Here is a 57,671-nt window from a genome sequence, read left to right on the forward strand (position 1 = left end):
CCCGTTCACGTTGCCACTGAGATTGTTCTCGACGCGTGACTCTCCCTCAGACTTCCCACCGTGGTCCCCCATGTGGGGAAACGGTAAGGCACAGCACCAGTTGACGACAGAGCGCGTCCGTCAACCTCTATCGATCGAGACGGCAGGAGAGGGGATGCCCCTGCCTGAAAACAGTGCCCCTGGCCGCCCGAGCCGCTCGCCGCTCTGATCCCCGAGATCCGCACCGATGACGCGTGGCACTCCGGGGACCGCGAATGCCTCGCCGAGCTGAGGAACCACAGACTGTGGCGATGCAATAGGTACCGACGGCTTCGCGGGGCGGCGAGGTCGACGGGGGCTGAAGGTCCTCGCGCTCACGGAGTAAGGCGTCCATCCTCTCCTTCTCGTCGTGATCCTGCCGAGCAGTGGAAGTGAGAGGTTCGTCGGCGGCGCCGGGTTCGTCAGCTTCCCAGATGTCACGCCACCGGTGTCCAACTCGGGTGTGCTCCGCCTTGAAGCAAGATGCCACGGCGGCTCCCACACCACGCGGTCTTTCGGGATGATGCATGGCCTGTCGATCTGCCGCTGCAGGACAGCCAACTGGTGGCACAGCGTCAATATCTCGATGTCCTTGTCCACAGCGCTCATCGGCAGCAGTCGCATGAAGGCGAACAGGCTCGACACAGCCAGGTAGGGCAGTCGCAACAGCACGATCCACCAGCCTGGCACGACCCACCCGGCGATCACCGGCCGTTCGCGACATTCTGCAAGTCACAGGCCATGGATAGGATTTTCGGCACCCGCAGGTCAAGCTCCGGCTGACCAACAAGTGGACGGAGAGTCCCACCCGTCGGCACCGACCCGGGTCATCCGCGTCGAAGGAACCACTGCGCAGCGGAAGGTGGTCGGCTCAAGGCAGTGGGGTCAGAATTCCCCGACGCTGCAATTCCCGGATGTGTTCGGCTGCCCTCTGGGGAGCGGTGCCGCCGGTAACAAGTACTCCCGCTTCCAGATTCCTGCGTACCCCGGATTCCGTGAGGTTGGCGCTGCCCACCAGCAGAATGCGGCGATCAGCGACGGCCAGTTTGGCGTGCTGCCGGGCATGCTCGTGCTCGCGTGCCTCGGGGGCCCAGTGCCAGAGTCTCAGGCCGGGCACCGAGGCGAATGCCGCGGCCGGCTCGGGTCCGCCGAGCAGTCCGGCCGCGCCTTCCTGGGTCTCGACAACGACATGCACGTCGACGCCGCGCGCGACGGCTTCACGCAGGGCGGATATCAGCGGAGGGTAGCGGCGGGCCGCGTAGGTCATGGCCAGGAGTTCGGAGCGGGCCCCGCCGACGACTTCGGTAAGCACGCGTGCGGTCGCACGGACCGGCACGCCCGGTGTGGCCGGTCCGCTCCACACCGTGCGCACCTCGGCTTCGTCCCTGCGCCGGGACCACCCCGCCACGAACCCGCGAAGGTAGGCGGCGGCCTCGGCCGACGGGACGTGATTGCTCTGGGCTGCCTCGTACAGCGCCCGGATCGCATCGCCGACGGCCGGGGCCTGGACCAGGATCAGTGCATGCTCCAGGCCCCGGCCGCGAGCGAACACCCCCGCCAGATCCTTGGCCCGGGATGGCCCGAGCAGGACGACGGCCTGCTCTGCCGCCGCCTCGAAGTCCCGGCGGCTCACGGCCGCAGGTTCACCGGTGTCAGCACCTGGTCGGTGTCGTCGCCGAGTGGGACGAGGAAACGGCGGTCCAGGAAGCGGTTGCCGCGTTCGCAGGTCGTCTCGGAGACGAAGAGACAGACGTGGCAGGCCGCGCCGTGCAGGTAGTCCGCGGGGTCCTTTGGCAGCCGTTCGGCGCACAGCGGGTCGGAGGAGCAGCGGGCCGCGTCCTCCAGGGCCCTGCGCACGATCCGTTCGAAGTGGGTGTCCTCGGTGAGCGAGACGAGGCCGCCCAGGGTGCCCTCGGAGTCGGGGACGGCGGTGTAGATGAGGATGCCGGTACGGGTGTTCTCCTCGTCTCCGGCGTAGATACGTTCGCCGAGGCTCGCCGAGCTGTAGCCGCATTCGAGGGCGATGGTGCGGATCAGCAGGTGGGACAGGGTGTGCAGAGCTATGTAGCGTTCGCCGGGCCAGCCGCGCATGGGGTCGAAGGGGCCCGTGATGCGGTCCGACTTCCGGTTGCTGCGGAACCGGCCGAAGGCTTCCCGGTGCGCCGCCATCTGCGGCGACTTCTGCATCCGGTCCTCCCACTCGGCCATCAGGTCCTCGCGCACCCGCAGGAAGATGCCCTCACCGCGGACCTCGCTGGCCGGCACCCAGTTCTGCGAGGTGCGGGAGAGCCGTACGAGGGTGGCGATCTCGTCGGATTCGGGGTCGGGGGCATCAAGGCGGGTGAAGCCGACCAGCGCGCGGGCCTCCCGAAGCCGCTGCACCTGGCGGACGTCCGCGAACAGTCCGTCAAGGGTCGTGGGGACGGTGACGCTCTCCATCGCGAAGTCGTCGGTGGGGTCGGGTACGTGCGGCGCGGCGAGGACGTCCCATTCGGGACTGAGCAGGTCGGCCGTCACCTCGGTGGCCTGATTCTGCTGTCCGGTGGCGCCCTGCCTGCGGGCCTCGACGGCGGCGATCAGCGCGTCCGGGGCGTACTCCTTGAGGTAGGTGAACTGCGGCATGGCGGACAGGGCGTCGTAGACGGGACGGGAGGTGACGTTCTGCAGTTCCACCCAGCGTTCCTCGACGAGTTCGGTCAGGTCCTGGTTCCTGCTCGGTGGCAGGGCGAGCGCGCTGAGCGTCATCGGGAACCACTGGTTGGAGGCGCCCGCCACCATCAGGGTGGCCTCGCGGTCGCAGCCGTCACTCTCGAAGGCGGACAAGTGCGGGTGGCGGCCGCGGCAGGCGGGCAGCTCGGCGCGGCCCCGCTCCCCCATCGCGTCGCGGATGTTGCGCTTCTCCCCGCAGGCGACGCATTCGAGGGTGACGTTGGCCGCCTGGTTGCCCCCGTGGTCCTTCATCCGCATCAGCGGTCGGGGGCTCTTCGCGCACACGTTGCCGCGGTGCACGAACATCGCGTATGGGAACTCGTCGAGGTGTCCGTTCGTGCAGACCAGGGTGAAGCGTGCGGTTACGGCGAGCGGCCTGCCGAACTTGCAGTCGCTGTGGGCGAACTTCGCCTCGTGCGGGGTGCGCGGGTTGTTGTTGAGGAAGGTGAAGGCGTCCGCGTCGATGGGGGCGAGCAGGTTGCACGCGGTGCAGCGCAGCCACTGCGGGAAGGGCGTGACGGGGACACCGATGCCCTGCGCTGCCCAGTCCTTGGGGGCGCCGTCCGCGCCCTCCATCCAGGGGGCGGAGCGCAGCTCGCTGATCTGGGCCCGTCCGTAGAGCTGGAGGGCCCGGTTGACGGCGGTGCGCAGCCGGGGTTCCTCGATGAGGTAGTCGTCCGGGAGTAGCCCTGTGTGGCTCCAGGATTCGAGTCCCTTGACGAGGACGGAGAAGTTGGGCAGGTCGACGAGCGCACCCACCCCGGCCGTGTACATGAGGTGGCTGGGGCGTGCCGCGCCCACCCGCCGGTAGTAGTTGCCGCTCATCGGCGTCCCTTTCCTGCCGCCTCGGCGGCGTCCCCGTACTCGTCGGCGTCGACCTGTGCGCCGCCGTCGCCGCCCGTGCCCTCGGGGTCCTTGCCGCCGGCGGCCCCGAAGTGCCAGGCGGGACCACCGTTGGTGGGCTGGTCCACGAAGTTGCCGCCGCCCGGCAGCAGCAGGTTGAGTTCGTTCTCGGTCTCCCGCATGGACATGGGCACGGTGAGTTCGTCCCAGCGTGAGCCGTCGGCCCGGTGAAGAAGCCCGGTGACCAGGGTGTCCTTCTTCTTCTCCTTGCGGTAGCCCAGGACGCCGCCGCTTTCGCGCCGTTCCTCCCAGCGGTCCTTCAGGGCCTCAATACGTTCGGTCAGATAGTCCTGGGCGCGCTGCCCGCCGACGCGGTCCGCTCGTTCCAGCAGCCGTTGTTCGACCTGCTGGGCGAGTTCACCGTAGAGGTCCACGTGCTGGGCATCGGTGTTGCGGGAGTGCTCGTACGCGGCCTGGCGCAGCGCCGCGATGTACGTGGGTGCCGTGCCCCGGTCGAGCGCGCGGCGCGTGAACGGCGTGACCGACAGGGCTTCGACCTGGCGGTAGAAGGTCGCGTGGTAGTGCGCGAAGTCCTCGAAGTGCGCCAGGTCTCGCGGGCGGGACCAGTTGTAGAGGGTGACGACAAGTCCGGGGCGGCGCGCGTCCCGGCCGACTCGGGAGGACGCCTGGATGTACTCGGCGGTGTTCTTGGGCTGGCCTACGACGAGCATCAGGCCGAACCGGGAGACGTCGACGCCAACCTGGAGCATGGAGGTGGCCAGTACGACGTCCACCGCCCGCTCCTGCACGGGCGTCATACGGGCCCGCGGCTCGCGCTTGTCCCGTCGGGCCGCCACGTACTCGGCGGCAAAGGCCTTGCGGCGCTTCGAAGTGTCCCGTTCCGGGTCGAAAGGGGACTCCAGCCGCTTGAGGGTGGCGCTGATGTCCGCCGAGGAGATGCGGGAGGTCAGTTCCTGGATGGTGAGCATCCCGGATTTGGTGGGGATGCGGTCCGCGATCGTGTCGTGCCCCTTGCGGCCGCCGTTGGCGCGGACGCGGGTGGCGATGTCGTCGTCGAGGTAGCGGCGCATGCCGGCGAGTTCGCGGGTGGCGTTGAAGTAGCCGACGAGCGTCATGTACGGGTCGGCGGCGACCCCGTAGGTGTCGAACTGCTCCTGTCCGGCGAGAAGCAGGATCTCGGCGACCCGGATCTCGGCGGCCTTCAGCCGGGTGCCGTGCGCGCACACGCCGAGGTAGCGGCGGCCGGGGTTGTCCCGGGCGAGCTCCACCTGCCGGGAGAAGAAGGTGTCGCCGACATCGAGGACCTGCGGTGGGAAGACGGCGACCTTACGGGCGAAGACGCCGCGCACCTGCTCGGCGGCGCGCTTGGTGGTCGCCGTGGACGCGACGATCTTCGGGCCGACCTCGTGTCGTACGCCGCCGCCGTCGGTGTACGACCAGCTGCACAGCTGGTCGATGGCGGCTTCGAAGAGTCCGACGGTGGTGCCGAGCGCGCCGGAGATCAGGTGCAGCTCGTCCTGGATGATCAAGTCCGGGGGCCGCAGCCGGGTGACGGGCTGGGCGGTCACCGCGTCCAGCGTCCCCTTGCGGGTGTGGCGACTGCGGCAGCCGGTGCGCTCGTCGAGGTCGTCGTGGCGGTAGCCGTGGCGCGGGCACCACTCGGTGACCCGGCCGAACAGCAGCCCGGCGTAACCGTTCCACGGCAGCTGGGCGAACTTGTCGACGGTGGCGATGACCATGGCGGGTGCGAGACGGTAGATCTCCTCGTCGACGGTGAGCACGGGGATGCCCTCGCCGGGTGAGCCGAGCCGGGAGAAGGGGCAGCGGTCCTCGCCCTCGCCGCGCGGGCAGTACAGCAGCACGCGGCGCCGGTCGGGGTCGTAGTCCATGTTGGAGTGGGCGGTCAGGCCCTGCCCGCACCAGGGACAGCTGAGTACCTGGATGACCCGCGCGTGCTTGTCGCTGGCGCTCTCCCGGGCCCCCGCGATCTGCTCCTGGGCCTCGCCGAACCAGTTGGGCGATACCGAGGTTCCCACCCAGAGTCCGATACGGAACGGGGTGGTGCCCCAGCGCCGGTCGCGCGCGTACTCCTCGCGGCGCAGCACTTCGCAGGCGCTGACCAGAGCGGCGGCCCGCTGGAACTGCTGGGCCGTCAGCAGTCGCAGGGTGTAGCGCATGAGGACGGCGACTCCCGCGCTGCCGTCGCGGGCCTCGGCTGCGCTGCCCACGATGCCCTGGAGCCTGCGCAGGGCGAACGTGTACGCGGCGAGGCCCAGATAGGCCTCGGTCTTGCCGCCACCGGTGGGGAAGAACAGCAGGTCGACAAGAGCTTCGCGCCCGGTGCCGCGGTGCGGGTGGCCTGGCGCGCTCAGCGAGGCGAGGTTGAGAAGGACGAAGGCGAGCTGGAAGGGCCGCCAGGCGGCCGCTTCCTTGCCCTTCTCGTCCACTTCCTGGTGGGCTCGCTGGTAGGAGGCGGGATCGTCCTCGTGTCCGGCGCGCCGAGCAGCGATGGCAGTGTTGCGCCGCTGGAGGGCCATGGCCCGGTTGGCGAACCGGAACGCTTCGAGCGCGTCGTCATCGGTGGACAGGACGTCGATGCCGAAGGCGATGCGGTGACACACCTCCTCGGCCTGGTCGATGGCTGCCTCGGCGGCTTTGCGCAGATCTTCGGGGAGGGTTGCCGCCTTCTCGCGCTGTGTCTGGAGCCAGGTGCTGTAGCCGTCGGCGAGCGGGGCCAGGGCGGCGCTCAGTTCCGCGCGGCGGCCTGGCACGGCGAGGGCGGCCAGTTCGTCCATGCCGAGTTCCAGTCCGGCCAGCAGCGGCTGTTCGGAGACCTTGGGAGCGGTGGTGGCCCGCACGTCGTACTCGGGCAGCCAGGTGGTGACCAGCCGGTGGGCCCGCCGCTCATCGTGGCGTACGGCGGCGGTGACGGCGACGTTGCGGCCGACGGCGTAGCGAAGGCTGTCACGGTAGAGCAGCCGCAGCCGCCGCTCCTCCGGCTCCTCTGAGGCCCCGGCGGACCTGGGGTCCAGCGGGTCGTCGATGGGCAGGAAGACGGCCGCCCGGTCATCAGGGAACGCGGTGACCTCAAGGCCGGTCTGGAACAGCCATTGGGTGTCCCTGCGGTCGGCGGTGCTCTCGGGGAGTCTGTTGACGAGGGCGACCTCCACGATACGCAGGTCCTCGCCCGCCGCCCCGGCCGGGCGTTCACGGACCTGCACGTCGAGGTGGATGCCGTGGGTGTCGTCCCCCTCCAGGACGCGGCGCTGGTCGCCGACCCGGGTGACCTCGATGTCGATGGGATGGTGCTTCACGGGCTCGCGGCCCCACACGCGCACCGGATTCGGGCTGGTGTCGATGAGCCTGTCGGTCAGGGAGTACCGCCCCCAGCCGGCAGTGACGCTGAGCGTGCCGATCGACGCCGGAACCACGAAGGACAGTCCCATGGAGGAGGCCCAGATACGGCCGGCGGCCTGCGGTGTGAGGCGCTCAGGCAGTTCGCCGCCCTCGGCGCCCTGCCCGTCGTCGCTGCCGGGTTCGTCGTCGCCGGTCTGCGCGGCGCTGCGGGCCATCTGACGGGCGTTGTCACCGCCGTCCGGGCGGGGGCCGAGCATGCCCACGAGGTACCGGTCGCGCGGCCCCGCCGACCGGTGCGGCAGTTCCTCGGTCTCCCCGTCCCAGGGGCCGAGGAGGTCCCTCCGGATGTACGTCACCAGCCCGTCGCGTACGTCGTACGAGTCGCCGGGGCGGAAGGTCTGCGGCACCTCGTTCAGCGGATGCGGCACGCCGGGTGCGGCGGGGGGCTGGGACGGCATGGTGATCGGGCCCTTTCTGGCATGACTGAGCCAACTGGGTGAGGCTACCGCGCGCAGTGCGGAGCGACACCGAGATGAAGCATGACGTTTATTGACTCAGTTCACAACTGATTCAGGGAAAGGCCCCCTCAGAACAGGGTGTCCCCCCTGGGGAACAGCCCACCGTCGACGGCGTCTCCCCATGCGTCGTCCACGCCCTCGGCCGGCGACTCCCCCCGCTCCCCGGCCGCACGCCCGCCCGCCTCCGGCGTGATGAGGACCGCGAGCTTACGCGGGTCGGCCCCCGTCATCGCGTCCAGCGCCCGCAGCGCCTTGCCGCGCATGGCCTCGCGCAGAGCCGGGGGCATGGGCACGCTGACGACCCGCAGCACCCGGAACCCGCCGCCCGTGTCCCGTACCAGGAACCCGAGCCGGACCCTCCCGGCCCGCGCCAGCACCAGCAGCTCGCACATCTCGTGCGGGTCCTCGACGTCGTATCGGAACCGCATGATCAGGTTCCGGGCGTGGGGGTCGTCCGGCGGGAGGCCGACGAGCATGTCGTGCGGATCGTCGAGCGTCCGGTGCCCGATCCGGACCTGCCCGTCGTGCTTGAACCTCATGGCGGCGGCCGACTCGAGCCCACTTTCGGCGACATAAAGCCACCAGGGCTGGGACCCGACCGTGCCGGTCCAGCCGAACTGAGCGTCCTCCGAGTACACCTTGGCCACCATCGCCATCCACTCCGGCGCGACGGCCCGGGGGCGCTCGGCCGGCTTCAGCGGGGCGTAGTCCTCCTCGGTGAAGACTGGGGTCGGCAGGGTCCCGGACCCCGGGGCGCACCAGATCTCCGCATACTGCCGCAGATACGCCTCGCAGCGCGCCGCATCCGCCGCACCGAAGGCGAGGTACGCCCGCTCCAGCGGAGTCAGCCGTTGGGTGAACTCCCCGTCGAGCCATGCTAGGTACAACTTTCCGGTGTCCCGGATGGACCGCAGGACGGCACGCAGGTCGGCAGGGAGTTCACCGCCGCCTTGCTCCAGGTTCCCTGCGGCGACCACGGTCAACGCGTCCGCGAGTGCCCGCTCCCGGTGGACCAGGTCGAGATGGGGTACGGCAGCGAGTTCGTCGGCCTTCTCGGAGGCGAACGCCTCGATCTCCTCGGCCAGCGACGGCCACCGGGTGACGAGCATCCGCGCGTACGCCGCTTCCTGACCCGAGGTGACGGCCTCCAGATGGTCGAAGAAGCCGCGCCAGTCGCCGCCCGGCGCCTCGGCGGGCATCAGACCGCGCCGCCAGATGCCGTCGCTGTCCAGCGACCAGCGCTCCCGCAGATCCTGATGGACGCGCGTCCAGCCCACCTCCTCGGCCCGGATCTCCGCCCAGTGCGCGAGAAGCCCCTCGCCGAGCGGCTCCCGCCACCACGAGCGCAGGAGCGGCACGGTCGGCTCACGCAGGGCGGTCCACAGCTCCTCGACCTCTTCCACCCGCTCGGGCGCGCGCACCCCCTGCTCTCCCGCCAGGCGCACCAGGTCACCGGCGACGAAGGCGATCTCCTGGCACTCCGCGTCCGCCTGCGCCACGCGAGCGAGCACGGTCGCGGAGAGGAGATCTCGCGGCCCCAGGTCTTTCGGGACAGCGTCCGCCACGGCGGGCGACAGATCCTCCAGGAGCCATGCGAGCTCTTCCGCGATCTCGTCGAACCAGGCTCTGCGTAAGTTGCGGAACCGGGACATCTCTTCTCCCCCGCTGGTGTCATCGGTCATGGGTTGCGCGCGGATCGCCGCGGCGTCGGCTCGGCCGGTGCGCTTCCCGGCAGCCAGGCGCGCGAATCCCTACAACCCCCGTGCGTACGCGCGGTGTTGATCGGGACGACTCGAACAGTACAAGGGCCGGAGGAAGCCATGTCGGTCACCATCGAGGATCAGGCGAGAAAGTTCATGACGAGTCCGGGAGAGGACGCCACCAGAGCAGCACGGCGAGCGGCCGTCGCCTCGGCCACCGGCCCCGTCGAGAATCTGGCACCTTACGCACACGAGGTGTTCGACCGGCTCGGCCCCTCCCGACGGCCACAAGATCCCCCCGGCAGGACTTCGCCATTCGACTGGCAGACCTGTACGGGCGACTTGAATGCTCTTCACCCGTTCCGTGAGGGCAACGGCCGAGCTCAACGAGCGTTCCTGACTCAGCTCAGCGCAGATGCCAGGTACCGCCTGTCGCGGTCGGACGTGGACCCCCAGCACAATGAGGATGCCTCGATCAAGAGCTTATTCGATGACAACAGCCTCTGGAACAGATGCTCGACGAACTCATCGTCACCGCGAACTGACGTCGCCGTTTCCCGGCCGAACAGGCGACGCCGACCCCCCAGCACTCGCCTCACCCGCCACACACCTTGAATCGTTTGACTTAGTTCACACAAGAGTCCACCCTGGTGCGTGTCGCATCGCTCCCGCGGGCTCAACTCCCGTGTGTCGAGGCGGCATTGAGAGTGCATCTCGACACACGATCGAGTGGAGGAAGTTGTGCCGGGCTTGGGTGGAGACGAGGATCAGGCGAAGCAGTTCATGGCGGTCCCGGGGCGGGGCGTCATCGCGTGGCTGGAACGGCAGGGGTGGACACGGCCGGCCGACGAGAGCAGCGGCTCGGTGTGGACCGTCCGGGGCGGCAACAGGGACAAACTCTGCTATGTGTGCGACGACTTCGACGGCTACGGCCGCGAAACGTACTGCGCCGAACACGAGGACCCGGTGGCCGCCCTGGTATACCCAGTGCGGGACCGCCCGGGCGCCGAAGCCGCCCTGCGCACCTTGTGCGCCCAGGAGCGGATGACAGCCGATGAACTCTTGCACGCCCTCACTCTGCGGGACTGCCACGAGGCCCACCTGTACTTCACGGGCTCGCTGTTCCGGTACCCGGCCGACATCGAGAACCTCTGGAGGGCGCTGGCCGACCTCACGGAGATCATGAGGGTCAGCTATGACGCCGCGGGCGCAGAAGACGCGAATGGTTCGGCGTACAGCCATGCCTCGCTGGTCGCGCCCGATCACGTGGTGTTCGGTTACGGGTACGGGGACGAAGATGAGGAAGACCCGAAGGACGGTGACGGGGCGTCGGGGCCCGGAGGGCGGTTCCGGGCTCCGGCCCGCAGGGCGGCGGAGAGACTCCAGACGACCCTGAACCTGCTCCACCCGTCGCCACAGGCGACCTCGGTCGTCAGGCAATACGCCACGGGCGAGCTGACGACGGAAGAGGTCGTGAGCTGGGAGGACTTCAGGCCCGCGGCGGGCCCGGAACTCGAACTCTGGGACATGCTCGACAACTTCCGGCGGGAACACGCGTCGTTCGAACGCTGGCGGTTCGACTGGGGGCTCGACGGCCATCAGGGTTGACGGGCAGTCTCCGGTCATGCCTCCGTCGCCGTTCGACGGTGCGTACGCGACGAGTTCACTGGGGCAGGCGGAGGCGCGACCGGCCTTGTCGCGATAGTCCCGCCCTGGCGTAACGGCCGCGTGACGGTGTTCAGGATGGCGGCGAGTACGGCTCAGAACTGGTTGGCCAGGTTGGACGCCGCTTCGATGCTCACCTGCACCAGACCTTCCGCTGTAGCCAGGGCTAGGTCTCTGTCGACGAAGGCGACATCGTACACGTGAAGCCCCAGGGGGATCTTCAGTGCCTCGATCCCCGTCTCGCAGTGCCAGAACCGGACGGTTTCGTCATCACCACCCGTGACGAGCATGGCTTCTCGGTCGGAGAGGGGGTATGCCGCCACCGCAGTCACTCCGCCGCAATGACGGAGCGGCTCACCCACGTCCTGGCCACTCATCAGGTTCCTCAGCCCCACCGTCCCGTCCTCTCCGGCCGTGGCGAGGAGCGTCTGTCCACCGAGCCCGGTGAACACCGACATCGACCGCACCCCTCCGGCGTGAGCCGTCTCCAATTCGCCCACCCTCGCCTCGGTCAGCGGATCCCAGAGTCGCACCACCCCGTCTTCGCCTGCTGTGGCGAGGAGCGTCTGTCCACCGAGCCCGGTGAACAGCGACATCGCCCGGACCGCGCCCACATGAGCCAGCTCGCCGACCATCGCACCGGTCCGCCAGTCCTGCAGCCGTACAGCCCCGTCCTCACCGCCCGCGGCGAAAAGAAGGTCCCCTTCACGGGTGGTGACTACCGCAACGGCGTAGTCGGCTCCATCACGATCGGTCTGCAACTCTCCGGCCATCTCGCCGTCGGCCGGGTCCCACACGCGCGTCACCGAGTCCTCGCCGACGGCGGCAATCAGGGTCTGCTCCTCTTCGCCGACAAAGGCCGTCACCGCATAGATGGCCCCCAAGCCATCGTGCAGCAGCGCGTTTGCGGGTCTTCCGCCGGATGACGGCCAGATCCGCAAGGTACCGTCGTCGCTGCCGGTGGCCAGCAGTGCACGCGTACCGGGCAACGCGACCGGCGTGACGGCCCGCACCCATTCCTTGTGACCGGTAAGACTCCCCTCGGTCTGGCGGCTGTTGGCCGGATCCCACAGCCGCACGCTGTGGTCCCCACTGCCGACCGCAAGCAGAGGCAGGCCGTCGGGTCCAGTGAAGGCCCCGAGGGCGAACACGGGGCTAGTGTGTCCGGTCAGTTCTGCCGTCACCTCTCCAGTGGCCGGGTCCCAGACCTTTACCGACTCGTCCTCACCCCCCGACGCCAACAGCACTTGTCCATCGGGCCCGTCGAACGCCGCTAGCGAATAGACGGCGTCGTCATCGTCATGGCCGACAAGCGGGTCCCAGACCTCCTCGCAGGTGGCTGGATCCCATAGCCGCACCGTCCCGTCCTCGCCCCCGGTCGCCAGCAGCACCTGGCCCTCGAGCGCCTCTGATAACTCGGTCCCGTCAAGCACATCAAACGCCACCACCGAGTACACAGGGCCGGTGTGACCGATGACGAGGTCCTCCGAACCTTCCTTGCCGGTGTCCGGGTCCCGGGTCGGGACGGTCACGATCTCGCCCCCTCTGGCCAACTCCTCGCCGGTCGCGGGGTCCCAGACGCGCACCGTCCCATCCTCCCCCCCCGACGCCAACAGCACTTGTCCATCGGGCCCGTCGAACGCCGCCACCGAGTACACCCAACCCTTGTGGCCGACCAGCGGCTCTCCTGTCGCCTCCCCCTTGACCGGATCCCAGATCCGCACCGTCTTGTCCTCACCACCCGTCGCCAACTGCACCCGCCCGCCGGAGCCCTCGAAGGCCACGACCGTGTGTACAGCGCCATCGTGACCGACCAGCGGCTCCCCTGTCGCCTCCCCTTTTGCCGGATCCCAGATCCGTACCGCCCCGTCCTCACCACCCGTCGCCAACTGCACCCGCCCGCCGGAGCCCTCGAAGGCTGCCACTGCCCGTACCCGGCCGGTGTGTGCCGTCAGGGGCAGATGGATCGCGTGGCGTTTGAGGTGGCCCCAGCGGACGGACCATGCCGAGCGGGGATCGTGGAACATCCCACCACCGCGGGGCACGACGGACTCCCCGGTGCTACGGATGCCGGCCAGTTCTCGCAGCCCCCGCCGGTCCCGGGGATCGGCCGTGCTGAGGTGTTCACTCGCCGACAGGAAGCCCGCCAGCTCGGGAGGCACCTCGAACCGACCGAGGGCCCTAAGCATGATGCTGGTGGTGACCGCTGCGGGATTGAGCGAGTCGAGCAGGTGCGGGCGGTCGGCGAGTATCCGCCACCCGTCAGGTCCTGCGAGGCCCGCGTGAGCGGGCAGGTATTCGGCGAGATAGGGATTAAGTGGGCCGTCCGCCGCCTGTGTGTCCGGGATGCCCGCCAGGTGCTCGGTGATACGGGAATGCCGCGGGTCGTAGGAGGGCAGTGGAACGGACCAGGAGAAATGCTCGGCGAAGGTCCGGTGGGCCAGTCGGTACACGCTCTGCCCGAATTCCGTGTCGAGCATGAGGTAGGGGGCCGCTGTTCGTGTCAGTTCCTCGATGTCCGCGTCGGTGACCTCCAGGTCGGGGTTGCTGGCGAGGGCTGTGGCGACGCCTGCCCACACACCGTCGGCCGGGGGCAGGCCGTGTCCCTGCGCCAGGGCGAGCGCCTCCAGCAAGGCGTGGTTGACAGGGGTCTGCTCGGCCAGCCGGTCGACGGCGCGCGCGAAGAGCCGACGGTGGTCGTCTTCGAGCAGCGGTTCGGGGTTTTCGGCAAGCCTCGGGTTGGCGATGATCTCGTGCACCGCGAGGCGGGCATAGAGGAATTGCCGGTCAAGGCCTCCAAGAGCTTTCGCCAGATAGTCGATCTGTGAGGGCTCCGCCTGCAGTTCACCCCGGATCCGCGCCAACTCCAGGCGTTGCTGGATGTAGCGGGTCATGGCCTCCTCGTCACGGTCGACGAGGAGGACCGTCCGGCTCCGCTCCCGGTCGACTCCCAGAGCGTCCATGATGTCTCGGTCCGCTGGCTCGGGCAGGTCGGGGCCTTCGAGTGTGGAGCCGCGGGTGCCGACGACGACCCGCACGCCGGGGAGGTCCGCCAGGGGGCTCAGTAGCCGCTCGGCGATCGTCAGGGGCAGGTGGGCCTCGTCGAGCGCATCCGCCAGGATGGTGAACGGGGAACCATCGGCCTCAGAATCGCGTTCCGCCTCGGCCTCGTCCGTCTCGCGGAAATGCTGGGTCAGCCACATGCACTGTTCGGCAATCGGCCCCTCGGGCGGGGCGGGGAGCCCGGCTGCCGCGGCGATCCGCAGCATGACCTCCCTGGGTGTCGCGCCGGTCAGATGCAGGACCAGATCGAACGCTTCGTAGGGGCGGGGACTGCCAAGGGGAAGGGGATCGAGGTGCTGACGGCGGATGAGAACGTCGGAGAGTTCACGCCGGGAGTGCACCAGGACATGCCCGAGGAGGGCAGACTTTCCCGATCCTGCCGCTCCGGTGACGACGAGCATGCCCCCTGTGGCATGGTCGAGCCAGGAGAGAATTTCACGACGCTCCTCCACGCGGCCTTTGAAATACCAGTGCTGCTCGCCGAGTTCGGCGCCGCTGGCCTTGGGCACGAAGTGACGCCGTTCGTCGACGGTCAGGGACGCGATGACGGCATCGATCTCGGCCACCACATCCAGTGGTGCCTGAGTATGGGCCGCGAAGGTGGTCGACGTGCGCCACAGCAAGGCGCGCCCCGTATCCGTCTTGGACAGGACGGGACAGCCGTGCAGGTTGCGGTTCAGTTCCCTGGCGAGGTCGCACAGGTCGATGGTTACCTGCGCCGGGAAGGTCACCGTGAGGACGAGGGCAAGAGCTCTACGGAACGCACCGAGTGTGGTACTTCCGTCCTTGGACGTCGCCACCAGCAGGAAGTTGTGGACATCCCCGTCCCGATAGGCCTCGCTGGTCAGCAGTTCGACGAAGCGCCCGGAGGTGCAGGCATCGATGATGACGATGGCCCAGCCAGCACCGTTCCTGCCCTGCCTGGCCTTGATGTGCCGCAGCAGAGTGGGGGGGTCTATGCCGTCGGGCGTCACCGGCCTGGGGCTGTGGGCATGAGCCAGTAGCGCTGTGGGCCCCCCGTCGCTGGCGCCGTGACCGACCCAGTAGAGAACGGTGTCGCCGATGTCCTGGGGAACGGACCATGTCGTCAGGCGGGCGGTGACAGCTGCGATCCCGCGGTTCTCCGGGGAGACCGGCCAGGGTTCGGTCTGGGCACCGAACGGCTTCAGTAACGCCTCGATGCCTTTGATCTCGGGATCCGTCTCCAGCTCGGGGTGGTGGAGGTAGACGCCGATGTCGATGGGGAAGAACTGCAGAGGTCTTCCGTCGGTGCTGTCAGATATGGTCATGACGCGCTGCGCTTCAGTCGTCGTCGGGGTCGAGCACCAGGACGAGCTGAGTGACGGGCGCGTTGCCGCCGGTACTGGTCCTGATCCGATAGAGGCCCGGTACGGGAAGTGTGATCCAGGCGCCGATGCCACCGTCGTGCCAGCCGAGCCGACCGGTAGCAACCCGCTGGCCGGTCTCGGCGTCATGGACGGTGCAGGTGATCCCGGCGTACGTGTCCAGGACGAAACCGGGCCCGGGCCGCAGACGCAGCAGCCAGGGCCGGCCCGCCTCCACGCAGTCCGGGACGTCCAGACCGATGTCGCCCTCGCCCAGGGCGGGGCCGAGGTCTTGGTCATGCTCGGTGAGCACCGCCCTGACATAGGCGATGGCGACACTCTCCTTGGCCAATGCACCATGTTGCAGCGGGAGTGGGGTCACCCCCGTGGGCGGAGCGAAAGAAGCGGCGTCCCGGTAGACCGTGCCGTCACCGGCACGGTCTCGACGGCGAGGAACACCGTTGCGGTCACGTGCCAGCTCGCCATCGCCGTTGCGCTCGAATGAAATGTACTGCTCGTGCACCACACCGCCGTCGAGGCGCAGACTCTGTACGGTCGGCTGCGCGACCCCGACGACAGCGCGGTGGCCCGGCAGCTCAGGCCCCTTCTCCCGCATGCGCTGCTGGAATTCCTGGGCCTCGCGGGCGAGTTCGGCGTCTCCCCCCAGGGCTGCGACGTCGGCCGGGGTGAGGCGGTGGACGTCGAGACCCGCATCGACACAGCGGTAATCCGGGAGCAGGTCGTGTACGCCGGGCAGTGTCGCGGACAGGGCCTGCATCCGGCGCCGCAGCCGGGCGGGCAGTCGGCCGGAGCGGTCGCCATTGAGGATGACCGCCGCCGTGGCCGAGCCGAGGAACGGCGTGCCGAGGGTGACCACGGCCCTGGTCTCGGAGGCCAGATCGCTGCCCTGGGAGGCGCCGTAGGCGAAGGCGGCCCGGGTGACCAGGCCGCCCATCGAGTGGGCGACGAACACCAGTCGGGCCTCGCGCTCGTCCGGATGCGAGCGACGTGCCCGAGCGTGCTCCTCACTGGCGCGCCACTGGGCCAGGTGATCGTGAGCGGCTTCTGCCAGCCGCGCTCCGTTGACGGCGACAGGGAGCCGCCAGTCGTACGGAAACTCAAGTACGGCCTTGGGATGGGCCACCTCACGGACGGCGTCGAGAAGATCGTCATAGGGCTCGATGCCCTTCAGGAACGGCGCCCAGATCGGAGCGCGAAGCAACTCGGTGGCCTCGATCCGGCCGTACCGGCCGGATCGTTCGTCATCGTCCAGGTGCAGTGGCTGCATCCCGTCCTCGTGGCACCAGGCCGCGCCCACCCACCGAAGATCACGCAGCCCCCACACCAACCGCCCGGTCGTGGTGTCACGCAGAGCGCTGCCCATGATCCCCGGCACCACGATCACCGCATCATGCGTGGTATCCCCTGTCACAGACGGTGCCAGCGTCCAGGGCGCCACGCCCGCGCCAAACGACACGTCGGTTCCCTCGGTCCCCCCATACGTCATGCCTGAACGATATCCGGCATGCGTCGCACAGAGGGCAGGAAAGCCGAGGACTACCTGAGTTCCGCAGAAGTGTAGGCGCCCTAGTCCACGCAAATTCCCGCCGACCTGCACGAATGCAATGTTGATCTAGATGGAGGCGTGTCACTAGGACTAGGGACACGCGCAGGTCAGCGCGTTGCCGGCATCGGTCCAGCGCCTCACTTTTGCCGGGGACAACGAGGAAAATTGCCCTGACATGCAAGCATCTTACTTCAGTGAATGCTTGCAAAGGCAGGCCGCGTGGTGCGCCCCGGGCCGGTAGCGTAGTGCCTTGCAACACAACGCCCCAGTAGTGGACTTGGCGGATCCAGGGCCACTGACCTGCAGTTATGTTAGTGCCTAGCGACACGCCCCGTCGCTATGCCGCCACACATTCCCGCAGATCAGACCCCCCTTTCGTGGACCAGGACAGCCTCGCTTCTGCGGAACCCCGGGCTACCACCGTAGAGAATACGCGGCGTGTTGCCCAACGACGCGGTCACGGCGGGCAGTTCCTCTTGCCGGGAAGGTCACATCGAAGCCGGCAGCGGTGGCTGGGCGTCCGATCGACTTCGGCCCACGCCATCTTGATGTAGGGGCTCTGCGGCTCCGCGCCCCAGCGGTCGGCGAGGGCTTCCACGAGGAGTAGCCCACGGCCCGACTTTGCCTCCGGTCCCGGCAGTTCAGGCAGTTTTCCGGGTGCCGGCGGGAGCCTGTCCGGCCGGGTGTCTGTGACCTCGATGCGCACCGACTCCGGCGTCAGCGTCAGACGTAGCGCGAAGTCCCGTCCGGGCGTGCGGCCGTGGGTGACGGCGTTGGCGGCGAACTCGGCTGCGGTGGCCGCCATGGTGGACGCCGTACGGCTGTCGCGGGGGATCCCCCAGTCGTCGAGCTGCTGCACGACGAGCAGCCGGGCGAGCCGGGCTCCTCGCCGGGTGGAACTGAGCTGCATGCGCAACGACAGGGCCGGGAGCTGGGGTTGAAGTGTACACGCTGAGGCATGAATTCCTGGCTTCACACCGTAACCGTCCCGTCACGCACGTACGCTGACCAGGGCGGACGGTCGTGCCCGGCAGCGTTGTACGAGTCGGGTACGGATTGGTACGGGTCACGACCCGTGACCGGTGGCGGGGAGCCGCGTTGGCCCGCGAAGGCACGGCGAAGTGTGGGGACGTGACGCACATGGCGAACAACAGCCGTACAAGACGCCGCGAACGGGACGACGACCGCCCGGCTATCTGGGTCGACTACGGGAAGCTGGTCAAGCTCTTTCGCGGGCGGGCCAAACTGACGCAGATGGAACTCGCCGCAGCTGTCGGCCACTCGTACGAGCAGGTGGCCTCCATCGAGCAGGGGCGACGGCCGGCGAAGGCGGAGTTCACGGAGGTGGCGGAGGGGGTGTTGGCGGCCGGTGGGGCGCTGAGGGTGTTGCAAGAGCAAGTGGACTTGGCCAAGTTGCCGTCCTTTTTCAGGACTTCGCCCTCATCGAGACGGAGGCGGTCAGCCGGTTCGAGTGTGAACCGCTCCTGATTCCTGGGTTGTTGCAGACCGAGGCATACGCGCGAGCCCTGTTCTCTCGTCATTGTCCGCAGCTGCGCGCCGAGACAATCGATCAGCACGCCGAGGCCCGCCTGAATCGGCAGAAGCTGCTGACGCGCACTCCGACGGCTGAGCTCTCCTTCATCATTGGTGAAACCGCGCTCACCAATCATGTCGGTAGCAGTGAGGTCATGCGGCCGCAGCTGGACCAGCTTCTCCAAGCTGGGGTCATGCCGAACGTAGAGATCCAGGTCATGCCCGCGAACCAGGGCTTCTGCTCAACACTCAACGGTGCGTTCGTCTACCTCGAAACTCTGGAGCACCGTCACTACGGCTACGTCGAGTCACAAGAGGTTGGCGTGGTGGTCAGTGAGCGGGCAAAGGTGAGCGCCTTCGGCCTTCGGTATGGCAAGCTGCGCTCGCAGGCCCTGAACGTCACAGAGTCTGCGCGTCTCATCGAGCGTTTGGCGGGAGAAGCATGACGGCAGAGCTGGACGCACGCGAACCGGTCGGGCTGAAGTGGCACAAGAGTAGCTACAGCGGCTCAGGGGGCGGGAACTGCGTCGAAGCAGCCGTCGCACTCGGCACCGTCCACGTCCGTGACTCGAAGGACCAGTCGGGTCCGATACTCAGCTTCTCTGTCGCCCAGTGGACGGCGTTCACCACCTACGCGCGCGTCACTTCGATCTGAGACGGCGGCAAGTCAGAGCCAGCCGACCTCCTTGGTTCACTTCCGTCCCATCCCCAGCGCCTCTCTCCCCGGTGATACTGATGGTGCAGTCATGCTGATATCCACGGCCCCCACAGTGCAGCGCATCGAGCACGCGGTATCTGCGTTAGGACGAATCGATGTGGTTCGACCGTTGGCAGACACCGCGCACAGGCGCCAGTTGTTCAGAAAAGAGCATCATCGGGCGCGAACAGCCCGCCGTCATCGAAACCGGCAGCGGTGGGCTTTTGCTGCGCTTTCTTTCGGCGGGCTTCTGCGGAGGGGGGCGGCATGTCGGGGTACTTCTTCGGCTTCTTGTGCAGGCCGAGAAAGACCTCATCGGCGTATTTCTGGTGGTTCAGCTGGCGGAGCCGATCGATGATCTCGGTTCGGGCGAGTAGACCGATGGTGTAGCGGGTGCCCTGATCTGTCTCGTGGAAGCCGTGGTCGAGCGGGAATTTCTCGTGGGCAGGGTCGGCGGGTGAGGCCTGGCCGGTTTCGTCCAGTAGGTCGCGCCAGCCGTAGGCCTCGACGGTGGCCTTGTCAATCTCTTCATGGATGCGGCGGAGTTCGATGATGTCGTCGTCCTGGCAAGCGGGGTCGTGGACGAGGTTGTAAGTGGCGGTAAGGCCAGTGTTGCGGCACAGCATGAGTGCGCGGCGGCGCTCGTCGAGGCGGGCACCGGCAGCACAGAGACGATCCGTAAAGGAGGGGCGTACTAGTGTTTCGAAGACGTCAGTAGGGGTGTAGCGGATGCGGGTTTCCAATGTCGAAGAGTGATCGATAGCCCACCAATAGTGAGAAGCGCTACTGAGGATAGCGAGCAAGGCAGGATCGCAAGAGGCGAAGACGACAACCTGCTCGCTAAAGACTTGGCGAGTGGGCACTATGACCGGCATGACTACCTTACTCACTCGCGTTATGACGATACACTGTTCCATGGACGCAATGGCAGCCCGCATGTCGGGAGCAGGTCGAGTGAACCGCCACCAAATCTCACGCCGACTCTTGTCGTTACTTTTAGCCCTTTCAGGCTTCACATCACGAACTACTTTAGCCATCGCCCTCTCGTATTGCTCCGCACGCTCCAGCGGCCAATCATGGAAGTCGATGATCCATCTTTCCGTCCCGTGCCCAGGATGCCGATTAATATCTTCGCCATTCAAATAAGGGAACAAGATTTCACCGTTTCGCGCATCCTCAGCAATCCAGCTGCGCGCCTGCGCCTCCGTCAATGTGAATCCCATGCCCAACACATAAGAGCCAATAAATGACGTACCGCTATTGGCATCAAGTGCGGCCACCCATGACAGCTCTCGCGTTCCCGGGTTCAGTGATGTTGAGATTCCGTTCGGCACGGCGACTTCATCCAGGACATGCCGCGCATCCTTACCGACACCTCCCTTACTCGTCCATACCGCGCAATATTCCAAAACAGCTGAACGCGAAGGCCACGGAGAACTTTTAATGGCCCGCCGGATGACTACTCCTGCCGCTTCAAGCTGATCCAATCCGACTTCGCGCGTATCACCCTGCGCCAGCGTGTTCGTGGCAATCAGACCTGTCTGCCCATTCCCATTCAGGAGACAGTGCGCACGCAATTCAAAATATGCCACCAAGTCCGCGCTTCCCCGCTTACTACTGGCAAGGTAATCCACCATGTACTCGCGGTACGCTTCTCCCATTGCACCCGTGAGTTTCTGCCCTCCCAAGAATGGCGGATTCCCCACAATCGCATCAAACCCACCTCGCTCCACAAAAACTTCCGGAAACTCGAGAGGCCAATGCATCGGCATCCGCTCCAAGCTCCCTTCTGGCAGTTCGCTCGCCAGCCACGTCCGCGCCTGTTCTCTGGCCTCCGCCACCGAGATCGAGTCATCCGCCACGAAGTTGCGCGCGATCTCCCGCGCCGCCCGCGCCGCCGACGGGAACAGGTCACGGACCCGCTCGCCGCCCTCCTCCTCGTACCAGGGCACGCGTCCCGACGCACACGTGGCGAGCGCCGCTCCCGCAATCAGGTCGCCCACCAACCTCAACCGAGCCATCTTCTGCCTTACCGCCTGCAGGTGTTCGCGCTTCTGGCCCAAGGCCTCAATACCATCACCCTTTATCTCCGTAATGACATGGCGCTCAGCAACGACCTCGGCAACGAGACTCTCTGTGTCCGCCTCCGCACCGAGCAAATCGCCTTTCGCGACGTCCAGGTGGACAGCCTTTAGCTGGTCCAGTGAGGTGACTCCCAACAGCGAGTCCCCCGCCACCAGCCGGTCGTCCAGGAACGTGAACGGGCGTGTTGGGTCCATGGAGACCAGCCATAGCGACAGCTTGGCCATCTCCACTGCCATGGGGTTGATGTCCACTCCATATAGGCAGTGCTCAATCACCTGGCGCCGGGCCTCAATCACAACTGGGTCGGACTCCGCGTCCGCCGCCGTGACCGCGTCAACAGCGCGCCCCGCGCGGTACTTGACAGCCTCCTCGCGGCCTTCCCGCTCCCACGCCTCGATCAGCCGATCCGCCAAGTATCGGCAAGCGGCCACCAGGAACGCCGCAGACCCCATCGCGACGTCAGCGACCTTCAGCTCAAGAATCTGCTCGGCAGTCTTCGGCACCCACGCACCCATGTCCGCCGTCTGAAGCGCCCCCGGCTCGTACACCAGCGGCTCCAGCGCGTGCAGGACAACCTCTTCGGCGAGGCGGCGCGGGGTGTAGTGGGTGCCGGTGTTTTTCCGCAGCGAGGACTCGGTCACGAACAGGGTGCCCGCTGGGATCACCACCGGCAGGCCTCGCAGGTCCCGGCGGAGGATGCCGAAGAACGGCAGCAGGCGCTCGGTCAGGGCGGCATCACGGCAGGCGTGATTCAGCAGGCGGCGGGTCTCCAGGATGGTGGCCTCGTCCTTCGACGGGGCCAGCAGCTTCTCCAGCCTCGCCGCGCTAGCCGGCGGCTTGGGGTCCTTCCATGTCTCGTAGATCTTCTTCGCGAGGGTCTTCACGTCCCTCGACGAGGCCGCCAGGGATTCCAGGTCCCGCAGCGGCACCTCGTGTTCCACGCCGTCCGGGCCGATGAGGCCCACCGTCGTCTCGACGGCGCGCTGGCCGTCGAACGAGAGCAGGCCCTCGTACACGTAGCCGATCTCTTCCACGCCGAGGGCGCGGAAGCTGAGCGTGCGGGTCTCCTTCTGGCGGCCCGTGCCGACGCGGACCTCCTGCACGGACTGGAGCATGTGCAGCACGGTGCGGTCGTCGATCGGCAGGAGCGGGGAGCTCTGCTCCAGCCAGGGGTACTTGTCAGGGTCGAAGATCGAGCCGTCGTACGCGGGGAGTTCGAGCTCCGGGTGGCTGACGCCGCCGTGCACGGCGTGGAACAACGCGATCAGGCGGTGCCAGGCGGCGGTCGTGTGCTCCAGCGAGGCCTCGCCCTCCGCGTCGGCGCGGGACTTCAGCTCCGCGCGCAGGAAGCGGGCCGAGTACGACCGGGCGTAGACCTCGTTGTCGGCCGGCAGCAGGCCGCGCTCCTCCGCGAAGAGGAGGAAGACGACGCGCATCATCACCGCGACCGCGCCCCGGTAGACCTCGCTCGCCTCGACGCCACTCGCGCGCAAGCCGGGGGCGCCGTGTTCCATGGCGCGGGCGTCGGCACGGCCGATGGCGTCCACCAACAGCTCAACCGCCTGCCGCACCTGGATGCCAAGTGCTTCGGTGACCTCGTCGCCCGCGTCGAGGCTCTTCTTGAGCAGCCCGACGAGGGTCTCGGACTCGTCGTACTCGAAGAACCGGCGACGGCGGAGCAGGGAGACGAATGCGCGGACGATGTTGCGTTCGGCGGCCGCGTTCCAGTCGATGGCGTCGAAGACAGCGGTGGTCGTGACGCCGCCGACAGGTGCCCAGACCAGGCACCACCAGCGGCCGTCGGTGACCAGGCCGAGGGGTACGTCGTGGTGGCGCAGCAACCGGGCGAGGCGGTCGGCGGGGCTGGCGGCCCAGTCGTCGCCCCAGTTGGGCCGGGCGGTGGGTGCGGTGCCGCTGGGGACGGTGCTGCCGAGCAGGCGTACGCGCTTGGCGGCGGACTCGGTGTCCGGTTCGGCGGCGAGGTCCGTGCCGGGCTCGGTGAGGGCGAAGTCGGCGCGGACGCGGGCGCCGTGCTCCGGAACGTCGAGGGTGAGGGGGTCCAAGGCGAGGTCGTCGTCCTGCCCCTGGCGCAGGGTGAGGGCGTCCCCCCACTCCAGCAGGGAGCGCAGGATGTAGGCGGTCCACTCATCGCGGCCGGCGGTGGTGTCGGCCTGCCAGTCGGCGTGGCGGGCGCGCAGCCGGGTGCGCTGGTCCTTGTCGAGGGCGTCGAGCTGGGGCCATGCCTGAAGCAGGACGGGCATCGTCAGGAAGGGACCGGAGACCTCGGTGAGGTCCAGCCATTCCTGGTGCTGGCCCCGGCCGTCGAGGGCCTTGGCCTTGGCGGCGGCAACTCCGCGGGAAGTACCGCGGGAGGAGAAGGCGGCAGGGCGGCTCATCGGCTGGCTTCCTTTGCTGGGATCACGAGGACGACGGCGACGGGGAAAAGGTGGGAACGCGGCTCGCGGTAGCGCGCGGCGATCGCGGCGAGTTCACGCTCCCGCTCGGCTGCGAGCCCCTCGATACGGGCCTGCCAGCGCTCTCGGTCCTCGCGGTACTGGCGCTGCTCGGCAGTGGTCACCTCGCGAGTGCCGAAGAGGGCGATCTGCTCGTTGGCGTCGTCGCCCTCTTCCTTGAGCTTGGCGCGCAGGGTGGCCTCGAAGCGGGCCAGGGTGGCCTGGATGCGGTTCTCCTCCTCGGCGCGGCGGGCGGCCAGCGCCGATTCGAGGGAGGCGCCGCGTTCCCGGGCGCGGGCGGCGAGGGAATCGTAGAGGGGCTTCTCCAGCCGGGGCCAGGCCTCGGTGAAGGCGTGCCGCAGGTCGGGGGCTGCCTCGGCTCCGTCGGTGAGGGCGCGGGCGAGGACGGCTCCCTGGGTGCGTACGGACTCCCAGCGGCGGAAGCGGCCGGTGTCGCCGAACCAGCCGCCCGCGTACAGGATCTCCTCGTGCAGGCGGGTGCCGTCGGCACCGACGAGGACGTACCGGGCGTAGGCGGAGACGAGTGCGGTCTCCACGGCAGGATCGTCGGTGACGACGGCGGTGACGCGGTGCAGGCCGACGGTGTCGGCGTTCCACACGGCGGCGGTGAGCAGGCGGGTGGAGAGGGCGACGAGCGGGTGCTTGAGGTGGGTGAGGACCACGTCGTCGCGGCCGAGGGCGGCAACCCCCGGGTGGAAGGTGACGGGGCGCTGCTCGGCGGGACGGAGCTTGTGTGCGAGGCCCCGGGTGGCGCGCTCCCAGGTGCCGGAGAGCGGCGGGACCGTCCACAGCCCTTCCAAGTCCTCGCTGTAGTACGGGGTGAGGGGCTGCTGGTGGTCCAGGGCGAGCGCGGTGTCGACGACCCGTTTGATGTTGGCGGGGGTGAGGCCGAGGGTGTCGACGGTCTCCTGGTACTGCTCTGCGAGGCGCTTGGCCTGGGCCGTGACGTTCTGCTCGGAGGCCACGGTGCCGCCGGTGCGGCGGCCGACGATCTGCTTCGGCTTGGCGTTGTCGATGTCGACGGGGGTGGTGTCGCCCGTCATGCGGCGCTGTACGGCGTCGGCGATGACAGCGTTGACGGAGCCCAGGTCGGCTTCGGTGCGAGCGATCTTGCGGGCGATGCGGGAGAGGAATTCCAGGTCGGCCTCGTAGGAGCCGGCCGCGGCCTTCTCCCAGCCGGCGCCGATGAAGTGGGTGATCTCCGGGTCCTTCTTCTGGCCCCAGCGGTCGATGCGGCCGATGCGCTGTTCGAGCTTGTTGGGATTGAAGGGGATGTCGTAGTTGAACAGGCGGTGGCAATGGTTCTGGAGGTCGATGCCCTCGCTGGCGGCGTCGGTGGCCAGCAGGATGCGGACCTTGCCCTCGTCGCTGGCGGGGTGAGCCTGGAAGCCGAGGCGGATCTGCTCGCGGTCGTCGGTGTTGAGGCCACCGTGCAGGATGGCGACGCGGCCGCCGTCGGTGAGTTCCTCCTGCTGGAGCAGGTTGAACAGCCACTTCTGGGTGTCGCGGTACTCGGTGAAGATGATGACGCGTTCGTTGGTCCAGAACTGGCCGTCGGGGCGGCAGATTGCCTTCAGTTCCCTGATGAGCACGTCGGCCTTGGAGTCGGCGGCGGCCTCGTGGGTCAGCGCCCAGCGCTCCATCTGCTGGAGCAGGGTGAGCTCCTCGCTGTCCTCCTGCGGGGTGAGGCTGGTGGAACGGGTGAGGGCGTCGTCCTCGGCCTCCGCGAGGCCCAGGTCGTCGAGTTCGGCGACGAGGTCGGGGAAGTCCTCCAGCCACTCTGGGACTTCGGCGGCGGCCGAGCGGGAACGGGTCCGGGTGTCGTCCAGGTGGGAGAGGTAGACCTGCACGGTGTGCAGGAAGGCGGCCGGGGAGGAGAACAGCCGCTTCTTCAGCAGGAGGGTGACGAGGTCAGCGGCGCGGCGGCCGCCGCGGGCCTTCGGGGTCATCCGCTTGCGGCGCAGGTCGGAGAAGCTGCTCAGCACACCGTGGATCTCGCGCTCGGTATCGGTGTACTCCACGGGAAGTTCGCGGGGGTCTCGGCGGGTGCGGAAGCGGGGGGAACCGTCGGGGTTGGTAATGGTGGACTTCAGGCGGCGGACGACGGTCTCCTTGCGGGCCTGCTCGTCGGGGTCCACGCCGCGGGCGAACTTCTGGTTATCGATGAGCTCCAGCAGCGCGGTGTATGACTCGGGGTAGCCGTTGTGCGGGGTGGCGGAGAGGAAGAGCCGGTGCTCGAAGTGCGGGACGAGGCGCCGGATCAGCTTGGTCTGCTGGGAATCGACGGCGTACACCTGCTTGGGTGCGGCGGGCGCCACATGGTGGGCCTCGTCGAGGACGAGCAGGTCGAAGAAGCGGCGCTCGGTCCCGTCGTCGTTCGTCTCCTGGCGGGGCGGGACGACCTCGTCGAGGAGGCGCTGCGCCTTGGTGCCACGCAGCCACGGCAGGGAGACGATGGTGAGCGGGTGGACGCGGAACGGGTTGGCCGCGGTGCCGTGGGTGCGGCGCAGCCGGGCGCAGTGCTCGGCGTCGACGATGGTGAAGTCCAGGCCGAACTTCTCAGCGAGCTCGTCACGCCACTTCAAAGTGAGGCCCGCCGGGCAGATCACCATGACGCGGCGGGCCCGGCCGCGCAGCAGTAGCTCCTGGACGACGAGACCGGCCTCGATGGTCTTGCCGAGGCCCACGTCGTCGGCGAGCAGGAGGTTGACGCGGGGGGCGCCGACGGCTCGCGAGACGGGTTCGAGCTGGTAGGGCTCGACGGCGACACCGGAGCGGAACGGCGCTTGGAGGGTCTTGACGTCGGCGGAGGCGACGGCCGACCAGCGGACAGCGTCGAGGAACGCGGCGAGGCGGGGCGGCGGGTCGTACTGGCCGGTCGACGCGTCGGGCAGGGAGCCGCGGTCGAGGATGCGCCTGCCGGGTTCGACCTCCCATATGACAGAGAGGGTGTCGCCGAACCGGCCGTCGGCGACGGATTGGAGGTGGACGAGCGTGGCGGCGCGACCGCTGGTGGGCGGAGCGGGCTCCACGCGGGCGACGACCCAGCTCTGGCCTCGCACTTCGACGAGCTCACCGTCCCCGGGCAGTCGCTCCTCCGGAGCTGCCGCGCTCCGCTCCCGGTGAGCTGTCTGCGTCATCGGTGATCCGCCTCCCCTGTGGCCTGGCATACGGCCTGAATCCTACGCAAGACGGGGTGTCCACCTGGTCCCCGGCAGTAAGCTAACACCAGCAGCGACTCTGTGAACAGAGTTCACGCACACTCTCAAGACTTTGCCAGCATTCGGTCAAGGCGGGCAATCAGGCTATCCGTCCGCGCGTGCCGTTCATCGTTGACCGGGAGAATTCGCTGCTGCTCCTGCCCCAGGGCGGTGAGCTGGTCACGTGCCTCACGCAGCTTCCCCGTCCGGGCCACGAGCGAGCCGATCCGGAACCTGGTATCGAACACGCTTCTGTCAGTGGCGCCGAAAACATGCTGTTGCACGGGCAGGAGGCCCTCGAACTCGTGCAGCGCCTCGTTGGTGCGCCCCAGCTCGGCCAGACACGTGGCCGCGCCGGACCGGCAGGCGAGCACATCCCGGTCGGTCGCCGGTCGACGGCGCCGGAGCGCGCCGCCGAGTGCGAAGTAGCCGTCGTAGGCACGATTGAACTCCTCGGCCTTCAGCAGGAGGTCGCACAGGGTGAGCCGCGCCGGCACGGACTCGGTGTCGTCGAGCGGACGGCCTGCCTCGCGCACTCGCCGCTCCAGCACGGCGGCGGCCCCCACGTAGTCGCCACGGGCGGCCTGGTCCAAGACCTCCTGGGGCACGGCGGCGGGCGCGGCCGAGGGTCCGGAGGGTGCCGGGCGGGGGACGGGGACCGGCCGCCGGGATGGGGCAGGGCCGGCGGAGGCGGAAGAGGACACGGAAGTGGAAGCGGACCTCACGGCGCCGGATCCGGCGGGCGGTCGCCGGGGGACGGCCCGGTCCGACGGCTGGGCGAGCCAGGCACGCGCCGTGCCGTGGACCTCCTCCACCGAGGGTCTGTCGTCGGGGGACTTGGCCAGCAGACGCATGACGAGGGAGGTGAAGTCCGCGGGTACATCGTTCCTGAGATCCCCTAGTGGGGGCGGCTCCTCGTACGCGTGCCGGTAGAGGAGCGCCACGGCCGTCCCCGCACTGAAGGGCGGGCGGCCCGCCAGGATCTCGTACAGCACACAACCCAGGGCGTACAGGTCGCTCCGCTCCGTCGCGCGCCCGCCGTCCGCCTGTTCCGGCGAGATGAACCCCGGCGTGCCGAGCACTTCCTGGGTACGGGTGAGCCGGGGCTCGTCGGGATCGGGCTCCATGACCGCCGCGATGCCGAAGTCGAGCACCTTCACCGTGCCGTCCGGCGTGAGCATCAAATTGGACGGCTTCAGGTCCCGGTGCACGACGCCGATGCGGTGGGCGTGCGCCAGGGCGTCGGCCGTCTGTACGGCGACCACGGCGGCGAGAGGAACGGAAAAGGGGCCGTTCTGTTTGAGGAGCCGGGAGAGAGTGTCGCCGTGCACGAGTTCCATGACGAGGTAGAGCCCGTCGCCGTCGTCCTCGTCGAGCCGGCCCCACTCGTGGACAACCGGCACACTCCGGTGCCCGATCCGGGCGGTGAGCCGGGCCTCACGCATAAACCGCTGCTCCATGCGGTCGAGATCGGAGCCGCGACCGCCCGCCGACAAGAACTTGACCGCCACGGGTCGGTCCAGCCGTAGGTCCTGGGCCACCCACACCTCGCCCATGCCTCCGCGGCCGAGGCGGTCCGTCAACTCGTAATGGTCCTTGATCCGTCGTGTCACGCCGTACTCGGCCCCCTGCTCGGCTTGCGCGGTCACCCGTACGGCATATTCTCACCCCGCCGGTGACCGGGCCGTCACACCGGGTACGGGCCCTGCGGGAGCACGAACGGACGGCGCGGGTCCTCGGGGCCGAAGCCGCGCAGGGTGTCGGGTCCCGGCCGGGCGCCGGGCAGCCACGGCCCGAGCGCGCCGTACACCTCGGCGGCCGAGGCGGGCCGGTCCTCACGGTCCTTGGCCAGCAGGGCAAGGACCAAGTCCTGGAGAGCGTCCGGTACCAGCACGCCTGCTTCGGCGAGGCCGGGCGGTGTGTCGTGCAGGTGCCCGCGCAGGACGGCCATCGGCCGGTCGCGGGGGAAGGGCGGGGCTCCGGCGAGCATGTGGTGCAGCAGGCAGCCGACGCTGTACAGGTCACTGCGTCCGTCGAGGTCCGGATCCCCGGACAACAGCTCGGGCGATGCGTAGAGGAGGTTGCCGGGCTGCTCACCGGTCGCGGTCAGCCTCGGACCGTCGTCCGCCATCAGCTTCACCAGGCCGAAGTCAAGGATCTTCACCACGCCGTCGCGGCGGACCATTACGTTCTCGGGCTTCAGGTCGCGGTGGACAAGACCAGCGGCGTGCGCGGCGGCGAGGCCGGAGCAGATCTGGGCGGCGACGGCCGTCGCGGAGGCCACTTCGAGTTGCTCCTGCTCGCCGAGGACCATGCCGAGCGTCGCTCCGTCAACGAGCTGCATCACGAGCCAGTGGGTGTCGCCGGTGACAGCCGCGTCGTAGACGGTGGCGATGTTGGCGCTGTCGAGCCTCGCCGCGGCCTTCGCCTCCCGTACGAACCGACGCCGCGCCCGGTCACGGTTCCCCGCCTCCGAGAGCAGTTCCGCCACGACCGTCTTGACGGCGACCGGACGGCCCAGATGCAGGTCACGTCCATGCCAGACCTGTCCCATGCTTCCGCGTCCGAGTGGCCGGTCCAGTTCGTAACGGTCGCCGAGCACAGTTCCCTGACGGATGGCGTGCACGATCTCTCTCCCCAGCCGGTGACGCTCAGTAGAGTGATCGTAGTTCCTGGGAGGAACAGCCGGAGGGGGACGGGGATGGCGACGCTGGGTATGCACCGGGACTTCTTGATGGAGTTCGCCGCGCTGGAGAAACCCGTCCAGAAACGCGTCTTCGAGGTGTTCGAGAAGTTCGCGACGGCCACACACGCCGGACTGCACCTAGAGAAGCTCACGCACCAGAAGGATCCGCGGCTGCGGACCATCCGGATCAACGACTTCTGGCGGGGCGTCGTCCTCAAGGCGGAGTCGGGCGACAGCTACCTGCTGCTCAAGGTGCTCCCCCACGACAAGGCCAACGACTGGGCCGCCAAGCACCGCGCGTCGGTGAACGAGGCGACGCAGGGCATCGAGATCCGCAACGACGTCGGCCTGGAGCGGGCAACGGCCGGGCTCCGGGCGCGGGCGGCCGAGGAGCCCTCTCGGCTCTTCCCGGCCTCGGAGTACCCGGACAAGGTGCTGCGCAGCCTGGGAGTGGACGAGGAGATCCTGCCGATCATCCGTCTCGTCCCGGACGAGACGCACCTGGAGGCCTTGCACAAGGTGCTGCCCGAGCAGCAGTACGACGTGCTCCTGGGGCTCGCCACCGGGATGGAACCGGCCGAGATCGACCGGGAGATCGTCCAGGCGTACGCCCGGGCCGCACCACGGTCGGCCGACGCATCCGAGAGAGACGAACTCGCCGCCGCCATGGCCCGTTCGCGCGGCCGGGTCGCCCTGGTCTCCGGGACCGAGGAGCTGCAGGAGATCCTGGCGCGGCCCTTCGACGCCTGGCGTGTCTTCCTGCACCCGAGCCAGTACCGGGTCGCGTACCAGGACAGCTACGCCGGACCGGCGCGCGTCACGGGCGGGCCGGGCACCGGCAAGACGGTGGTCGCCCTGCACCGGGCGTACCACCTGGCGCGGCGGCTGCCCGCCGACGCGCCCGACGGGTGCGTGCTGCTCACCACGTACACCAAGGACCTCGCCGCGGAGCTGGAGCGCTGCCTGGCACTGCTGGTCACGGACCCGGCGGTGCGCGCGAAGATCCGGGTGGTGAACGTCGACGCGCTGGCCAACGAGACTGTACGCGCAGAGCGTGGCGGCGCCCCGCTGAAGCTGGTCTTCGACCAGAAGGAGATCACGGCCCGATGGGCGCGGATCGCCCGCAGGGTGGAGGCCGACTTCACGGATGTCTTCCTGGACCAGGAGTGGCGGGGCGTCGTCCTCGCCCAGGCCCTCACCACGCCGGAGGAGTACCTGAAGGCGCCGCGGACCGGCCGGGGCAGCGCGCTGGGGCCGCTGAAGCGACTCAAAGTGTGGCGGGCGGTCGCCGCGTTCGAGGAGCAGCTGCGGCAGGCAGGCGAGTGGACGTTCCTCCAGGTGTGTGCGGAGGCGGCGCGGGTCATGGGCGGGCGCGAGGAGCGGACGTTCCGACATGTGGTGGTCGACGAGGCGCAGGACCTGCACCCGGCGCAGTGGCGGTTCCTCCGGTCCCTGGTGTCACCCGGCCCCGACGACCTGTTCCTCGCCGGGGACACCTATCAGCGCATCTACGGCAACCGGGTCTCGCTGCGCTCGCTCGGCATCCAGGTGGTCGGGCGTTCGCACCGGCTGCGGGTCAACTACCGCACCACACAGGAGATCCTCGCCTGGTCCGCCTCGCTGCTGACGGGTGAGGAGCCGGACGACATGGACGGGGCGAAGGAATCCCTGGCCGGTTACCGCTCCACGATGCACGGCGAACGGCCCGAGACGTCCGCGCACGCGGCCAAGACCGAGGAGACCGCGGCACTGGTGTCCCGGGTGGAGAAGTGGATCGCCTCGGGGGTGGAGGCGGAACACATCGGTATAGCGGTGCGGTTCGTCCAGTTCGGCCGGGACATCGCGGGGGCCCTGGAGCGGGCCGGGATCGCGGCATGTGTGCTGGGCGCCGGTCGTAGCGGACCAGGGGTGCGGATCGGGACCATGCACCGGATGAAGGGGCTGGAGTTCCGCTGCGTGGCAGTGGCCGGGGTGAACGACGGCACGGTGCCGATGAAGGCCGCGGTCACTCCGGTGGAGGTCGACGCGCAGCAGCACCAAGAGGACCTGAACAGCGAGTTGAGCCTGCTGTTCGTGGCGTGCACGCGGGCGCGGGAGGCACTTCGAGTGTCCTGGCACGGCGAGCCGAGTCCGTTCCTGGCCCCGGTCACCGGCCCGCGCCCGTAGCGCCGAGCGAGTCTGACCTGCGTGAGGCCCCGGGGAGTCCCCTGAGCCTCACGCGCGCGATGGATGCGGGGCGTCAGAGAGTGCCGGAGTCCTCGTCCAGCATGCGGCGGGCCTCCGCGAGGGCGGCCGTGTGCGCGAACCACTCCAGCACCGCGCAGATCTCCTTGCTGTGCACGGCGAAGACCTCCACGGGGAAGGACGGACGCAGATCGAGCTTGGCCTCTGCCAGGTCGATGCCCTCGATGCCGTTCAGCCGGGTCATCAACTCGCGCCGCAGCGGCTCGTCGTCGAACGGGGGGCGCCGCTTCAGATACTGGAAGACGACTTCGACCGTCCCGGAGACCGGGTAGATCCCCAGTGGCCACAGCGCTCGGGTGTCGAGCGTGCCGCCGAACCGCGCCATGGGGAAGCAGCTGGTCTCGCTCGCCCGGCCGTAGGCGAGGTGGCCGCCCTGTTGATCCCAGAAGCGGAGCGCGCCCAGAACGCCTTCGGCGGTTTCCTTGGTCTGGTTGTCACGCAGTTGCGCTTCGAACCGGTCGGCCGCCGACTGCTGCTCGTCTTCGGTCTGTGGGGATGGCACGGCCTCCTCGGCGGTTTCCTTGCCCAGCAGGGCCGCCAGGTCGGCCGTCGTCAGCCGGTGGGAGCGGCGGGCCCGGCCCGCGTCGTCGAAGGGAACGCCCTCCGCCTCCAGGCGGGTTCGCGCATCCCCGGACTCCTGACCGTCGGGCCACCGGAAGCCCGCCGAGACGCGGCCGTCCGCCGTCAGCACCCGGTAGGCGCCGTGCAAGCCGGCCTTGGACGCCAGGTGTTGGCCCACCGGGACGGCATGGGTGCCGATGAGCGCCGCGACATCGCCGTACGTCGTCCACGTACCCGCCGGCATGGCAAGGAGCGCGGCGCGCAGCTCCTTCCAGCCGGACCACTCGTCGTCCCCGGGGACCGTTCCGGCGACGGGGCCGGGCCACAGCCGCACCGCCCGGTCGGCCAGGCCGGCGGCGCGGTCGAGGATCTCCGCCCTCCCCCACCGCTCCCGCCCGGCGATCTCCTGGTTCATGCGCAGGGCACTGGAGTCCAGGATCTCCTGCTTGCGACGGAACGGATGGTTCGAGAGCTTGGCGTTGTCTGCGGAGAGAGTCAGATTGCCCAGTGTGTGGACGAGCAGGGCATGGAGCTCGTCCGGGCCCTGTCCGTCCTCGGCCTCTTCGGCGAGCAGGTCGAACCACTGCTGGGCGGGGTTCTGCGGCAGTACGTGCTCGACGGTGAGACGCGCTTTGGCGTAGTCGACCGGCTCGCTCCCCCCGTAGCTCTCCTCCAGTCTGCGCAGTACCTGGAACCGCTGATTGCCTCGGCCCGCCTTGTAGAAGGGCCGGGTGCGGATCGCTTCGCGGACGGCGTCGTCGTCGGGCCAGACACGCGCGCCCGCCTTGTTCTTCGACAGGATGCGGCGTACGGCCTCCGCCGGGTCCTCGTCCTTCTCCAGTTCCCTGGGCATCTCCATGAAGACCCGGTTGCTGCCTGTGGTGGAGTAGCCCGCGAAGAGCCGTCGCACCATGTAGCTCTCGGCGTACGCCAGTGCCCGGGCGGCCTGATGGGGTGTGGCCTGTCCACCGTCCACTCGGTCGAGCAGCTGAAGCGCCAGCGGGTAGTGGGTCTGGCCGCCCCAGCGGGACAGTCTTTCCAGCACCTCGCACAACTCCGGATCAGCCTCCCGTTCGGGCTCCAGGATCCGCATCAGGCGTTCGGCCCGCCGGGAGAGGGACTCGATCTCGGCTTCGAGTGCCGCTTCGTCCGCGCTCAGGGGTTCCAGGCGCTTCTTCTGGTCGCGGTAGATCTCGCTCTGTTTGGCCCGGCTGTTGCCGGCCACGACCAGGTCGAGCCAGACCAGGAGCTCGAGGTTGGCCGGGCCGAGCAGTTCCTGCATGGGCAGCCAGCGGTTGCGGTAGACCGACTCGCCGCGGGTCGGCAGACACATGAAGAGGTAGTTGCGCAGCAGGTCGCTCTGGCTGAGTCCGACACCGGTGTTGTTGATCGACTCGAAGATCCGGTAGACGTTGTCGCCCTCGGCCGCGGTGATCTCGACGATCGACAGCAGACCGCTCAGTACGGCCTCCACCGCGTCGGTCCACACCTCACCGCCGCTCTCCTCACCCTCGGTCAGCGCGGCGAGGAAGAACCGGTAGGCGGCACCCACGTTGCCGGGACCGCCCGCCTTAGGTGAGCTCTCGACGCAGGCGGTGAAGGCGTCCCGGTCCGCCTGTGTCGGCAGGAGCCGGTAGTGGTCGTCGCCGCTTCGGTATTTGTTGACGAGCACGAGGTCATGGATACGGTCGGCCTTCTGTTCTGCGCCGCCGCGTTCTCGGTGGCGGTCGCGCAGCGCGGTGAAGGCGAGCATGAGTGTGGTGAGCCGCTGCTGGCCGTCGACGACGAGCCAGCGCTGCATGCCGCCTGCGGTGATCCGGCCCGGCGCCAGTACGACCGAGCCGAGGAAGTGCGCCGCAGGGGCCCGCCCTTCCAACTGCTCCTCGACCAGCTCCTGCACGTCGTCCCAGAGTTGCTGCAGCTGCTCACGCTGCCAGCTGTAGGTGCGCTGGTAGAGCGGCACCTGGTACTGCTTCTCGCCCTGGACGAGCTCTTTGAACGTGGTCTCCTGAGCGTGCACGCGCGCTTCTCCCCCTGGGTGTCCCCGACCGGCTGCCCATTTTCCACGATCAAAGGTGCGCACGGGAGTAACCGGAAGATCTCGACTCTGAACGATGCGTTCATAAACTGAGTCAAGAGACACATGCCCGTGTGCGCTGCATGCCCGGTACCGTAAGCCGCCGCACCGTCACGCACCGCAGGTCTGTACCACCCCCCCGGAGAGTCCGATGCCCGAGCCCGCAGAATCCCCCACAGTCTCCGTGCCCCTCGCAGAGGTCGCGCGGATCGCGGGCGTGGGACGTGCCGCCGTCAGCAACTGGCGGCGACGCCACGAGACCTTCCCCGCACCGATCGGTGGCACCGATGCGAGCCCTCTGTTTTCGCTCGCCGAGATCGAGGCGTGGCTGCACAGGGAAGGCAAGATCAAGACGGCCGTCGAGCCTTTGGAGCGGCTCTGGCCGGAGTACGAGGCCCTGGGAGACCGAGATGCGATGGGTTTTCTCGTCGCGCAGGTCGGCCTGCGGCTCTGCGGGGAACCCGGAAGGCTGGTCGACGGTCCTCCGGCCGCGGCAGGGGTGCTCGACGAGCGGCAGTCCGGTCTTCTGAAACGGACGCTCGAGTTGGCCGGAACGAAGGGCCCGGCGGAGACCTTCGGGTTCCTGCTGGAGCGGTGGCTGCGCACCCACGTACGGCAGATCGCGGTCACTCCGGGTCCCCTCGCCGAGCTCATGACGGACATCGCTGCGGTCGTCCACGACGGGGCGGTCCGCACGGTTCTCGACCCCGCATGCGGCACCGGAACCCTGCTTCTGTCGGCGGGACGGCGATGGGACGACTCAGAAGGCGGCTCAGGACTGGCCGAGCTGCGGGGACAGGACAGGGACCCGGTGCTCGCGTCCTTGACGCGGGCACAGCTGGCCGTCGCTGGCTACACAGGGGCAGCGCCACCGGAGATCACAGTCCTGGCCGCGGACACCCTGCGCGCCGATGCCCATGCGGATGTACGGGCCGACGTGGTCCTGTGTAACCCGCCCGCGAACGAGCGTGACTGGGGGCATGCAGAGCTCGCGACGGACGCCCGCTGGGCCTTCGGTCAGCCGCCCCGCACGGAGTCGGAGCTCGCCTGGGTCCAGCACATCGCCGCCGCTCTGGCGCCGGGAGGTGTCGCGGTGATGGTGCTGCCGCCCGCGGTCGCTGCGCGGCGGGCCGGCCGGCGTATCCGGGCGGGTCTGCTGCGCGCAGGTGTACTGCGTACCGTGATCGCCCTGCCGCCCGGCGCCGCGCCTCCGCACGGGGTCGGCCTTCATGTGTGGGTCCTGCGGGCAGGCGGCACCGGTGAGGAGCCGGGGACATCCCCGGCCGAGATCACCTTGGTGGATACCGCGGCCCGGCAGAGCGGTCCTGGCGCCATGGGTGCCGGGGGCGTCGACTGGGTCCAGATCACGGAGCAGGTAGTGAAGGCCCTTCAGGGGGCGGGCGGACCGGGAAAGGTGACGGTTCCGGTCATCGACCTGCTGGACGAAGAGGTGGACCTCACTCCGGCACGGCACATTCCGCGCGGCCGTGCCGCAGACCTGATCGGACTGCGGCGGTCGTGGGCCCGGTTCGACACCCATGCGGGCGAGCTCCGCGATGCGGCTGGTGTTCTGTCGGCACTTGAGCCGGTCGAGGCCGGTGACGTCGCCCCGCTCATCACAGTCGCCGACCTGGAGCGCGCCGGTGCGCTGGAGATCCGGGGCGGGCAGGCCCTGCCCGAAACCGAGGTGGAGCGGGGTGCGCGCCCGGCGGACGGCGCGCGGGTGCTGACCGGTCTCCGCCTGCCCGGGGGCCCGGAGCTGTGGCTTCCGGCACGGGCGGTGACGGAGGGGGAAAAGACCGGCGCGCTGACCGTCACGGCCTCACAGGATGTCGTCGTGTCCATGCTGGCCCGCGATTTCGACGTCCATGTGGACACCGAGGCACCTTCGATTCTCGGGCCGCAGCTCTGTGCGTTGCGCGTGGACCCCTCGGTCCTCGATCCCTGGTTCCTGGCAGGCTGCCTGCGGGCTCCCGACAATGCCCGCCGGGCGGGCACGCACGCGTCCACGACGTCCCGAGTCGATGTACGGCGGCTGCGGGTGCCCCGGTTCTCCCTGGAGGAGCAACGGCAGTACGGCGAGATCTACCGCAGGATCACGACGTTCGAAAGGGAGCTCCAAGGGCTCCGCCGGGTGGGGGGCGAACTCGTCCAGTCGCTCGGAGATCTTCTGTCCCACGGCCAGTTGCCGCGCGTTTGATCCGAGTGCCCGATCCGCCGCCGGTCGCTGCCGGCACCCCTACAGGGCGGCCAGACGGCGGTCGAGGGAGGAGACCTCGGCCCCGTAGCCCCGCTCGCCCAGTTCGAGGGCTACCTCACGGCAACGAGCGACCAGGCGGGCGGGCGGAGAGGCGAGCCGCAGCGTCTCTGTGGCCGCCTCGTGCCAGTCACCGAGTGCGCCCCGAAGATCGCCCTCGGGCACCTTGCATTCCGAGAGGCCGATCCGGGCTTCCAGCACCAGTACTGAGAGGCGAGGATCCGTGCTGTCTCCGAGCGCCACCGCCACCTCCTCATACAGCCTCCTCGCCCGCCCGGTGTCGCCGTCGAGGCGCGCCGCGTCCGCGCACACCAACTGCGCTTCCACAACGGCGGGTTCCCTAGGTCCCCACGCGGACACGGCGCGGACGAGCGCCGATGCGAGCTGCGCGCACTCGGCAGCGGGTCCTGTGGAGTCGAGTTCGGCCCTGGCCAGGGCGATCCGGTCGGCGAACTCGCCCCGTCCCAGCCAAGAAGCGCGACGGCTCCGGCCACGCAGGGAGCTTCTCGCGCGCACGCGGCCGGCGTCCTCGGCGATCGGTCCCCCGCGCAGCCGGTAACGGGCCGTGGGATCGGGATGCAGCTCGGGGTCGGGGCCGGGGTCGCCGGGCGCGGGGAGGTGCGCGCGCAGCACGGCGAGGGCTTCGCCGATGCCAGCCGGGCGGTCGACGGGCGTCTTGCCGAGCAGGTCCCACACGAGTTCGTCGAGGTCCTCCGGGATCCCGATGTTGATGTCGCGGACCCGGGGAGGAAGGTCTTCGAGGTGCTGCGTGTCCTTGTTCCGGTCCGGCTTGTCCTCGAACGGCTTCTCACCGGTGAACAGCTCGAACAGCACGGAGCCGAGCGCGTAGAGGTCCACCGCGGCGGAGATGTCCTGCTGGCCACGGAGCTGCTCCGGCGCCATGTAACCGGCGCTGCCCGGAGTGGCGCCCAGCGCGGTGTAGCGCGTGGCGTCGGGGTCGGTCAGGTGGGCGATGCCGAAGTCGAGCAGCTTCACCGCCCCGTCCGCGGCGGCGATCACCACGTTGCCGGGCTTGAGGTCCCGGTGCACCACGCCGTTCGTATGGGCGTGGCCGAGGGCCTCGGCTATCTGGACGGCGATCGCGACGGCCGCGCCGAAGGGGAACGGGCGGCGCAGGTCGAGGAGTTCACGCAGGCTGACCCCGGCGACGTACTCCATGACGAGGTACGGCTCCTCGTGGTGGTAGCCGCGGTGCAGCAGGCGCGGGATGGCGGGATGGTCCAGTTCTTCGAGGATCGCCCCCTCGCGCTCGAACCGCTTCATCAGTTCCACCCGGCGCCGAGTCCGTTCGGCCGGGCTGAACCGGCCCTGGGTGTAGGCGTCGAGGCGCAGCGCCTTGACCGCGACCAGCCGTCCGGTGGCGGTCTCCGTCGCTGTCCAGATGCTTCCCATGCCGCCCTGATCGAGCGCTTCTGCGATCCGGAAGCGTCCGTCGAGGACTTCACCGGTTTCCACCTGTACCTCCGGTTCACCGCAGCACCATGTCAGGCACAGGATAGCGGTTCACAAGTCAAACAAAGTGGATCGCTTGACTTAGTTCACAGTCATGCGCTTCTCTGAGGACATGGGTTCCCTTCTCCAGCCCCGCCGTGAGGGAGACAGCGTGACGCTTCATCAGCCTCCGCCCGGCACGGTCGGCGACACCCGGCTCATCCGGACTTCGCTGCCTCTGCTCCGCGAGGATCCGCAGGACTGCCCCCGGGGAAACGCCCTGCGGGCCAGGCCGCTCGTGGTGCAGGCACCGGAACGACCGCGCGGAAAGCCCCTTGAGGACTTCGCGCTCGGGCCGGTGATGCGCACCCTGGACCTCATCGAATACGAGGGAATGGATCCGCAGGTCGCACTGCGGCGGCTCCATCGCAGCACGAAATGTCATCCGGGTCACGCCAGTTGGGCCGAGATGGCAGTAAGCAACTACCTGGCCGTGCGCGAGGCGTCCGAAACTGACCGCCGCGCGCTCGGGCGCCCCGCAACGACCCCCGTGCGCGCGCAGTGGACCGCGATCGCCCAGTCGCCGGTCGCTGCGCCGGACGAGCGAGGGGCGACGCGGTACGAACGTACCGCCTGGGGGCGGCGGTACGCATCCGCGGACGGCTCGGAGCGCGAGCTGTGGCTCCTCTCCGTGAACACGGTCAAGGAGGACCGCCCGCTCGCGGAGATCGCCGAAGCCGCCGCCGTCACCGCCACCGGGGTCCCCACGCGGGCCACCTTCGGTGACATCCACCGCCCCGTGGCGGGCAGCACCGTTCCTCCACGGCAGGTCAGGGTGATTGGCGTCGGCTGCGGGGACGGCCGACACACCGTCCTCGCGGACTGGGACACCGACCGGACGGCCCATGAGTTCACCCTGCACGCCAAGCCCGTCCTGGCCCGCGTGACCGAGGCCGGCCGGCTCAACCCCGGCTCCGGGTGCGAGCGGTGCGAAGGACTGACGGGTTGTGAACAACCGCCGCGTGTGAACGGCCTGATCGGCGTACCCGGTCCGCGCCTGCCCCGCAAACGCCGCTCGGTCTCCGCCACCGACCTGCGCGTGCACTCCCGCTGTCCTGCCCAATTCCACCTCACCCGAGTACTTCACCTCCGGTCCGGCGAGCCCGAGAGCGAACCCGTCCGAAGAGGGCGGGCAGTCGATGGCTGGCTCAACGAACAGCACCGACAAGGGAGTTGCCATGGCGCCACCCTCCCCGCCACTCTCCCGGGGCTCTCCGAGGCCGAACAGCCCCCTGCCCTCACCATGCTCGCCCAGCACCTGCTCGACTGCCCCCTCGACGGACTCCCGCCCGACGAGCAGGTACGGGTGCAGCCGCGCCTGACCGCGTACGACCCCGAGCTCGACGTGCTCCTCATTGCCGACCCCGACCTCCTGTACACCCGCTCCGGCGGATGGATCTGGCACGAGACGAAGACGGCCTCCCGGCGCCCCTGGGAGGGGCGGGAGCTGATGGAGACCTACCCGCAACTGCCCTTCGCGGTCCTGCTGATGGCGGCGGGCGTGCCGGGTGGCGAACCGCGCCGGTCGCTGATCGAACTGGAGATGCTGTACGAGGGCAGCTCGGGCTGCGAGGAGATCGACCCCGGCGAGCCGGAGACGCAGGCCGAGGCCCGCCGCATCATCGCGGACCTGGCGGGTCCCTGGGCCGTCGACGAAACATACGCCCCGAAGCCGGGGGGTCACTGCGCGGGCTGCGAGATGCTCGGGCACTGCGCCACCGGCCGGTCCCACCTGGAGACTCGGTGAACGCCGTACCCGCGAACGAGGACGGCTTGCCCGTCCACGCCGCCGACTGGTCCGCCCACGACGGCATCCCGCTGATGCGCACACTGGCCTCGGCACTCACGGCGCTGGACTCCGAGACCGGACTGGACTCCTTCACTCTGCCGTACCCGGCCGAGGTCCAGCGCGCCCTGGACCGGACCGTCCTCGCCTGCCTGGAACGGAGTGCCGAGCCCCCGGCGAGCCTCCCCGACCTTCTGTCGTGGTGCCGGGAACGCCCCGTGGCCGACTGGCCGGTCGATCTCCCGCCCGACGCCGTGGGCCCCGGCGACCTGCTGCTGGACCCGGACTCCTCACGGCCGACCGAGCTGTGCCACGAATGGGCGGAACAGACGAGGGACAGCGCCCTCGTCCTGCGCGACCGGGAAATCATCCGGGCCGCGCTGCGTCTGTGCCGCGAATACGGGGAGGAGGAGGCGTACACCGAGTTCCGGCGGCTGCTGGTCACCCGGCCGGTGCTCACCGCCGCCGAAGAGTTCGCGGTGTCGGTGGATCACGTCCTCGACCCGGTAAAGGAGCTGCTGCGCCGCATTTACCAGCCCGTTCCTGACAGCTATCTGCGGGGCGACGCCTACGCGCTCTGCGGCCGCTGCCTGACCCTGCTGACCCCGCTGCTGCACGGCAGCGGCTGGTGGTGCGAGCGCGACCGCTGCCGCCGTCTCGGGCCGCCCCCGGTGGGACGCCGTATCCAGAGGGAGGAGGCCGGCGGGCTGCTCCAGCTGGAGCGGCCACTGCGTCAGTTCGTGACTGGCCCTGGACGGGCTGAGGTGGAGCTGGAGGCGCGGCTCACGGCTCTCGGACTGCGTGTGCGGATGTGGCCGGCGTACGACACGTACGACGTGCACATCACCTTCGCCGACGGCTGGGTGTGGGCAGTCGATGTGAAGGACTGGGCCCACCCTGCCTTCCTCGGCCGGGCTGCACGGCCCGTGCCTCCGGAGCCCCGGTACGACGAGGCGTTCTGGGTGGTACCCCGGGCCCGGGCCGACGATCGGCCCGGCTATGTCGCCTCCTACGAGCGCAATCGCCCCGCGGCGGCCAGGGATCTGCCGCTGCTCACCGACACCGAACTGGTCGCCCGAGCCCGGGCCCGTATGAAGCGGACCGGGACCGGCCGCGCGCAGGAGGACCGCGATGCGTGACCGCGACGGCTGGCACAAGCCTGTCAGCCAAGAGCTCTCCCGGTTGTGGAGCGAGGTGCCCGCCGAACTGTCCGGGGTGAAACCCGCCTTGCTGTGCCAGGTCGAGCTGGCCCTGCGGCTGCTGGAACGCCTCTCCCCTCTGGAGCCCGCCCGGGGCGCGTACGTCCTGTTCGGCGGCTATCCCTTCGCACGGGCACGCGGCATCGCGGTGACCCCGGAGCACGAGGCGATGATCACCGCCGGCCGCCATCTGCTGTGGACGCTGCGCCGGGGCCGCACCTGGCACCACGCTCTGGAGACGTACGCCGCCCTGCCCGAGCGGCTGCGCGCCTATGACGTCCCGGCCGACGACGCACCCGCGCGGCGCAGCGAACCCACCGTCGCCTGCGACCGGATCGCGGTGTACGACACCGCGCTCGCCGCCCTTCCCCCGCTGGCCCGCAAGGCGTTGCCGATCGCACCCGTCGGCCGGGCCACCTTCGTCGACCGGCGACGACCCACCTCGGTCATGCTGCCGGAGCGCCTGCAGCCCGATCCGGTGCCGGGACACGCCCCGGAAGGCGGGCGTCCGGGGCGCGGTGAGCCGATCACTCTGAGGCGGGCGGACCTCGTCGAGACCGCACGCTGGATGGACCGGATCGAGCGGCAGGAGAACGTCGAGAGCCCGGGGCACTGGGAGGAGCGGCTGTCCGAACTCCACATCGCGCCGCGCGACGCCGACCGGCTCGGTTTCTCCGAGGACGGCGACCTGCGTCTGGACGGCCTGCTACACCTCGCGGGCATGGTCGGGGCGGGCAAGTCCACGCTGATGACACTGATCGCCGTCTGGGGCGCCCGTCAGGAGCCGAAGTTGCGGACGACGATCGTCGTCGGCGATGTGGCGGAGCAGCTGCGGCTCAGCGCGCTGCTCCGCGACCTCGGTCTCGCCGCGACCCCCGTCCTGGGGCTGACCACGCGTGAGACGCATGTGCAACGACTGCACCGCAGGCTGGCTTCCCGGGGCTTGGACAATCTCCTCGACCATGACCTGCCGGGCTTCGACGACCTGAGCACGGTGTGCGTGGTGAACGCGCTGCGCGGCACCGAGGCGGCCGAGCCCCTGCGGTTCGCGGACGCGCCCTGCACCTCGCTGTATCCGGAGAGACGCCGGGCCGGAAAGGAGGAGCTGGACACCGTCCCCCTGCCCGAGCCGTACCGGCCGGGTCGTCCGGCCCGGCCGGAGCGAGCCGCCCAGCCGCACCCGCCGGAGGTCAAGGGCACTCCCCACGGGTGCCCCCTGTGGTACGCCTGCCCGCGTCACCGCTCGGCGCGCGAACTCGTCGACGCGCAGATCTGGGTGGCCAACCCGGCGAGCCTGGTGCAGACATCCGTTCCGCGGCACCTGGGCGACGAACGGCTGCGCCACCTCGAACTGGCCTGTCTGCGCAGCGACATCATCATCGTCGACGAAGCCGACTCGGTGCAGATGAAGCTGGACGAGATCTTCGCCCCGTCAGCGACGCTGGTCTCGCCCGGCCCCGAGTCCTGGCTGGACCAACTCCAGACGCACCGGATCGAGGAACTGTCCCGGCAGGGCCGGCTACCGCTCACTGACCAGGAGATCGAGCGCTGGTCCGCCTCGCTGACGGTGGTGCACGCCGCCACCGACCGGCTGTACAAGCTGCTGATCTCCGACGAGGAGCTGCGCGAGTGGGCCGACATGGAGTACTTCAGCCCCTGGACCCTGCAGGAGAAACTGCTGGGCGACTGGTTCGCCCCGGAGCGCACCCCGGGATCCCCAGACGGCGTGGCGGACGAAGCGGAGCTGTACGAGGCATACGAGGACGACGCCGCAGAGCCGGAGCCGTCGGGCCCCGGTTCCGACGCCCGCCGCACAGAGCTGACGGACCTCTTCGACACGTTCCGTGACGATCCCCTGGGCGGCCTCGGGCCCTACGGAAACACGACGGACGATTTGGTGCGACTGGTACAGGATCTGCTGGCCACTCTGTCCTCCTCTGACACCCGCGCCCGCGCCCTCGCCGTACTGCGCCCGCTGCTCGCCGACAGCCCCGCCGCCTCCCGGGCAAAGGACGAGACCTGGCTCGATCTCACCGCCCGACGACTGGAGTTCATGCTGCTGCTCAGCGCCCTGAACCACCGCCTGGACCGGCTGGTCTTCCTGTGGCCGCAGGTGGAGGCCGCCCTGCACCTGGACTCGACGGGCAACGAGCTCTCCCGTCGCCCTCCCCTGGACTACGCGCCGCTGGTCCCGGAGGCCCCGATGGGCAACGTCCTCGGTTTCCAATATCTGCCCGACGACCGGGAAAGGGACGTCGACGGACGGCACAGCGGCACCCTGCGCTTCTTCCGCTGTGCGGGCGTCGGCCGTGAACTTCTTCTCTCGCTGCACGAGGTGGGAGCCGACCCGGGCGCCGGGCGCCGGGGCCCGCATGTGGTGCTGATGTCCGGAACGAGCTGGGCCGGGTCGTCCACCCGCGCCCATGTACTCGCACCGGTCGGCGCCGTACTCAAGCCGTCTCCGCGCTCGCTGGAGGCCGTGAGCGAGTCGGTCTTCACCACGCACTTCCTCTACGACGACGAGGGCCGCCCGTTGAGCCTGTCGGGCACCGAGCCGAAGACCCGGCCGGCTGCGGCGCGGGCGCTTGCGAGCAGGCTCGGATCCCCGGGCCGCGGCGGCGCCCCGAGCCCCCTTGAGCAGGAACTGGCGAAGATCGCCGACGACCGCCGGCGGCGGGCGGTCCTGCTGGTCGGCAGTTACAAGGAGGCGAACGCCGTCGCGGACGTCCTGCACAGCATGGAACGCTGGCACGGCCGCGTCCGGGTGCTGGCCGCCGATGACGCCGATCTGGATCAGGCGGTACGCGGGGCAGGGCCGACGTCCTCCGGATCCGACCGCGCCACCGCGCTGCGCCGGGGTGATCTGGCCTCCTTCGCCGAGGACTGCAGCGCGGAACTCCTCATCGCCCCGCTCATGGCGGTCGAGCGCGGCCACAACATCCTCAACGCCCAGCGCAACGCGGCCTTCGGCACGGCCCTCTTCCTGGCCCGGCCGCATCCGCGCCCGGACGACCTGGCTCTCGCCGTGTTCGCGATCAATGACTGGGCCACCCGTTTCGCCCGCGACGAACCCGGCCTGGCACAGGGCACGTTCAGCAAGCTGGCGGTCGCCGCGGACAGTCTCGACGAGGCGGGACTCGCGTTCCGTCATGTGGCGCGCGGCGAGTGGCGCAGGCTGCTGTCCCGCCGCTACATCTACTCGCGGCTGTCCGACCCCGAAAAGCGGTCGTTCACCTGGGACCAGTTGGTGACGATCTGGCAGGTGATCGGCCGGCTGGTCCGCGGTGGTGTGCCGGCCCGGGTGGTCTTCGTCGACGCCCGTTTCGCTCCGCGCACCGCCAGGCTGCTGTCCCCCGGATCAGCGGCGTCCCCGCTCCCCCAGGAAGACGGTCTGCTGACCGGCCTGCGGGACGTCCTGGCCCCGTACTTCGCGGAAGGCACCGTGCCGCCCGACTGCCCCGATCCCGGCGATCCCGCGGTCGCCCGCCTCCTGTACGCGCCCCTCTACAAGGCGTTTCGGGACATCACCCACCACACCTCCTGAACGAAGGGACACCCTCATGGCTCAGCGCTACGACTCCATCCGGACCGCCTCCTCGCTGCCCGTCTCCCGCGACACCTCGGTGACGGGGCGGTACCGGGCTCTGCCCTTTCCCGAACAGTGGCGCGGCCCGCTGCTCGCGCTGTGCGGCGCGGGCCGCGACAAACCGCTGGAGACGGTTCCCACCTTCCGCATGGATCAGGTGATCCAGGCCCTCGCACCCGATGTACTGGTGCGCCCGCGCCCGTCCCGTTACCGGGGCGAGGGCCCGGACTTCTGGCTGTACGCCCCGGAGGACATCCCAGATCCGCTGCCCGACACGGCTTTCCGGGCTCTCGTCGGAGCCTGGCTGAAGGATCTCCGTCCGGAGCGCGAGTACCGGTCGCTGCTGAACGAGACCAGGGACGCCCTGTTCGAGGACCCTCCCGAGTGGCAGGAGGGTGTGGAGGTGGAACTGCTGCGCTGCCCGACCACCCCCGGCGGCACGGCCGCCCCGGATCCGCGCCAGTTCCAGCTGACGACGGACTGGCTGGCCCGGCGGCTCCTCGGCAAACTGGAGCCGTACGACTTCGGTGCGGGTCGGCTGCGCTTCCGCGCCATGCCACGCGGGCCCCGCGACCAGGGCGCCGAGCTGGTGTCGCAGGCGCTGAGGCACGAGGGCAGCCGGGGCACGGAGTGGTTCTCCATCGTCCTGAACATCACCCTCCAGACGGTGCCGTTCGACCCGCTGCCCCGCTTCCACCTGCACACCCACATCCGGCGGTACGCCACCCGCGTGGGCGTCAAGTCGGGGCGGCTGTATCTGCCATACGGCCGCAGGAGCACGGTGCTGCTGCGGCCCCGTGTGCCGTGGCTGCCCGGAGCACCGGCGAGTGACCGGTTCGCGCTGGCTCGCCTCGGGTGGAACAAGGGCGGCCACGACTGGGTGGGCGGCGGCCCCGCCGGGATGCTACGGAGCATGTCGCTGACCGAGTCGTTCCCCGACGCCGAGTCCGTTCTCACCGCCCCGGCCGAGTGGCTGGAGGACGGGATGCGGGCCGCCGTCGTGCACAGCACCGCGATGGGGTCGCACGAGGTGGGCACCGGTCTGATGCCCGACCAGCGTTCGAGGATCGTCGAATGGGCCGAAGAGGCACTGCCGGAGCAGTTGCGTCCGGCGCCCGCGCTGGTGCGCACCCGTCTGTCGGGGAGCACTCCCGCCAACCCGCGCCGTGAGCCGTCCGAGGCGGCGAAGAAGGCCGTGGAGGAACGGCAGCGGACGGAGGCCCGCCGACAGGGTGCCGCCTTCGCGCTGCGCTGCCTGGCCCCGGACGCAGACCCCGGTGAACTGCCGCTCCTGGAGGCCGGGGTGTTCTGGCAGACGCCCGACATGCGAGACACCGCGGTGGCGGCCCTGATCGCCCATCTGGACCTCAAGGGAGACGGAGGTGCGCCGGAGGACGCTGGCGCCTTCGACGGCACGGTCATGCTGGAGTGGCAGACTCCGGAGCTGACGGTACGGCTGCATTGCCGCAAGCTCACCCGCTCGCTGGGCCACGACCTGACGCTGCCCGAAGGATCCCGACACTCACGGGAGGTGGTGACCGCCGCACTCGGTGCCCGGCGCCGGGAGATGGCAGATTTCGTCTCAGAGGACGGGCCCGTTTCCCTTCCGTCCCTCGCACTGGTGGAGATCGACCGGGCCAAGGACTTCACCTCCCCAGACCACGACGCCAAGTTCGCTCTACGGCTCGGTTGCGCGGACGCCGGTGCCCTCACCCAGTTCATGGCCGTCCCGAAAAAGGCCAAGGGCTACAACAGCGAGAAGAACAAGGACTTCCGCGCAGCCAAGGCCTGGGACGACGGTCTGCGGCAGCTCGGCGTACGGATCCACCCCGAGCACAGTCTCGGCGAGCGGCTTCCCTCGGGGATGCGGTACGCGGCCGTATGGATGGTCCGCAAGAACCGCCGCAGCCGTACGCGCTGGGCCGGGCACGTGCCGGTCGCGGTGCTCGTCACCCCGGAGGCGTCCGGACAGGGCCTGGCACGGGTGGAGGGCTGGGACGACGAGGCACGGGCCTGGGTGCCGTATCCGGTGATGCTGCTGCGGCTGACCGAGCGCGCAGAAGTACCGGCCACGGCCACGTTGCCCGCTCCGCGCGGCGGCGACGGTCCCGTCTCCCGCCCGTCGTGGTGGGCGGACATGGCCGAGCAGCGCCGGGCCGCCGAGGAGTGGATCCAGCGAGTGCGCCGCTCTCTGCGCGGTACGCCGACGATGCTGCTGGCCCACGGGCAAAACATGCGCTCGCACTGGACCTGGCTGCAGGACAGCAAGGTGGTGGCCGACAAGTTCCGTGACGGTCACGCTCCCGCACGCCGTCTCGATCCGGACCTGCGCCTGGTGCGGGTGCGCACGTCACGCGGACGGGAAACGGCACAGTGGTGGGGAGTGAACCCGGACGGAGCGAACGGCCTTGCGGCCCATCTGTGGACGAACCCGAATACCGGCCCAGAGACGGCCCGCGTCTTCTGGTCCACCACACCGAAAGCGCGGACTTTCAAACTGTCGGTGGCCGCCGACAAGCTCTCCCCCCGGGTGAACACCAAGGGGAAGCTGACGGTCGACACCGACAAGGCCGCGTGGAACCCAGGCCTTGTGGAGCTCACCGTCCTCGGCTGCCACACCGAGGACGGTGATTCTCCCGAGGCCCTGGCCCTCGCCGCGCATCAGCTGCGCCAGGCCCCCGATGTACCGGACGCACTAAGCCTGCCGCTGCCACTGCATCTCGCCGGTCTCGCGCAGGAGTATGTCCTGCCGACGCGTGCGGAAGAGGACGAGACGCCCTCGGCCGATGCTACGGCCGATGCCGACCCGGACGCGGGGGCGGCCCCGGGGCTGGCGAAGGAACCGGAGCCGCAGGACGAGCAGGAGCAGTTGTCCTTGTTCAATGCGACTTGAGACCAAACCGCCAGTGGGCGAAGGGGGTCGGGTAACGGCAAGCCAAGCCCGCCAGCAGCTCCCGGGCCTTCTTCCCCCAATGGTGGGGGCGTTCGTACTTCGGCTTGGCCACCTATGGCTTCAACCGGACGATCGCCTCGATACCAGCTCCGCCCGTTTGGCTTGTGCGCCTTCCCGTTCCCACGTCCCGGGTCCCCCGCCGAGGGTTCGAACCTGCGCACTCCCGCGAATCGGGCGCTGGCGCCCGTGGCTGCCGCACACGGCACACGACCGCCGCACTGTCGGCCCGCATGGGCGCACCCCGGCAGCGCCGTGCCACGGAGCCCACCCCGGCAGCGACCAGCCCGCAGCGACCTTGGCACTCCGCGACGCCGACCAGTTGGAAACCGGCCAGCCACACTGACTACCCGTTCAGCACCATCCAGCCCCGATCCAGCCAGCGTACGAAGAAAAACAGATGACAGAACGTCAGAAGATCCAGCACGGATCCAGCCACCAGTACGCCAACGGGGTCGGCCCCAACTCGGGCCAACCTCATCTGACCTGCATGTTTACCAAATCACCGCATCCACGCTCCTCGCCCTGCATCACATAGCCCTGGCCCTCCATCCGCGCCTTGAAGCGCGCTTCGGCCACCGAGTCCGTCCTCCACCAGGTCCCCGATGGAGGTAGACGAGCCATAGGTACAGCAACGACTCCCGTGAGGTACACAATCGGTGCCCCACAGAGCCCCCGTGGCCACAGGCCCGGGCCCCTCGAATTCCGGACGATGAAGAACGACAAATCTGCCGTGCGACATCATCTATAGGAGTTGTGTCAGCACCAACGAGTTCTCTGACCCCGGCGCCCAACAGCGTATGCCCCAGCCTCCATCCGAGCGGCACTCAAATCCTCCCCACCGCCACCCGGAAGAAGGCTCCCCACTCGACGCCCAACGCCCTGAGGTAGCCCGTCGTATCCACTGCCATGCAGACACCCTGCCTGTGTCTCACGGCTCGCACGGGAAACGTGAGCCGGAGAAACCGTGCCCGATCACCCCTCGATCAGGCGGGACCAATCGAAGAGGCCAGCACGCGTCACCGTCGATTACGTTGCCCGCGTGCCGTAGGCAGTCACACCCAAGGCGTGTTGAGAAGATCGCGAACCGCCACGTGAGGGGTCTGGCTGCGGCCAGAGGATCATTAGGTGAGGGCAAGCCTGAGGATGAACGCGACGATCAGGACGGCATAGCGGAGTCTGCTGCTGCTCTGTCTTTCATCGCTGGCTCCTGGGGTTGGCACATCGGCAGCCTGCGCCAGCATCGCACTTGGCCCGGAATTCACCGGAAGCCAGGTCCCCGACGGCCTTGAAACGGGATCGGACGCATCGTGGCAACTCCCAGAATCCGGTCGACGGTTCCGGCCTCCCGGCCGAAGCCAGGACCTATCCTGAGCCGGGACCGGATCGCGTAGTCGAGGCTGATGCGATGCCCCGAGGGCCGACGAGGGATGGCAAGTGACAGCGAACATCCACGGGCCGGCGTGGGCGTTGGAAGGGCTGGGCATGCGGTCCGGACGCTATCCCTCGCGGTGGAGGGTCCGGTGATGCGAGCGGTGAACCGGTTGGTTCCCGGAGTGTCCACGGTGACCCGCTACATCCGTTACCACTCAATGTACGCGGCGATCACGGCCCACGCCGGACAGCACGCATGGGACATCGCCGCGTGCCGCCAGTCGGTCCGCCGCAGCGAGGTGCTACTGACCGCGCTCCAGCACCATGCAGGGCCAGATCCGGCATGGCCGGCCCATGGTGTCGATCGGATGCGTCGTTTCTGCGTAGCGGAACTGGAACTCGCACGAGCCGCCGACGAGGAGCACCTGAGCGAGTCGTACTCGCCCTGCCGGTGGGGCTTTTGGGATCAGCACGGGGGACCCGCCATGATTCTCGGCACCGTGGATGTCCGGGACGGCGCGCTCAGGCCCGGCCGGCATGTTTGCCCTCCCGCGGTCGAAGACCTCTTCGCCCCGCTGCTGTCTCTCGCAGCGCGGGACATCATGTCCTTCACGGACCTGGAGACGGCTGCGCAAGCTGCCCTTGGTGTCCCGTGTCCGGCCGAGCGCGAATGGCTGGCGGACGTAATGACCGCCACCCGTTAGGAGACCCGGCGTCGACTGGACGCGACGGCGGTCGTAGTGATGACGCTGCTCGTCCAGGACGCCACCTTCACCGGCGGCAGTGAGCACGATGTACTGGCTGCCCGCTCCTGGCACAACAGCAAGGCGATGATCGCGCGTGCCGAGCCTGTTGAGGCGGAGGGCCTGATGTTCCCGCCGGACCAGGCGCTCGCCCGCGTCGCGCCCTGGAGCGAGGTGGGGCGGCTCATCGCCCTGGCCCAGGAGGACGATCCCCACACGGAGGTGATCGAGGAGTTCACCGCGGCAGGCTGGTCAGCCACGAATGAGGACGGGCTCTGGGAGATCACGGGCCCCTTCGGCAATCCGGTCCCGGTCGCGGCCAGAGCCGCCGAACTACTCGGGCGGCACCACCTGAACGGAGTACTCGTCCAGGCCCGCAGCAGGAACCGCTGGGCGTTCGTCGCCTGGGACGCCCCCCCACCTGGTCCTGCTGAATCCCCCGGCTCGTGTCCGGCGCGCCTACGAGATCCGTCCTCCGGCCACACCGGAATCCCGGTTCAGCGGCGGCGACCTCTCCGTGGTGCCCGGCTGCGTCGGTGCCCCGACACCACTCGAGGCAGGTCCGCCGGATGCCCTCAAGAAGATTCTTGCCGAAGCGGGCTTGCCGTACCCGGCGTTGATCGGGCGCTTGTTCACCCTTGACGCGTGAGGGGAGGACGGGAAGTCAGTACCGAGACACAGCCCTTGACGACACGCCTGCCCAGCACCGGCCGGTCCGCCGAGCCCGTCTCTCGAGAGCCCGTCGTCCGGGGCGAGGACGAGTCGGCCCGGCACACCGCTTGACGGGAAAGGGATCACCGGCAGTCGGACCGCGAGCGACCCACCGTGCAGGTGAACAGGCACGTACGTGGCCGGAGTTCGTCACATCTCCCGCGCAGGGCGGAATTCATGCGTGGGCAGCGGAAACCGGTCCCACAGAATCTCCGACCGGATCTCACCGGTGAGCACTGCGGTGAGGAACTGGGTCACGGTCATGTCGTAGCGCTCCCAGTCCTCTCCCGACTCGCTGTTGATCAAGGTAGGCCACGAGTCGGGGTTGTCGGCCGGCTGGACGAGCCAGTACAGGTACTCGCCGTTGTCCGTGGTCGCCCAGCAGATCAGGCGGTTGCCCCCGGATTCCATTTCCGCCGGCCTGTCCTCGAACTGCCACAGGGAATCGTTCGCTTCTTCGCGTTCGGCGCTGATCTCGACCAGGTCGTAGACGTCATTGGGACAGCCCGGCTCCAGCAGGAGCAGGTACTCGTCCAGGAGTCCGCCGCCGTAGGCTTCGACGAGCTCCCGGTAGTCCGTGGGGAGCGCCGTGCGCAGCTCGGCTTCGACGACCTCCCGGTCCCAGGAGCGCTCCAGCGCCGCGGGCCCGCGCAGGAGCTCGGCGAGCCGACTCAGGTCCGGACTTATTCGGCTTTCCCCCTCTCGTCGCCTTCTGCTCAGCGCTTGCGGTTCCAGATCGTGAATACGTCGGTTCCGCCCCCGGTGCTTCCGTGCGGGTACATCTGGAATCCCTTGTTGCCATGGGCCTCGATGGTCACCCCGAGGGGAATCTTGGCATGCTCGTCCGCGTAGATCGGTTCCACGCTGTACTGGATCGTCTCGCCGGTGTCACGGACGGCGTTGCGCACCTGCAGCTCGATCCGGCGCATGACAGGTGAGTTGGCGTAACTGTGCATGGTCACGAAATTCCGGGCGTCCTTGTCGGAGCCGCCGATCATCGCTGCGAGCAGGTGAAACGGGTTTCCTCCGCCACGGTTCCATCAGCTGTGAGGCGCTGCTCGGCTGTGCGGCGGCCGAGTGGGTCGCACACATGGCGCCACGGTGCCGTCCGGTGTGGTGACCGACGTGAGACGGTCCTCGGCGTCCCAGGTGTAGCACCACGTGTCGGGCTTGCGGGACAGACGCGTCTTCTGACGCATGGTGGTGCGCCCGGCCTCGTCGTACGCGTAACGGGTGCCGCCGGCACGGGTCAGGCGTGTGCCCGTGCAGCTGCGCGGGCCCCGGGACCGGCCACCGGGATGCCGGTCCGGACAGGACGCGCGAGCCTGGTTGCCCGCTTCGTCGTAGGCGTAGGTTTCCGCCCAGTCCGCCGCCTGGACGCCGGTGACGCGGCCGGCCGGGTCGAGGGTGAAACTGCGGCGGCCGTGCTGGTCGGTGACGGACGTATTGAGGTCGACCACGACGTGCTCAGCCCTTCTTCGCCGCAGCGGCCGGCAGCACGTCCGGCAAGTCGAAGGCGTCGGAGACCTCGCCCGCGAACGTCGCCTCCGTCTGCCACTCCTCGTTCAGATCGCGCGTGAGCCTGGCCAGGGTGGTCACGCCCTTCGCCATCTCGCTCTTCGCTCCGAGAGAGGCATGGAAGACGTCACGTGTGAGCAAAGACGGCCACCGCGCAGTAGCACGTGGAAGGAGAGCCCGCCCCCCGAGGCTCTCGGGGTCACGATCGGTCACGCATACGCAGATGAGGGCCGCGACCAAATGGTCGCGGCCCTCATCTGCGTATCGCTACAGCGAGTGTTGTGTCCGAGGGGGGACTTGAACCCCCACGCCCGATAAAGGGCACTAGCACCTCAAGCTAGCGCGTCTGCCATTCCGCCACCCGGACAAGGTGTCTGCCGCCTGGCCGGGGGTGTTCCCCGCGGCGACATGGACAACAATACCAAGGTTTCGGAGTGCCTTTCACCTGCATATCCGGGCCCCGGAGCGGGTCCGCGGAGCGCGGTCGGGGTGCGCCTACAGTCTCACCATGGGTGACTGGATGACTACCGGTGGTCTGCGGGAAGGGCGGCGGCCACGGGCGCTGTCGCCGTGGCGGGAGCATCTGCGGGACACGTTCTGGTTCGCGCCCACCGCGGCCATGGTGCTGGTCTTCGTGGTGTGGGCGGTGGCGACCGGGATCGACACCGCGATCGTCGACGCGCTGCACGACGCCCGCGACTACGACACCCTCGACGACCTGCTGCGGCTGGCCGACGACGCGAAGGCCGTGGTGACCGTGGTCAGCTCGGCGATGATGACCTTCATCGGCGTGGTCTTCAGCATCTCGCTGGTCGCCGTGCAGATGGCGAGCGGGCAGTTCAGTCCGCGGGTGGTGCGGATCTTCGTACGGAGCCGGATCACCAAGGCCACCTTCGCCGTGTTCCTCTCCACGTTCCTGCTGTCGCTCCTCGTGCTGACCTCGTACGAGGGGCAGGCCGAGGCGCGGTACGTGACCTCGATCCCGCTGGTCCAGTCGGTTCTGACGCTCACGATGCTGGGGCTGAGCCTCCTGCTCTTCGTGCTGTACGTGAACCAGACCCTGCGGCTCATGCGCATCAGCCATGTCATCGACCGCATCACCCGCGAGGCGTTCAAGGTCGTCGCGCGCATGCCCGTGGGCCGCTCGACCGGCGAGGAGGAGGCGCTCGGGCCCGAGACCGCCCGGGTCGCCCACCACGGGCGGGCCGGTGTCCTGCAGGACGTGAACATCGCCCGGCTGGTGCGGGCGGCCCGGCAGGAAGGCGTGGTACTGAGGCTGATCCCGCGGATCGGGGACTTCGTCGTACCGGGCACGCCGCTGTTCGCCGTGCACGGAGGTCCCGCGCCGGCGGGGCGTTCGCTGAGCCGCACCGTGTCCGTCGGGGTGGAGCGGACCTTCCACCAGGACTTCGCGTTCGGGCTGCGCCAGCTGTCCGACATCGGACTGCGGGCGCTGTCGGCCGCGATCAACGACCCGACCACGGCCGTGCAGGCGATCGACCGCATCGTGCAGTTCCTGGCCGCCGTCGCCGGCCGGCCCCTCGACGCGGCGCTCCATCGCGACCGGCGCGGCAACGTGCGGCTGGTGCAGCCCGTACCGGGGTGGACGGAGCTGGTCGATCTCGGGTTCGCGGAGATCCGCGGCTGCGCGGTGGGCACCCCTCAGGTCACCCGGCGGCTCGTCGCGGGGCTCGACGATCTCGCCGCGATCGCTCCCGCGGACCGTCACGAGCCGTTGCTCCGGCACCGGACCCTTCTCGTCGAGGCGGTGGAGCGCTCGGTGCCGGAGGCCTCGGACCGGGCCTTCGCCCTGCGGCCGGACCGGCAGGGCATCGGGTGACCGGCCGGCTTCCGGGCGGCAGGCGGCCCGCCGGCTCCCGGACGGTGGACGCCCCGCCGGACGCCGGACCGGACGCCGGACCGGCGCGCGGCCGGCCCGGCCCGCGGGGGCGGCGCCCGGTCATGGCCGCCGTCCCCTTTCCCTCCGGGGGCCTCGCCTCCCTCCGGGGGCCTCACCGGGCGGCCCGGCTCAGGGCATCAGGTGGTAGTCCGGGAAGTTCCCCGGCAACCGCTCCCCCGCCGGGCCCCGTGTCACCGCTCGTACCAGGAGTTCCCCGCCCACGAACGCGCCGCGCCACGACGCTCCGAAGCCGCCGAAGAGTTCGTCGCGGTCACCGCGGGAGCGGGGCCTTCCGTGGCCGACCTTGAACGCCCGGATCTGCGGGGCCAGCCGGGTGTACGTCTCCTCGTCGTCCGTGGACAGCGTGGCGACGAGCGCGCCGTTCGACGCGTTCATCGCGGCGAGCAGTTCGGCCTCGGTGTCGACCAGGACGATGGTGTCGACCGGGCCGAAGGGTTCCGCGTGGTGCAGCGGTGAGGAGGGGGGCGGGCTCAGGAGCGTGACGGGCTGGACGTACGCCGTCGTGTCCTGGCCGGGCAGGAAGCGGGCGTCGGAGGGCTTGCCGCGGTACAGCGGGACGGCGCCCCGGTCGATGGCCTCGGCCACCTGGTCCCGCAGTTCCTTGGCCTTGGCGGCATTGATGACCGGGCCGAAGTCCAGCGACGGGTAGGGGTCGTCGGGGTGCTCGACGGCGAGCGGATGGCCGGTGCGCAGGGTGCGGACGGCCGGCAGGTACGCGGCGAGGAAGTCGTCGAACAGCGCGCGCTGGACGACGAAGCGCGGGTAGGCGGTGCAGCGCTGCTTGCCGTAGTCGAAGAGCTTGGGGATCACCGCCGTCAGCGCGTCCCAGTCCGTGTGGTTCCAGACGCCCCAGGTGTTGAGCCCCTCCTGTTCGAGGACATGGCGCTTGCCGAGGTCGGCGACCGCGGTGGCCACGGCGGCGCCGGTGTCCCGGCCCCCGACGAAGGAGACGCAGCCGATCTCGGGCGCGCGCACGAGCGCCTGCGACAGCTCGCCTCCGCTGCCGCTGACCAGGGTGAGGGGGATGCCTTCGCGCGCGGCGAGCGCCGAGGCCAGGGTGAGGCAGACGACACCGCCGTCGGTCGGGGCCTTGGCGATGACCGCGTTGCCCGCGAGTGCCTGCACCAGCATCGCGTGGACGAGGACGCTCATCGGGTAGTTCCAGCTGGCGATGTTGGAGACGGGCCCGTCGAGCGGGGTCCGGCCCTCCAGCATGGGTTCGATGCCGTCGACGTACCAGCGCACGCCGTCGATCGCGCGGTCCACGTCGGCCCGGGCCAGCCGCCAGGGCTTGCCGATCTCCCAGACCAGCAGGAGGGCGAGCAGGTCCCGGTGTTCGGTGAGGGCGTCGAGGGCCGCCGCCACGCGGGCCCGTCGTTCGGGGAGGGGGACGTGGCGCCAGGCCCGGTGCCGGTCGAGCGAGGCGCGGACGGCCGCCTCGGCGGTGGCGCCGTCGAGCCGGGGCGGGCCCGCGACGGGGCTGCCGTCGACGGGGCTGGTGGCGGGCAGGGGCCGCCCGTCCGCCTGCCAGCCGGAGTTCCAGAGGTTGAGCACCCGGTCGTCGCGGAACGCCTCGGGGGCGACGGCGAGGGACCGCCGCCAGGCGTCGGTCCAGGACGTGCCGGACTTGAGGACGAGGGGGGCGGGAGCGAGGGGGCCGTGGCGGGGTGCCGGGGCGCCGGGGGTGGGGCTGGGGCTGGGGGGTGTCATGCGTGTCTCCGCTCTCGGTGCACGGTCGGGGGCGGGGAGCCCGGATCCTGCCGGACGGCAGGCCGCACGGGCCGGCGCGAACAGTCGTCGCGTGTACGAGGAACGTAGGGAGGTCCGACGGCTTCCGAAAGTCACCTCACATCAACTATGGGTGACATCACCCGGCCGCGCCTCGCCCGGGGCCGCCCGCTCCGCCAGCCGCGCCACGACCAGTCGTGCCGTGTCGGTCGGGGTCTCGCCGACCCGCACCCCGGCCGCCTCCAGGGCCTCCTTCTTGGCCCGGGCGGTGCCCGAGGAGCCGGAGACGATGGCACCGGCGTGCCCCATCGTGCGGCCCTCGGGGGCGGTGAATCCGGCGATGTAGCCGACGACCGGCTTGGTGACGTGATCGCGTATGTACGCGGCCGCCCGCTCCTCGGCGTCGCCGCCGATCTCCCCGACGAGAACGATCAGCTCGGTGTCGGGGTCCTCCTGGAAGGCGGCCAGGGCGTCGATGTGCGAGGTGCCGACGACGGGGTCCCCGCCGATGCCCACGCAGGTCGAGAAGCCGATGTCCCGCAGTTCGTGCATGAGCTGGTAGGTGAGGGTGCCGGACTTGGACACCAGGCCGATCGGTCCGGGGCCGGTGATGTCGGCGGGGATGATGCCCGCGTTCGCCTGTCCCGGGGAGATCAGGCCGGGGCAGTTCGGGCCGATGACGCGGGTACCCCGGTCGGCGGCGTACGCGTGGAAGGCGACGGAGTCGTGGACGGGGATGCCCTCGGTGATGACGACGGCGAGCGCGATCCGGGCGTCGGCGGCCTCCAGCACGGCCGCGCGGGCGAAGGGGGGCGGCACGAACACGACGCTCACGTCGGCTCCCGTCGCCTCGATCCCCTCGCGCACCGACCCGAAGACGGGGACGGTCCTCGGGATGCTGCCCCGGCCCTCGGCACCCGGGACGTCGAACTCCACGGCCAGGCCTGCCTTGCGCGGATTGACACCGCCGACGACATCGGTGCCGGCGGCGAGCATGCGCCGGGTGTGCCGCATGCCCTCGGCGCCGGTCATGCCCTGGACGAGGACCTTGGACTCCTTGGTGAGAAAGACGGCCATGTCCCGCTCCTTCAGCTGATGTGAGCCAGTCGGGCGGCGAGGCGCGCGGCGGCGTCCATGGTGGCCGCCTGGTGCACCAGGGGGTGCGCCCTCTCGTCGAGGACGGCGCGGCCCCGGGCCGCGTTGTTGCCGTCGAGCCGGACCACGATCGGTCTGGTCGGCCGTACGGCGTCCAGGGCCCGCACGATGCCGTCGGCGACCGCGTCGCAGGCGGTGATGCCGCCGAAGACGTTGACGAGGACGGACTTCACGCCGGGGTCGGACAGGACGACGGACAGCGCGTCGGACATGATCCGGGCGGAGGCTCCGCCGCCGATGTCGAGGAAGTCGGCGGGGCGGGCGCCGCTGCCGGCGACGACGTCGAGCGTCGACATCACGAGGCCCGCGCCGTTGCCGATGACCCCGACCTCGCCGTCCAGCTTCACGTAGTTGAGGCCCTTGGCCGCGGCCGTGGCCTCCTGCGGGTCGTCGGGCGAGACCTCTTGTCCGGCCCAACGGGCTCGGCGGAAGCGGGCGTTGTCGTCGAGGGTGACCTTCCCGTCCAGGGCCAGGATCTGCCCCCGGGCGGTGCGGACGAGGGGGTTCACCTCGACGAGGAGGGCGTCCTCGCGCGTGAGCACCTGCCAGAGCCGCACGAGGACGTCGGCGGTGCGCGGCGGCAGTCCGGCCGCCCGGACGATCTCGGCCGCCTTCTTCGGGGTGACGCCCTCCGCCGGGTCCACGGGGACGCGCGTCACCGCCTCCGGCCGGGCCGCGGCGACCTCCTCGATCTCGGTGCCGCCCTCGGCGGAGGCGATCGCGAGGAAGCGTCCGGCGGCGCGGTCGAGGACGTACGAGACGTAGAACTCGGCCTCGATGTCGACGGGTTGGGCGAGCATCACCGAACGGACCGGATGGCCCTTGATGGTCATGCCGAGGATCTCGCGTGCCGTGCGTTCGGCGGCGGCAGGGTCCGCGGCGAGCCGC

The 57,671-nt window shown here is 69.5% G+C and carries 33 protein-coding genes, 1 tRNA gene and 1 pseudogene (1 of these 35 only partly in view); 12 read left to right on the top strand and 23 right to left on the bottom strand.

Features of this window, described 5'->3' with window-relative positions; all coding sequences use genetic code 11:
• Positions 1-120: 120 nt before the first annotated feature.
• The 5 genes from ACH4S8_RS26430 to ACH4S8_RS26450 all read right to left on the bottom strand — a co-directional run bounded on the left by ACH4S8_RS26430 (position 121) and on the right by ACH4S8_RS26450 (position 9,118).
• The gene (locus tag ACH4S8_RS26430) at positions 121-690 is read right to left on the bottom strand and encodes a hypothetical protein (RefSeq protein ID WP_398398171.1); all 570 of its coding nucleotides are present in this window, start codon (positions 688-690) and stop codon (positions 121-123) included.
• Positions 691-889: 199 nt separating this feature from the next.
• The gene (gene drmC / locus ACH4S8_RS26435) at positions 890-1,651 is read right to left on the bottom strand and encodes a DISARM system phospholipase D-like protein DrmC (protein ID WP_398398173.1); all 762 of its coding nucleotides are present in this window, start codon (positions 1,649-1,651) and stop codon (positions 890-892) included.
• On the bottom strand, positions 1,648-3,552 hold the full coding sequence (gene drmB, locus ACH4S8_RS26440) for a DrmB family protein (protein WP_398398176.1): 1,905 nt from the start codon (positions 3,550-3,552) through the stop codon (positions 1,648-1,650). Before drmB ends, drmC begins: the two co-directional genes overlap by 4 nt.
• Complete coding sequence (gene drmA / locus ACH4S8_RS26445) at positions 3,549-7,406, bottom strand: DISARM system helicase DrmA (RefSeq protein WP_398398178.1); 3,858 nt, start codon at positions 7,404-7,406, stop codon at positions 3,549-3,551. The genes drmB and drmA overlap by 4 nt, the downstream gene beginning before the upstream one ends.
• A 128-nt stretch (positions 7,407-7,534) precedes the next feature.
• On the bottom strand, positions 7,535-9,118 hold the full coding sequence (locus ACH4S8_RS26450) for a hypothetical protein (protein WP_398398181.1): 1,584 nt from the start codon (positions 9,116-9,118) through the stop codon (positions 7,535-7,537).
• Between the two features lie 798 nt (positions 9,119-9,916).
• Here ACH4S8_RS26450 and ACH4S8_RS26455 point away from each other — a divergent pair.
• Positions 9,917-10,774: a hypothetical protein gene (locus tag ACH4S8_RS26455; protein ID WP_398398183.1), complete on the top strand. Its 858-nt coding sequence runs from the start codon at positions 9,917-9,919 to the stop codon at positions 10,772-10,774.
• A gap of 152 nt (positions 10,775-10,926) precedes the next feature.
• On the opposite strand, the gene ACH4S8_RS26460 is transcribed toward ACH4S8_RS26455, so the two are convergent.
• The 3 genes from ACH4S8_RS26460 to ACH4S8_RS26470 all read right to left on the bottom strand — a co-directional run bounded on the left by ACH4S8_RS26460 (position 10,927) and on the right by ACH4S8_RS26470 (position 17,696).
• The gene (locus tag ACH4S8_RS26460) at positions 10,927-15,183 is read right to left on the bottom strand and encodes a hypothetical protein (RefSeq protein ID WP_398398185.1); all 4,257 of its coding nucleotides are present in this window, start codon (positions 15,181-15,183) and stop codon (positions 10,927-10,929) included.
• Between the two features lie 13 nt (positions 15,184-15,196).
• Positions 15,197-16,603 carry an esterase/lipase family protein gene (locus tag ACH4S8_RS26465; RefSeq protein WP_398398188.1) on the bottom strand — a complete coding sequence of 469 codons (1,407 nt, stop codon included), beginning with the start codon at positions 16,601-16,603 and terminating at the stop codon, positions 15,197-15,199.
• Between the two features lie 640 nt (positions 16,604-17,243).
• Complete coding sequence (locus ACH4S8_RS26470; RefSeq protein ID WP_398398190.1) at positions 17,244-17,696, bottom strand: ATP-binding protein; 453 nt, start codon at positions 17,694-17,696, stop codon at positions 17,244-17,246.
• 230 nt (positions 17,697-17,926) lie between these two features.
• Between ACH4S8_RS26470 and ACH4S8_RS26475 the strand changes: the two genes are divergently transcribed.
• The 3 genes from ACH4S8_RS26475 to ACH4S8_RS26485 are packed head-to-tail and all read left to right on the top strand — an operon-like array spanning position 17,927 to position 18,974.
• On the top strand, positions 17,927-18,274 hold the full coding sequence (locus tag ACH4S8_RS26475) for a helix-turn-helix domain-containing protein (RefSeq protein ID WP_398398192.1): 348 nt from the start codon (positions 17,927-17,929) through the stop codon (positions 18,272-18,274).
• A complete protein-coding gene (locus ACH4S8_RS26480; RefSeq protein WP_398398622.1) occupies positions 18,271-18,765 on the top strand; it encodes a DUF5753 domain-containing protein in 495 nt (164 codons plus the stop codon). Before ACH4S8_RS26475 ends, ACH4S8_RS26480 begins: the two co-directional genes overlap by 4 nt.
• A complete protein-coding gene (locus ACH4S8_RS26485; protein WP_398398195.1) occupies positions 18,762-18,974 on the top strand; it encodes a DUF397 domain-containing protein in 213 nt (70 codons plus the stop codon). Before ACH4S8_RS26480 ends, ACH4S8_RS26485 begins: the two co-directional genes overlap by 4 nt.
• Before the next feature lie 203 nt (positions 18,975-19,177).
• On the opposite strand, the gene ACH4S8_RS26490 is transcribed toward ACH4S8_RS26485, so the two are convergent.
• From ACH4S8_RS26490 to ACH4S8_RS26505, 4 genes are all read right to left on the bottom strand, one after another.
• Positions 19,178-23,497, bottom strand: a complete 4,320-nt coding sequence (locus ACH4S8_RS26490) for an Eco57I restriction-modification methylase domain-containing protein (protein ID WP_398398197.1) — start codon at positions 23,495-23,497, stop codon at positions 19,178-19,180.
• The gene (gene drmD, locus ACH4S8_RS26495; protein WP_398398200.1) at positions 23,494-26,715 is read right to left on the bottom strand and encodes a DISARM system SNF2-like helicase DrmD; all 3,222 of its coding nucleotides are present in this window, start codon (positions 26,713-26,715) and stop codon (positions 23,494-23,496) included. The genes ACH4S8_RS26490 and drmD overlap by 4 nt, the downstream gene beginning before the upstream one ends.
• Positions 26,716-26,840: 125 nt before the next feature.
• Positions 26,841-28,424, bottom strand: a complete 1,584-nt coding sequence (locus tag ACH4S8_RS26500) for a protein kinase (protein ID WP_398398203.1) — start codon at positions 28,422-28,424, stop codon at positions 26,841-26,843.
• A 38-nt stretch (positions 28,425-28,462) separates the two neighbouring features.
• Positions 28,463-29,401: a serine/threonine-protein kinase gene (locus ACH4S8_RS26505; protein ID WP_398398205.1), complete on the bottom strand. Its 939-nt coding sequence runs from the start codon at positions 29,399-29,401 to the stop codon at positions 28,463-28,465.
• 75 nt (positions 29,402-29,476) lie between these two features.
• Here ACH4S8_RS26505 and ACH4S8_RS26510 point away from each other — a divergent pair, with 75 nt between their 5' ends.
• Positions 29,477-31,627 (top strand): UvrD-helicase domain-containing protein, encoded by a 2,151-nt coding sequence (locus tag ACH4S8_RS26510; RefSeq protein WP_398398207.1) that lies wholly within the window; start codon positions 29,477-29,479, stop codon positions 31,625-31,627.
• Between the two features lie 73 nt (positions 31,628-31,700).
• Here the strand turns inward: ACH4S8_RS26510 and ACH4S8_RS26515 are convergent, their stop codons facing one another.
• The gene (locus ACH4S8_RS26515; RefSeq protein WP_398398209.1) at positions 31,701-34,286 is read right to left on the bottom strand and encodes a DUF262 domain-containing protein; all 2,586 of its coding nucleotides are present in this window, start codon (positions 34,284-34,286) and stop codon (positions 31,701-31,703) included.
• A gap of 241 nt (positions 34,287-34,527) precedes the next feature.
• Here ACH4S8_RS26515 and ACH4S8_RS26520 point away from each other — a divergent pair, with 241 nt between their 5' ends.
• Positions 34,528-36,543 (top strand): N-6 DNA methylase, encoded by a 2,016-nt coding sequence (locus tag ACH4S8_RS26520; RefSeq protein ID WP_398398211.1) that lies wholly within the window; start codon positions 34,528-34,530, stop codon positions 36,541-36,543.
• Between the two features lie 39 nt (positions 36,544-36,582).
• Here ACH4S8_RS26520 and ACH4S8_RS26525 read toward each other — a convergent pair whose 3' ends face one another.
• Positions 36,583-38,076, bottom strand: coding sequence for a serine/threonine-protein kinase (locus ACH4S8_RS26525; RefSeq protein ID WP_398398214.1), 1,494 nt, complete (start codon positions 38,074-38,076; stop codon positions 36,583-36,585).
• Positions 38,077-38,224: 148 nt separating this feature from the next.
• Between ACH4S8_RS26525 and ACH4S8_RS26530 the strand changes: the two genes are divergently transcribed.
• The 5 genes from ACH4S8_RS26530 (at position 38,225) to ACH4S8_RS26550 (ending at position 49,711) form a co-directional block, all read left to right on the top strand.
• The gene (locus ACH4S8_RS26530; RefSeq protein WP_398398217.1) at positions 38,225-39,859 is read left to right on the top strand and encodes a PD-(D/E)XK nuclease family protein; all 1,635 of its coding nucleotides are present in this window, start codon (positions 38,225-38,227) and stop codon (positions 39,857-39,859) included.
• Positions 39,856-41,037 carry a hypothetical protein gene (locus ACH4S8_RS26535; protein ID WP_398398219.1) on the top strand — a complete coding sequence of 394 codons (1,182 nt, stop codon included), beginning with the start codon at positions 39,856-39,858 and terminating at the stop codon, positions 41,035-41,037. Before ACH4S8_RS26530 ends, ACH4S8_RS26535 begins: the two co-directional genes overlap by 4 nt.
• Positions 41,030-44,641, top strand: a complete 3,612-nt coding sequence (locus ACH4S8_RS26540) for a hypothetical protein (protein WP_398398221.1) — start codon at positions 41,030-41,032, stop codon at positions 44,639-44,641. The genes ACH4S8_RS26535 and ACH4S8_RS26540 overlap by 8 nt, the downstream gene beginning before the upstream one ends.
• A gap of 16 nt (positions 44,642-44,657) precedes the next feature.
• On the top strand, positions 44,658-47,576 hold the full coding sequence (locus ACH4S8_RS26545; protein ID WP_398398224.1) for a pPIWI_RE module domain-containing protein: 2,919 nt from the start codon (positions 44,658-44,660) through the stop codon (positions 47,574-47,576).
• 1,622 nt (positions 47,577-49,198) lie between these two features.
• Positions 49,199-49,711, top strand: a complete 513-nt coding sequence (locus ACH4S8_RS26550; RefSeq protein WP_398398226.1) for a hypothetical protein — start codon at positions 49,199-49,201, stop codon at positions 49,709-49,711.
• Here the strand turns inward: ACH4S8_RS26550 and ACH4S8_RS26555 are convergent.
• The 6 genes and pseudogenes from ACH4S8_RS26555 to ACH4S8_RS26580 form a co-directional block, all read right to left on the bottom strand.
• Positions 49,708-50,010 (bottom strand): hypothetical protein, encoded by a 303-nt coding sequence (locus ACH4S8_RS26555; protein ID WP_398398228.1) that lies wholly within the window; start codon positions 50,008-50,010, stop codon positions 49,708-49,710. The genes ACH4S8_RS26550 and ACH4S8_RS26555 overlap by 4 nt on opposite strands.
• Positions 50,011-50,611: 601 nt before the next feature.
• The gene (locus tag ACH4S8_RS26560; protein ID WP_398398624.1) at positions 50,612-51,250 is read right to left on the bottom strand and encodes an SMI1/KNR4 family protein; all 639 of its coding nucleotides are present in this window, start codon (positions 51,248-51,250) and stop codon (positions 50,612-50,614) included.
• On the bottom strand, positions 51,178-51,417 hold the full coding sequence (locus ACH4S8_RS26565) for a hypothetical protein (protein ID WP_398398626.1): 240 nt from the start codon (positions 51,415-51,417) through the stop codon (positions 51,178-51,180). Before ACH4S8_RS26565 ends, ACH4S8_RS26560 begins: the two co-directional genes overlap by 73 nt.
• 53 nt (positions 51,418-51,470) lie before the next feature.
• A pseudogene (locus ACH4S8_RS26570) lies at positions 51,471-51,879 on the bottom strand (RHS repeat domain-containing protein); the annotation flags it as partial.
• A gap of 49 nt (positions 51,880-51,928) precedes the next feature.
• Positions 51,929-52,120: a hypothetical protein gene (locus ACH4S8_RS26575; RefSeq protein WP_398398230.1), complete on the bottom strand. Its 192-nt coding sequence runs from the start codon at positions 52,118-52,120 to the stop codon at positions 51,929-51,931.
• Between the two features lie 141 nt (positions 52,121-52,261).
• Positions 52,262-52,346: transfer RNA gene (locus ACH4S8_RS26580), tRNA-Leu, on the bottom strand.
• A gap of 141 nt (positions 52,347-52,487) precedes the next feature.
• Between ACH4S8_RS26580 and ACH4S8_RS26585 the strand changes: the two genes are divergently transcribed.
• Positions 52,488-53,819 (top strand): DUF2254 domain-containing protein, encoded by a 1,332-nt coding sequence (locus ACH4S8_RS26585; RefSeq protein ID WP_398398232.1) that lies wholly within the window; start codon positions 52,488-52,490, stop codon positions 53,817-53,819.
• 189 nt (positions 53,820-54,008) lie between these two features.
• Here ACH4S8_RS26585 and ACH4S8_RS26590 read toward each other — a convergent pair whose 3' ends face one another.
• The 3 genes from ACH4S8_RS26590 to sucC form a co-directional block, all read right to left on the bottom strand.
• Positions 54,009-55,610 (bottom strand): aldehyde dehydrogenase family protein, encoded by a 1,602-nt coding sequence (locus ACH4S8_RS26590; protein WP_398398234.1) that lies wholly within the window; start codon positions 55,608-55,610, stop codon positions 54,009-54,011.
• Positions 55,611-55,751: 141 nt separating this feature from the next.
• Positions 55,752-56,705, bottom strand: coding sequence for a succinate--CoA ligase subunit alpha (gene sucD / locus ACH4S8_RS26595; RefSeq protein WP_398398236.1), 954 nt, complete (start codon positions 56,703-56,705; stop codon positions 55,752-55,754).
• Positions 56,706-56,716: 11 nt separating this feature from the next.
• A protein-coding gene (gene sucC / locus ACH4S8_RS26600; RefSeq protein ID WP_398398239.1) for an ADP-forming succinate--CoA ligase subunit beta crosses the window boundary here: on the bottom strand, positions 56,717-57,671 show its 3' portion. 176 nt of this gene lie beyond the right edge of the window; the window shows 955 of its 1,131 coding nt (coding positions 177-1,131); its start codon lies beyond the right edge, outside the window — the gene reads right to left on this strand; its stop codon occupies positions 56,717-56,719.

Origin of the sequence: Streptomyces sp. NPDC021080 (assembly GCF_044333225.1) — a bacterium.
Classification (GTDB): Bacteria; Actinomycetota; Actinomycetes; order Streptomycetales; family Streptomycetaceae; genus Streptomyces.

Excerpts from the sequence above, each read along its gene's own strand:
- drmB (WP_398398176.1), bottom strand. The coding sequence starts at position 3,552 with ATGAGCGGCAACTACTACCGGCGGGTGGGCGCGGCACGCCCCAGCCAC.
- drmA (WP_398398178.1), bottom strand. The coding sequence starts at position 7,406 with ATGCCGTCCCAGCCCCCCGCCGCACCCGGCGTGCCGCATCCGCTGAAC.
- ACH4S8_RS26450 (WP_398398181.1), bottom strand. The coding sequence starts at position 9,118 with ATGTCCCGGTTCCGCAACTTACGCAGAGCCTGGTTCGACGAGATCGCG.
- ACH4S8_RS26460 (WP_398398185.1), bottom strand. The coding sequence starts at position 15,183 with ATGACCATATCTGACAGCACCGACGGAAGACCTCTGCAGTTCTTCCCC.
- ACH4S8_RS26465 (WP_398398188.1), bottom strand. The coding sequence starts at position 16,603 with ATGGGCAGCGCTCTGCGTGACACCACGACCGGGCGGTTGGTGTGGGGG.
- ACH4S8_RS26470 (WP_398398190.1), bottom strand. The coding sequence starts at position 17,696 with ATGCAGCTCAGTTCCACCCGGCGAGGAGCCCGGCTCGCCCGGCTGCTC.
- ACH4S8_RS26475 (WP_398398192.1), top strand. The coding sequence starts at position 17,927 with ATGGCGAACAACAGCCGTACAAGACGCCGCGAACGGGACGACGACCGC.
- ACH4S8_RS26485 (WP_398398195.1), top strand. The coding sequence starts at position 18,762 with ATGACGGCAGAGCTGGACGCACGCGAACCGGTCGGGCTGAAGTGGCAC.
- ACH4S8_RS26490 (WP_398398197.1), bottom strand. The coding sequence starts at position 23,497 with ATGAGCCGCCCTGCCGCCTTCTCCTCCCGCGGTACTTCCCGCGGAGTT.
- drmD (WP_398398200.1), bottom strand. The coding sequence starts at position 26,715 with ATGACGCAGACAGCTCACCGGGAGCGGAGCGCGGCAGCTCCGGAGGAG.
- ACH4S8_RS26510 (WP_398398207.1), top strand. The coding sequence starts at position 29,477 with ATGGCGACGCTGGGTATGCACCGGGACTTCTTGATGGAGTTCGCCGCG.
- ACH4S8_RS26540 (WP_398398221.1), top strand. The coding sequence starts at position 41,030 with ATGCGTGACCGCGACGGCTGGCACAAGCCTGTCAGCCAAGAGCTCTCC.
- ACH4S8_RS26545 (WP_398398224.1), top strand. The coding sequence starts at position 44,658 with ATGGCTCAGCGCTACGACTCCATCCGGACCGCCTCCTCGCTGCCCGTC.
- ACH4S8_RS26565 (WP_398398626.1), bottom strand. The coding sequence starts at position 51,417 with ATGCACAGTTACGCCAACTCACCTGTCATGCGCCGGATCGAGCTGCAG.
- ACH4S8_RS26585 (WP_398398232.1), top strand. The coding sequence starts at position 52,488 with ATGGGTGACTGGATGACTACCGGTGGTCTGCGGGAAGGGCGGCGGCCA.
- ACH4S8_RS26590 (WP_398398234.1), bottom strand. The coding sequence starts at position 55,610 with ATGACACCCCCCAGCCCCAGCCCCACCCCCGGCGCCCCGGCACCCCGC.
- sucD (WP_398398236.1), bottom strand. The coding sequence starts at position 56,705 with ATGGCCGTCTTTCTCACCAAGGAGTCCAAGGTCCTCGTCCAGGGCATG.